A 57671-nucleotide genomic window follows, 5' to 3' on the forward strand; every position below is an offset into this window, starting at 1 on the left:
CCACCAAGCCCAATAATTACTTTGTTCGGACCACGCTTGTTGTAATGACTGCCACTGACTCGGTTGCAGCAACCAAACGCTACTGTGGCTTAAATCAATTAGCCATAACGCGCCAATGCTAGGGGCGTTAGGTACCCAAAACAAATGCTCATTAAGAGTGTTTTTTAATGTGTTATGCAGTTGATTTAACTGTTCATACCCAATGCGCAATTTTGCAAATTCAGCTAAATATCGATCATAGCTTTGCAGTAGCTGCTCTATCAATACTTGCTGTGATTGCAATAATTTGATTTGGGTTTCATTAAACATTTCGCTGTCATCGAGTTGCTGACTATTTAACGCTTGTTGTTGTTCTAATTGGTAGCGCTCTAGCCGTGTGTCAGCTAATTCAGTTTGCAATTTGTCGAGATTGGGCGGTTTCGGCAATGATTGCAGCATTTGTAAAAAACGATCGCCAAATGCAGAATTAGTTTTAACCCAGGTAATTTGCTCAAGCACGTTTGATAGCTGTGCATTTTGCGATTGATAGCGTTTTTCAATGCGTTGCTGTTTCTCTATCGCAGATTTTATATTGCTAGTAAGTTTTTGTAATTGTTCTGCATAATGTTGATTCAATTTGCTTAAATCTTGAGACAATGGGTCGGCTAGCTCTTGGGCATCAATTAAGTTGTTGGCTATGGTGTCTGCGGTTTGCTGCTGACGATACTCAATATTATGTTTGTTGATAAGCTCGATAAAGGTTTCTTGTTGGCTTAACGATAAGCGATTGAGCTGTTGTTGTAGTTGGGTGATCTCTAATTGCTTAGGGTTAGCTAAACGTTCCGATTCTAAGGTCGCAATATGCTGCGTTAGCAGTTCTGCTTGAAGTTTGTTACGTTGACCTAACGGAGTTTCAATCGGGACTTGGAGGGTTTTATTATGTTGAGTTAAGGCATTTTGTGCCTGAACGATTAAGTCTGGTAATAATGTCTGACGTTGTGAAATTAGGCGCAACTTATCATTAAGGCTCGACTCAGTCTCTTTTAATTCCGATAAGTGAAAGTAGGCCATTGAAGCTTGCTGATCAAGGTCTATATCCGCATCTAGACTCAATGCTATTTGCGCTTCACGTAGCTGCCCTGTAAGTGATAGTTTGGTTTCGTTGTTAGATTGTTCAATATTGGTATAGGTTTGTTGTTCTATTTGCAGCTTTTCAATGCTGCTTTGCAGTTCTGCAATTTGAGATGTGATATCAAGCGGCTGATTTTCGGCTTGGCTATTGAGCCCCAAACGCTTATCTAGGGTTAGGGGAGTATTGGCGAATACAGAAACCGACAGTGTATTAACTATAAGGAAACACAGGAATAAACACGCTAAACGTAACATAATACTTTGCTCAGGTTGGAGTAAGGCCATGGTAGCAAATTTGCGTGATTATGCTCTACTTTTTTGATGACTTTGTTGGGTTTCAAATAAAGCCGTTGCCACAATAATGGTTCCGCCGATAAGGGTTGGTGTTGTGAGTTGTTCGTCTAAAACCAATAATGCGAGCACTGCACCATAAAACGGTTGTAAACACGACACTAACCCCACTGTTTTAGCGCTTAAAAAACGCAGTGCTGTAGTAAATAACGCATGAGGTAAGGCGGTGAACACTATGCCAAGTAACAGAATCAATCCCCAAGTGGTTTGGCTAATGTGCTGTGCAGCGACATCTTGCCAAGGACTCAATAGAATTAACGTTATCAGTGTTTGATAAAACATAGCATGCGGACCGCTATATTGCGAAAATACACGTTTATGAAGCAAATTTCTGCAGGTAAATAAAGCTGCTGAAATAACGCCAACGATAATGCCTATGGTGGTGTCGTTATTCAGATTTGCCTCAGGGATCAGCATTATTACGCCTGCTAATACCGCGATACCGGATATTACATCGACAAGTTTGAGCTGCGTTTTATTGATTAATGGTTCGATTAATACCGTCATGACGGGATAAGTAAAAAATGCAATCATGCCAATGGCGACAGATGACAACTGCATAGCTGCAAAATAGGTTACCCAATGCAGACACACTAAAGTGCCTAGCGCTAAGGCCGCCCAATAATCTTGTTGGCGTTGTAATCTAAGTGGGCGTTTGGTCGTTTTAATCATTGCAGCGAGTACTATTGCGGCGATGATACAGCGCAAAAAGGTAATGTTAAGTGCGCTAAGGGGAATGAGTTTAGAAAATAAAGCCGTACCACCAAAGAGCAGTACGGCTATATGTAACTCAACTAAGCCAGAGTGTGGTTTAGTTGTTGTCATGTTGGTTACTGCTGTGTGAGTTTAGCGAACGGCTGACCCATACGAGTTGTTGCACCTGGTTCAACACCATCTGCAAATGTTTCAATAGCATCTTGGGCAAATAACATCACCACAGTACTGCCTAGTTTAAAGCGGCCCATTTCAGCGCCTTTTTCTAAGGTGACCGCTTCTGGACCCGTGGTTGGATAGTCCCAGCTAAATACTTGCTTACCGCCTGGCGGTGTTACCGTGCCAGACCATATGGTTTCAATACTGGCAACAATGGTTGCACCAACTAGTACCATTGCTAGTGGACCTACTTCGGTTTCAAATATAGCTACAACACGTTCATTACGGGCAAACAGTCCTGGCACGTTTTGAGCGGTAAGTGGATTAACCGAGAATAAATCACCTGGCACGTAAGTCATTTTTGATAATGTACCTGTAATAGGCATATGCAGGCGATGGTAATCTTTTGGGGCCAAATAAATGGTGGCAAAATCCCCACCATCAAAGCGTGCAGCATCGGCCTTATTGCCACCTAACAATGCTTCAGAGGTATAAGTGTGGCCTTTAGCCTGGAAAATATTGCCCGCTTCAATCGGTCCACATTGGCTTACCGCACCGTCAACAGGGTGCGCCATCATATTACTTTCTGTGCAGATAGGTCTGAGTTCAGGCTTTAATGCACGGGTAAAAAATGCATTAAACGTTTTATAGGCTTCGGGCTCAGGTTGCTGTGCTTCAGACATATCAATTTTGTATTGTTTGATAAACCATTTAATTCCTGCCGTGGTGATAGCGCCTGCTTCCGCAGCAGCAAACTTACCCACTAAACGCGACAGAAAATGTTTTGGTAGCATGTATTGCAAAGCAATTTTAATTGAGTCCAATGTATTTTCCTTTTCTCTAATCTGGTTGAACCATAAAATATTATTCTATTGAGTATTATTCATCAATAGCACGAAAATGTCGTGCATGACGTTGCTCGTCTAAACTGGCAATAATACGTTGGTAATTACTAAAGCGGTCTTGAGTTATCTTTCCATCAGCTAAAGCCTGCTGTAAAGCACAACCTGGGTCGTCGCCATGTTTACAATCGCGGAACTTACACGATCCTAAAAAGTCTCTAAACTCAACAAAACACCAGCCCACTCTGATGGCATCCAAATGCCACAAGGCAAATTCGCGAACACCAGGTGAGTCGATTAAATCACCGCCGCTGACAAAGTGCAGTAATTTGGCTGTGGTTGTAGTGTGCTGTCCTAAACCTGAGTTGCCAGAGACATCTCCGATCAACAATTCAGCATCAGGCATTAATGCATTGATTAAAGAAGACTTGCCAACACCAGACTGACCAGCAAAAACACTGACGCTGTTATTGAGTAATTCTTTAAGGTCTTCAACGCCTTCACCGGTGTGACTACTGACGCGGAAAACCTGATAACCAATATTTTGGTAACGCGTTAATGCCGTTTCTATTTCATCACGATTAGTGTCATCCAATAAATCAATTTTATTGAGAATGATGATCGGTGTGATATCTGTATCTTCTGAAGCCACTAAGTATCGGTCAATAATTTGAGTGGTAAAGCTGGGCAATACCGATGACACAATTAAGATTTGATCGATGTTGGCGGCAATAATTTTTACGCCGTCGTATAAATCTGGTCGAGTTAAAGAAGATTTTCGAGGGTGAACGGCGATAACAATGCCACCGATACTGGAGCCAGATTGGACTTCTGTCGCTAATCGGACCACCACTTTATCACCAGTAACTAAACTGGTTACTGCGCGGCGAATATTACACCGCGATACAGTACCGTCAGCCGTTTCGATGTCGGCATGCTGACCAAAGCGCGAAATAACCACTCCAGCTTGCTCAGGGCCTAAGAGATTATCCTGTAACTCAGCTTGTTGAGTGTCATCGTCACCGCGCTTTAATCGCTTGGTTTGATTCGCTCGCATTCGGCGTAATTGGCCTTGGCTTAGGGGTTTCTTTTTACTCACTGGCTTATCTTCATTAAATAGGTGTTTTTTTGTGTGTCAAAAAAACAGTATGATACACACTCTTTTATAAAAATGCCTGAATTTAGGCGACAGATAACATAAGGCGGCATAAATGGCTGTTGATGCGAATAATCTAATTTGGGTTGATTTGGAAATGACAGGCTTAGAACCAGATGTCGATCGAGTCATTGAAATTGCAACCTTAGTGACCGACCAAGAACTCAATATCATTGCTCAAGGCCCTGTTCTAGCCATTTATCAGACCGATGAAGTACTAGCAGGCATGGATGATTGGAACCAAAAACATCACGGAGAGTCTGGATTAGTTGACCGTGTGCGTGCCAGTAAATGTTCTGAACAAGATGCGATAGCACAAACGATTGATTTTTTAGCTCAGTACGTGCCTAAAGGCGCATCGCCAATGTGCGGTAATAGTATTGGTCAAGATCGTCGCTTCTTGAATAAGTACATGTTGGAACTTGAAGAGTTCTTTCATTATCGCAACATTGATGTCAGCACAGTTAAAGAATTGGTTCGTCGTTGGAGTCCTGAAACAATGAATGGCTTCAGCAAGAAAAATACTCACCAAGCATTAGAAGATATCAAGGAATCTATTGCTGAAATGCAGTTTTATCGCAAAGAAGTATTTAAAATTTAACCAATCGAACAATTTTTTTTAAAAAGGGGGTTGCAGCATAGTAAAATTTACCTATAATGCGGCCTCAACTTTCTACAGAGCGCCAAACTCTGAGTCATAGAAAGTTGTAATGAAATTTGAAAGTATGCGACGTTAGCTCAGTTGACATAGGTTGAAAGACGATACCTTGTTGATTGTTACAATGAAGCAACCAGTACGCGACATTAGCTCAGTTGGCATAGGTTGAAAGACGATACCTTGTTGATTGTTACAATGAAGCAAATAGTACGCGACATTAGCTCAGTTGGTAGAGCGATACCTTGCCAAGGTATAGGTCATCAGTTCGAACCTGATATGTCGCTCCAAATTTCTGTATGATTTTAAAAGAAAGTGAAATATGTGCGACATTAGCTCAGTTGGTAGAGCGATACCTTGCCAAGGTATAGGTCATCAGTTCGAACCTGATATGTCGCTCCAATTTTCTACATGATTTTGTAATGCGACATTAGCTCAGTTGGCATAGGTTGAAAGACGATACCTTGTTGATTGTTACAATGAAGCAAACAGTACGCGACATTAGCTCAGTTGGTAGAGCGATACCTTGCCAAGGTATAGGTCATCAGTTCGAACCTGATATGTCGCTCCAAATCACTTCCCTAGTTTAAAATACAACATTAGCTCAGTTGCGCTTTTAGAAAATGCGATACCTTTTTGTTTGCCAAGCTAGACGTCATAAAGCGGTCATCAGTTCGAACCCCTCTTTATTTATAAAGAAACGTCGCTCCAAATCACTTCCTTCTTAATCCTATTTGCTCCAAATCTTCTTTGTTCTAAATCTTACGAATAACTACAGCGACATTAGCTCAGTTGCGCTTTTAGACTATGCGCTACCTTTTGATTGCCAAGCTAGACGTCATAAAGCGATCATCCGTTCGAACCATTATTGAGAAACGTATAGCTCGATCTACATTTTTTAATAGCCATCAATCCGAGTCTAATTCAGTCTGAACCTTATTATTTTAATAAATTTGCATCATTTGTGTTTGAGCAAATCTTTTTGCAATCAACAAATAAGTGATCTAGTACTCACTTCTTCATGGATCTCTAAAGTAAGCGCATATTGGTGAAGTAAAACATGATCTGCTTCAAATCATTTACTGTTGTAATCTTTGATAATCAACTCAAGATAGATTTTCCTAAGAAGTTAGGGCTTTAAACGAGGTGAGTTTTATGCGGATCCAACAACTAAGTGAGCTACTTGATTACGTTGCTAATTGCCATCTCGATATGGAGAAATTATATAAGCGCTTAGATCGTAATGCAGATTCCTCTCGAGTTAAGATGATGTTGACTTATTTTCAACAACACCAAAGACATATTTACGAAACGTTAGAAAGCTATATTGAAGATGCACCATCAAGAATATTAAATACTTGGTATAAAGACATTACTTTTGAAGATTTTAGCAAGCGTTGCAATGAAACGTCACTCCCTGCCAATATGAAAGAAGACGAAGTGCTTGAATTGCATTTAGACCTAGAAAACCGCTTAATCGCGTTACTAGAAAAAACAGCTATTAGTAGCCCAACTGATGAAATTAAAAGTGCATTAATGGACTTAGTCCGTGTTGCACAAACACAACAAAAACGTTTAGTTCATAGCACCATCCGTATGGATGACATTTAAACGAGGCGTTGAAAATTTAATATAACTTCCTGAAGTGTGATTTTGCCAGCTATTCCCAGTAGCTGGTTTTTTTATTAACAAAAAATAACCACTATAACAGTGGGAGTTCCCCGGTAACTTCTGGTATATTTAGCATTCTTGTATCTCTTTTTTATGGAAGCTGACTTTACACATGACATCGCTGTTTAAAACCCTTGAAAATGAACAAGCTACTGTTGCCCTTGGACAACAAATTGCACAGTGGATAAAGCCGCCACTCACTATTTATCTTACGGGGGATTTAGGGGCGGGTAAAACAACGTTTAGTCGAGGCATTATTCAAAGTTTAGGTCATCAAGGCGCGGTGAAAAGTCCGACATACACCTTGGTCGAGCCCTATGAATTTAATGATATGGATGTATTTCATTTTGACCTATATCGATTAGCTGACCCAGAAGAACTCGAGTATATGGGTATCCGTGATTATTTTACTGACAGAAGTGTGTGTCTAGTTGAATGGCCTAATAATGGTCATGGATTACTCCCTGAGGCTGACATCCATTTGCATTTGCGTTATAAAGAATCTCAAAGACAAATTGAATTACAAGGCTTATCCCCTGCTGGGCAGGCAATTATAAATAAAATAAAATAATAATGACTTTAAAAAATACGTTTTTTACCTCTGTAGTATTCATGCTGTTGTTTTTGCAGTCTAATGTGGTTTGGGCTGCCAACCAACTTGATAGCGTGCGCATTTGGGCTGCCCCAGAATCGACGCGAGTGGTGTTCGATTTAACTCAATCACCTAATTATGACAGCTTTACCTTAACCGGTCCTCATCGTTTAGTGGTCGACATTCAAGATACTGGCGCCAAGATTAATTTAGATAAAATAGCTAACAATAGTAAAATTATCAAAAAGATACGCTTTAGTTCTCCACCTAAAAAAGGTGTATTGCGTCTGGTTATGGATTTAACTAAACCGGTAAAGTCCAGTCTATTTACATTGCCTCCAACCGCTCCTTATGGCAACCGCCTTGTGGTCGATTTAGAAGATTCTAACGGCGAGTCGCCAACGGTGAATACGGTCAGTCGTTCTGCTAATCAGTCATCTAGAGATATTGTGATCGCCATTGATGCTGGACACGGTGGTGAAGATCCTGGTTCAATTGGCCCCTCTGGGACTTACGAAAAGCGTGTGGTGATGGAAATTGCAACGCGTTTAGCCAGCAAAATTAATCAAACAGCAGGAATGCGTGCTGTGATGACGAGACGTGGTGATTATTATATTCATCCAAATAAACGCTCTGAGCTGGCGCGTAATATTAAAGCAGATTTATTGATTTCAATTCATGCAGATGCATTTACTTCTCCTCAGCCTCAGGGCGCATCGGTTTGGGTATTATCTATGCGCCGTGCAAATACTGAAATTGGTCGTTGGCTTGAGCAAAAAGAGAAGCACTCTGAGTTATTAGGGGGTGCTGGAGAAATTATTCAAAACTCTGATAGCGAACAATATTTAGCCATGACCCTTTTAGATATGTCGATGAATAGTTCTATGGCGATAAGTAATTCTATTGCTGGCGATGTATTAAAAGATCTCAACAGTGTCACCAAATTACATAAGCATAAACCAGAAGCTGCGAGTTTGGCGGTACTTAAATCGCCGGATATACCTTCAATTCTGGTGGAAACAGGTTTTATTTCTAATCCACAAGAAGAGCGTTTACTAAGAAACCCAGCGCATCAAGAAAAGATAGCCCGCGCCATCCATTCGGGAGTGCAACGTTATTTTGCTAGTAATGCGCCCAGTGATACTTTGATTGCTAAAACACGCTCTGACAGCTCGCAAACACAAAAGCATAAAGTACAACGTGGTGAGTCATTGTCTGTTATCGCTCAGCGATACCGCGTTTCTATTTCACGTTTAAAGCAGGCTAATAACTTGAAGTCAGACGTGGTTCGTGTTGGTCAACATCTTGTGATCCCAAGGGCTTAATATGGCTATTCAGCTGCTACCACCTCAACTTGCAAACCAAATCGCAGCCGGTGAAGTAGTGGAACGTCCGGCTTCGGTGGTCAAAGAACTGGTTGAAAACAGCCTTGATGCTGGTGCGACTAGAGTTGATATTGATATCGACAAAGGCGGCAGCAAGCTTATTCGTATTCGCGATAATGGTGCGGGTATTCCTAAAGATGAGTTGGCATTGGCGTTATCGCGTCACGCAACCTCAAAAGTGCATACGCTCGATGACCTCGAAGCTATTTTAAGCTTTGGTTTTCGGGGCGAGGCCTTGGCCAGTATTAGTTCGGTGTCGCGATTAACATTAACGTCGAAAACTGCAGAGCAATCTGAAGCTTGGCAGGCCTATGCTGAAGGCTCGCAAATGGACGTGAAAGTGACTCCTGCTGCGCATCCTCAAGGCTCGACTATTGATGTGGTCGATTTATTTTTTAATACTCCCGCCAGACGCCGTTTTTTAAAAAGTGATAAAACTGAATTTACTCATATAGATGAGTGGTTAAAGCGCATAGCCATTGTTCGTAGCGATATTCACTTTACCCTGACACACAATGGTAAGTTAGTACGTCAGTATCGTCCTGCAAATACTGACATTCAAACTCAACAACGTTTGGCGCAAATTTGTGGTAGAGCTTTTGCTGAACAGGCATTGAGCATTGCTTGTGAACACGATGATTTATTATTAACGGGTTATCTGCAGTCGCCACAAGACACTGTTATCACCGATACCAACTTTTTTTATGTCAATGGACGCTTAATTAGAGACCGATTGGTTAACCATGCCGTAAAACAAGCATTTGCTGAATATGGTATTGAACATCAGCCGGGCTATGTGTTGATGTTATCACTTGACCCACATCAAGTAGATGTCAATGTTCATCCTGCTAAGCATGAAGTGCGGTTTCATCAATCTCGTTATGTACATGACTTTATTTTACAAGCGGTGCAATCGGCATTAGTCGAAATGCCTTTGTTACCTTTATCTGATGAATTAGAACATCATGATACTGTTGTAACAATGCACACCGAATCAAACATGATGCATGATGCGAAAGTGGCCGATACCACAGAAGACATTTTTACACTTAATCATGGTTCGAGTAAGGCGATTAACAGCGTTAGTCAATTTGGTTCGATGCATGTACCTGGTAAGACAAATGGCTCATCTGGTGGCTATTCAGCTGCAATTAAGCCTAGTTATGGTACAAAGCCTTCTGGTGCATCTTCATCTGCCCAGACGAAAACCGCTATAGCTAATTATGGGCAGTTGTTGCATACCCCGATGAATAGCGCGGTATCCTATGTTAACGAGGCTGTACATCAAGTTGCCATGCCGCCGTTATTAGCGGGTGAGCATTGGGTTATCTGTAAAGATGATAGGCTGTCATTACTGTCGATAAAAACCGTGTTATTGGCAGTAAGAAAGAAAGACATAGCAACCAAATTAGCTAACGGTTTAGTGTCGCAACCTTTATTAATGCCTGTGTCTTTAGCCGCAGATTTGGACTGGATAGAAACCTTAGCCGCTCGTGATCAATTACTGCGTCAAATGGGTATTGAATTAACAATTCGCTTCCAACAGTTGATTATTAAAAAAGTGCCCCCATATTTGAGGGAATGCCAACTTGCTATTGTGATCCCAGAGTTACTGCAATGGATACAATTAGAGCAACCTACAGAAAGCGCTATCGTAGGTTGGTTGGCACAACAAAGTTTATCGCAATTTGAGCCAGCTCAAGCTTTATGGCTGCAATTTTGTTCACTTGACGATGAAACGCAACAAACTTGTTATGACCAAGAGCGCATAATGCCTTGGCAAAATTGGATGAAAGATAATTAACGTGAATAGTGTCGATAAGCCGAAAGTGATTTTTTTAATGGGGCCTACCGCCTCAGGCAAAACGGCATTAGCCATTGATATGGCAACTCAATATAATTGTGAAATTATCTCAGTAGATTCTGCGTTGATCTATCGTGATATGAATATAGGGTCTGCTAAACCCAGTGCTGAAGAGCTGGAAATGGCTCCGCATAAATTAATTGATATTCTTGACCCTAGCGAAAGTTATTCCGCGGCAGATTTTCGCCGTGATGCATTATTGGCTATCGAAGACATTATTAGCCGTGGTAAGACCCCTTTACTCGTGGGTGGCACCATGATGTACTTTAAGGCATTGTTAGAAGGCTTATCACCTTTACCCAGTGCTGATGAAGCTATTAGGCAACAAATATTAGCGCAAGCGCAAACCGAGGGTTGGGATGCGCTGCATCAAGAATTGTGTAATATTGACCCTGTTGCTGGAGAAAGAATTCATCCTAACGATCCACAACGATTGTCGCGGGCTTTAGAGGTTTATCGGATCAGTGGCAAAACAATGACTGAATTGACACAAACTAAGTCAGCCGCTTTGCCGTATGATGTAGTGCAATTTGCTATTGCACCAAGCGATCGAAAAGTATTACATGAGTTAATCGCAAAGCGTTTTAATATCATGTTAGAGCAAGGTTTTATCGAAGAAGTTGCGCGTTTGAAAGCGCGTGATGATTTGCATTTAGAGCTACCATCTATGCGTTGCGTTGGTTACAGACAGTGCTGGCAGTACCTAGATAATGAATTTGATCATGCGACAATGGTCGAAAAAGCTACCGCAGCCACTAGGCAATTGGCTAAACGTCAATTAACATGGTTGAGGAGCTGGCCAGATTTACAGTGGCTTGAAAGTGGTGTAGAAGGGAATTTAGTTACGCTTATGCGACAAAGCCGCTAGCTTATTAGCTGTTGCTGTATAATACTAAAACTAAACAATAAAACTTAATTCAACATATTTTAAAATAAAAAAGGAAATTGAAAATGGCTAAGGGGCAATCTTTACAAGACCCATTTTTGAACGCATTGCGTCGAGAGCGTGTACCAGTCTCTATCTATTTAGTGAATGGTATTAAATTACAAGGCCAAGTTGAGTCATTCGATCAATTTGTTATCTTGTTGAAAAATACTGTAAGCCAAATGGTTTACAAACACGCTATTTCAACAGTCGTACCAGCACGCCCATTTAATGTTTCTGCTCACCAGGGTACTGCCCATGGTGAAGAAAGCGATGCTGAATAATTTGAAAAGGAATATAATTTTTGTTTGATCGTTATGAAGCGGGTGAAACAGCTGTATTGGTTCATATAGACTTTTCAGACGAAGAGCGTCGAGAAGATCTAATTGAATTACAGTTGTTAGTTGAATCTGCTGGTGCTCGCTCTGTTGGAGTGATTACTGGCAGCAGACGCTCGCCGGACCGAAAGTTTTTTATTGGTTCCGGTAAAGCAGAAGAACTTGCTGCTATGGTCGCTGCTACTGAAGCCAATGTAGTGATTTTTAATCATGCATTGAGTCCAGCTCAAGAGCGTAATCTTGAAGTGGTGTGTCAGTGTCGAGTCTTAGATCGAACTACGTTGATCCTTGATATTTTTGCTCAACGAGCGAGAACTCATGAAGGTAAGATGCAAGTGGAGCTAGCGCAATTGCGCCACATGTCGACACGCCTAATTCGTGGTTGGACTCATTTAGAGCGACAAAAAGGTGGTATCGGGATGCGAGGGCCGGGTGAGACCCAGCTCGAAACAGACCGACGTTTATTACGAGGCCGGATTAAGAATATTAATCGACGCCTCGATAAAGTAGATAAACAACGTGAGCAAAGCCGACGAGCTCGTAAGCGCAGTGATTTAGCGACTGTGTCTTTAGTAGGCTATACAAATGCGGGTAAATCGACATTATTTAATGCGCTAACGTCATCGGATGTTTATGCAGCCGATCAGTTATTCGCAACATTAGATCCGACACTGCGTAAATTATCGTTACCTGATGGTGCGGTGATTTTAGCGGATACTGTTGGGTTTATTCGTCATTTACCTCATGATCTCGTCGCAGCATTTAAAGCCACATTACAAGAAACTCGACAAGCTGAAATTCTTTTACATGTCGTTGATTGTGCTGATGACAATATGACTGAAAATTTTGACCAAGTACAAAGAGTATTGGAAGAAATTGATGCAGATGAAATCACTCAATTGATTGTATGCAATAAGATAGATTTACTTGAAGATTTCGCGCCTCGTATCGATTACGATGAAGATGGTAAACCTGAGAGGGTTTGGGTCTCTGCGCAAAAACGCATTGGATTTGATTTGCTGCTGAAAGCGATAACCGAATTAATCGGTGAAGTGATTTGCGAGCTTACATTGAAAATACCTGCATCAGCAGGACATTATCTTGGCCAGTTTTATCGACTGGATGCAATACAGCAGAAAGAGTATGACAATCTGGGGAACTGTATTTTATCTGTTCGTTTATCGGACGCCAATTGGCGCCGATTAGCTAAACAGAGTCAAGGGGAATTAGAGGCATTTATTTTTGAACCTTCAGAAGTAGACGCCACTTGTTAATCTCATTTATTTCATCCAATTATGGAGTGCTAAATGGCTTGGAATGAGCCCGGTAACAAGGGGAACAAAGACCCTTGGGGAAATAAAGGTGGTAACGATAAAGGGCCACCAGATCTTGACGAAGTATTTCGTAACCTATCAAAACGCTTTGGTGGCAAGGGAGGCGGTAGCGCCACTGGTCAGCCATTTAATTCATCTTTACTGATTATAATAGCAGTGATTGCCTTAATTATTTGGGCATTGTCTGGCTTATACACAGTTAAAGAAGCTGAGCGTGGAGTGTTACTCCGTTTTGGTCAGCACATCGGTGAAGTGAGTTCCGGTTTACATTGGAAAGCCACTTTTATTGACGATGTGACAATGGTTGATGTGGAAACGTTCCGTTCGATTCCAGCGTCTGGCAGAATGCTGACATCTGATGAAAATATCGTGAATGTTGAACTTGTGGTTCAATATAGCGTATCAGATGCTTATTCATACTTGTACAGTGCAGTCGATGCCAATTCGAGTTTACGTGAAGCGACTGATAGTGCGTTGCGCTATGTCATTGGTCATAATCGTATGGATGACATTTTAACCACTGGGCGTGATGCTATTCGTCGTGATACTTGGACTGAGTTAGAGCGTATTATTGAGCCGTATAAATTAGGCTTGGAAATTCGTGATGTTAACTTTTTACCCGCTCGTCCTCCAGAAGAAGTAAAAGATGCATTTGATGATGCTATCTCTGCTCAGGAAGATGAACAGCGCTTTATTCGCGAAGCTGAAGCTTATGCTCGTGAAATCGAACCCAAAGCGCGTGGTCAAGTAGAGCGTATGGCACAACAAGCTAGTGCTTATAAAGAGCGTGAAGTTCTTGAAGCTAGAGGTAAAGTCGCTCGATTTGAGAAGTTATTACCTGAGTATAAAGCTGCTCCAGGTGTAACCCGAAATCGTTTATACATAGATGCGATGCAATCTGTGTTGGCTGATACAAATAAAGTCCTTATCGACACTAAGAGTAGCGGTAATCTGATGTATTTACCTTTGGATAAGCTGATGGATTCTTCTAAGAGTCTGCGCAATCAAGTAGAACCTGAGGTAGAACGTCACATCAATTCTGTTTCTAGTAGTGGTGTAGACACACCTATTACTAGCATGCCAACAGATGGTCGTCTCAGCCGCGAAGATCGTAATCGCCAAGGGAGGAACTAACAATGGGTAGATTAGCTCTGATCATTCTAGTGATCATTTTAGGGGTGAGTTTTTCCTCTTTGATGGTGGTAAGCGAAGGTGAACGCGCGATTGTTGCACGTTTCGGTAAGGTGCTTAAAGATGGTGACGTAACAACCGTTTTTGCTCCTGGCCTTCATTTTAAATTACCTTTAGTCGATAAAGTTCGCTATCTGGATGCTCGTATCCAAACATTGGACGGCGCAGCAGATCGTTTTGTTACTTCTGAAAAGAAAGACTTAATGGTCGACTCTTATGTTAAGTGGCGTATTCGTGATTTTGAAAAGTACTATCTTTCTACCAATGGCGGTATTAAAGCCAATGCAGAAAGCTTATTACAAGCCAAAATTAGCAACGATTTACGTACTGAATTTGGTCGTCGCACAATCAAGGAAATTGTTTCAGGTAAGCGTGATGAATTGCAAACTGACGCATTAGAAAATGCTTCTGAAAGTGCACAAAATCTCGGTATTGAAGTAGTTGATGTGCGCGTAAAGCAAATTAATTTACCTGCTAATGTCAGTATTAGTATTTACCAACGTATGCGTGCTGAACGTCAAGCTGTGGCGAAAGAACACCGTGCACAAGGTAAAGAACAAGCTGAAATTATCCGTGCGACTATTGATGCCAATGTGACAGTAAAGATTGCTGAAGCTGAACGTAAAGCCCTTACTATTCGTGGTGAAGGTGATGCATTAGCGGCAAAAATTTATGCTGATACCTACAGTAAAGATGCTGAGTTTTATAGTTTTTTACGTAGCCTAGAAGCATACAAAGAAAGTTTTGCCGGTAAAAATGACATTATGGTGTTAGAACCTGAAGGTGATTTCTTCAAGTACATGAAATCATCTAGCGTTAAATAATACCCGCGTATGTTTTTTGCATTAAAAAGCTCGGTTTTTACCGAGCTTTTTTGTGCCTATTATCTAGGTCTGTTGATCTTTACTGGTAGAATTTTGTTCGAGATAAAAATGTGTTAACCGAGGCGAGTAGATTACAGCCTAGCAATCTAAGCAACTATCACGTCGAGAAGATACACTCAACAAAGAGTAAAACGTTTTTAGCCGAACCCTTGGGCAGTGTTTGTGAGTCATTTCTACTGCGTTATCAGCTTTTCATGTAAAATAACTACGCCACAAAGCCTCTGCCTTGTAGCTCTTGTTTAAGTAATGACCAAAAGTTCGCTGTAAAAATAACCTTGAAAGATCAACCGGCCCTAATGTTTTTACTATGAATTCAGTTTTCCCAAAAGCGGTCATCAATCACAACAGTAGATATTTCTGATGTCTTTTATTATTTATCATTAATAATTTATTGTTTTAAATGCATTTCTCAAGCTTTTTGTTGCTAATTAAGTGGCAACTAATTGTTATAAAATGGCTGATTTATAAGCGATTTTGAAAAAAATGTTAATATCCTCATCTTAGATGTGTGTTTTCACTATGATCTGGTTCTAATTTTTCGCTATAATGAGCACCGCCTCAAACTATGATTTTAGCGTTTCACCATTTTGGGTCGCTAAAGTATTGAAATATAAAAATTCCAACACCCTCTGGGAGATAAGTGGATGAGCAATGCGCCAGTCGATACCGGACGTCGCAGATTCCTGACAGCTGCAACCGCCGTAGTAGGTGGTGCTGGTGCCGTCGCTGTAGCGGTTCCTTTCATCAAGTCATGGAATCCGAGCGCCAAAGCGAAAGCTGCAGGTGCGCCGGTCGAAGTAAATATTAGTAAAGTAGAACCAGGTCAGTTAATTCGTGTCGAATGGCGCGGAAAACCGGTTTGGGTCGTTCGTCGTACAGAAGCTGTGCTAAATAATCTTAAAACATTAGACAGTCAATTACGCGATCCTGCTTCAGAAGAAATGCAGCAACCAGAATATGCAACTAACCCTGCGCGTTCTATTAAGCCTGAATTTTTTATTGCAGTCGGTATCTGTACTCACTTAGGTTGTTCACCAACTTATCTGCCTGATTCATTCGGTGAGCAGGTTGAAGGTGTAACTTCTGGTTTCTTCTGTCCTTGTCATGGTTCTAAATTTGACATGGCCGGTCGTGTATTCCAGGGTGTTCCAGCACCACTAAACTTAGTGATCCCACCGCACAAATATGTTGATGATGCTAACGTTATCATCGGTGTAGATACAGGAGCGGCGTAATGGTTAAGAATATTATTGATTGGATTGATGCTCGCATCCCAATGACGGCTACATATAACCGTCATGTGGGACAGTATGCGACACCAAAGAACTTTAACTTTTGGTATTTCTTTGGTTCATTAGCGCTATTAGTTTTGGTTAACCAATTGCTGACAGGTATTTGGCTGACCATGAATTACGTACCGACAGCAGAAGGCGCATTTGCTTCTGTTGAATACATCATGCGTGATGTTGATTACGGTTGGTTGCTACGTTACATGCACTCTACAGGTGCATCGGCATTTTTCTTTGTCATCTACATGCACATGTTCCGTGGATTAATATACGGGTCTTATCAAAAACCAAGAGAGCTATTATGGCTGTTTGGTATGTTGATTTTCCTTGTGTTAATGGCAGAAGCATTTATGGGTTACTTACTACCTTGGGGACAAATGTCTTACTGGGGTGCGCAGGTAATTATCTCTTTGTTTGGTGCCATCCCTATTATTGGTGATGACCTAACATTGTGGATCCGTGGTGATTACGTTATTTCAGGTGCAACACTAAACCGTTTCTTCGCCCTGCACGTTATTGCGCTACCACTTGTATTGGTTGTGTTGGTGTTCTTACACCTAATCGCCTTGCATGAAGTGGGCTCAAATAACCCTGATGGTGTTGAGATTAAAAAGAACAAAGATGAGAACGGATGGCCTATTGATGGTATTCCATTCCACCCTTACTACACTGTAAAAGATATTATGGGTGTCGCTGGGTTCTTAATCGTGTTCTGTTATGTGTTGTTCTTCATGCCTGAAGGCGGTGGATATTTCCTAGAAAAGCCAAACTTTGAAGCGGCTAATCCAATGAAAACACCGGAACACATTGCGCCAGTTTGGTACTTCACACCTTTCTATGCCATTTTACGTGCTATCCCTGATAAATTGGTAGGCGTTATTGGTATGGGTCTGTCTATTGCAGTGTTATTCCTACTGCCTTGGCTTGACCGTTGTAAAGTGAAGTCTATTCGCTATCGCAGCATGATCCACAAGATCAACATTGCACAATTTACAGTGTCGTTCATTATTTTAGGATATTTAGGTGTTGTTCCTGCAACTCCTGAGTTAACTATTGCGGCACGTGTATTCACTTTCACTTACTTTGCTTTCTTCGTAGCCTTATGGGTTTACAGTAAGAATGAGAAAACAAAAGAAGTCCCAACGAGGGTGACACACTAATGAAAAAGTTATTAATTGCATTAGTTACATTGCTGCCATCTCTCGCAATGGCCGCCAGTGGACATAGTGTTCACTTAGAAAGTGCTAACGTTGATTTGCATGATAAAGCGTCATTAGAGCGTGGTTTGGATTCATTCCAACATTACTGCTCTGGTTGTCACAGCACTCAATACCAACGTTACGAGCGTGTTGCAACTGATTTAGGCATCTCTAACGATGATATGCGTAACAAGTACATGTTCACCGGTGCAAAAATCGGTGATTTAATGGAAAACGCTATTCCTACTCCAGATGCCGCTAAATGGTTTGGTGCTGCGCCTCCTGATTTAACGTTGGTTGCTCGTGTTCGTGGTGCTGATTGGGTATTTTCATACCTAAAAGGTTTCTACGCAGATGAGACTCGTCCATTTGGTGTGAACAATATAGTGTTCCCAGCAGTGGGTATGCCACACGTATTACAAGACTTACAAGGTCTTGCTACTGTTACGAAAGATGAAGCTGGTAATGTATCTCTTGTAAAAGATAAAGATGGTAATATTGTTACCACGGGTGGCAAATTGACGGCAGAAGAATACGACCAAGTCGTTCGTGATATCACGGGTTTCTTAGTTTATTCTGCCGAACCAGTTCAGCTAGAGCGTGAAGCTTTAGGTTGGTGGGTACTTGGATTCTTGTTTATTTTCTTCATAATTGCGTATTTGTTGAAGAAAGAATACTGGAAAGATGTGCACTAGCCATCAATAACGGTTAATATACATTATCCGCATTTTGTAAACGGGGGGCTTAGCCCCTCGTTTGTTTTGTTTTTTCTAGATTCTGGAGGGTATCAATGGCTGTTGCTGCCAACAAGCGCTCTATCATGACACTTTTTTCTGGTGCCGATGATTTATATAGTCACCAAGTACGTATCGTATTGGCTGAAAAAGGGGTTACCGTTGATGTTTTACAGGTAGACCCAAGTGAGATGCCTGAAGACTTACTTGAAGTAAATCCATACAACTCTGTACCGACTTTAGTTGATCGTGAACTCGTGTTGTACGAATCACGCATTATTATGGAATATTTGGATGAGCGTTTTCCACATCCTCCATTAATGCCTGTATACCCAGTATCTCGCGGCCAAAGCCGTTTAATGATGCACAGAATAGACACCGATTGGTATGCGCTTGTAGAGCGTATCCGTAAAGGTGAAAAGGCTGATGCAGCGCGTAAAGAGTTAATGGAAAGCTTAATTGCTTTAGCGCCAGTATTTGCTGAAATGCCATACTTCATGAGCGAAGAGTTTGGTCTATCTGATTGCTACTTAGGCCCATTATTGTGGCGTCTACCAGTATTAGGCATTCACTTAGATCCGCGTACATCGAAAGATATCAGTGCTTACATGACACGTATTTTTGAACGTGAATCATTTAAGGCATCGCTAACTGAGGCTGAGCGCGAAATGCGCATGGGCATGTAATGAAACCAATAACAGCTAATCGTCCATATTTGTTGCGTGCTTACTATGAGTGGTTGATGGATAACCATTTGACGCCACACGTAGTCGTGGATGCATTTGTTAACGGTACGCAGGTTCCGCAGCAATTTGTCAAAGACGGTCAAATCGTCTTGAATATTGCAACCGGAGCGGTGGCTAATCTTCACATGTCTAATGATGCAGTAGAGTTTAATGCACGTTTTGGTGGTGTACCACAGAATGTGTTTTTGCCTATGGCATCGATCGTGGCCATTTACGCTCGTGAAAACGGTGCTGGTACGGTTTTTGATATGGAAGATGCATATATGATCGAAGGTGAACTTGATGAGTTATCATCTGTACCGCCATCAATGAAATCTGTTGATGACACTTCGACATTGCCACCATCGTCTAAATCGACAAAGCCTGATGATAAAACTAAGCGTAAAAACCATTTAACTGTGGTGAAGTAGCGGTTAGTTAACATTACATAAAACCAGTCGCAAGGCTGGTTTTTTTTAAGCTAAAATTGATGTGCTACAAACATTTATAGCGCAACTGGAACCCATAATGTTGTTGATGATTGATAATTATGATTCTTTTACGTTTAACTTAGTTCAGTACTTCCAAGCTCTTGGGCAAGAGATACTGGTTAAACGTAACGATGAAATCAGCATTGAACAAATTGAAGCTTTAGCACCTACACATTTGATAATCTCTCCCGGTCCATGCACTCCTAATGAAGCGGGTATTTCACTTGCAGCTATTAAACATTTTGCCGGTAAAATTCCTATTCTTGGTGTGTGTTTAGGACATCAAGCTATCGCACAAGTGTTTGGCGTTGATGTTGTGCGTGCCAAGCGTGTTATGCACGGTAAAACCAGTTTGATTGAACATAATCAACAGGGATTATTTCGTCAATTAGCATTACCTCTGCAGGTTACTCGTTATCATTCATTGTTGATTAACCATGTACCTCATGGCTTTAGTCTGGATGCGTGGTTTGATGACCCAATTTATGGCCGTGAAATTATGGCGATGAGCCATGACGCGTTACGTATTTACAGCGTCCAGTTTCATCCTGAATCTATTTTGACTCAGCAAGGCCATGAACTTTTGGATAACTTTTTGCATTTATAAAGCATTTTCGAATTTATATCTTCGGGTTCATTATCACGTATTCTGTTACAACTTCTGCAACTAATCTGGCTAAATTCTCGCGTCTATTTGTGCTATAAATAGCGCTTAAAATAATAAAAGGGATAACCATGACAAGCTTTATGCGAAACTTTGCGGTTAGCGCACTTTCTTTGGCAATGATAAGTGGCTGTGCTGCCACGGCTAAACCTGACGATACAATGGTTATGACAACGCCGAGTGCAACGACATTGACCGTGCCATTTGCACAGCCTCCAAAAGCCCAGCAACCGTTGACACTTAATCAAATTATGGCTAATCCAGATTGGATGGGCATATTTGCTCAAGGAGCTTATTGGAGCGATGACAGTCAGTCGGTATATTTCAGTCGCCAAGCACATCAATCTCCGGTCCGTGATTTTTATCAACAAGCTATTGGACAGTCTGAAGCAAATAAACTAGCACTCAATCAGCTACACCTTGCCGATCAACGTAATGGTTTCTTCGATCAGGCAAAGACTCAAAAAGCCTATATTTATCAAGGTAACGTATTTGTAAAAGATTTATCAAACGGTGAAATAAAGCAACTTACCCGTCAAAACGATGCAATTAATGGCGTACGTTTTTTAAAGGGTGGCGACCTTGCATTCTGGCAAGGTAATAATATTTTTCGTGTGCACCAGTCTAGCGGCCTAGTAGAACAAATTGCCGCGATCCAAATGGAAAACGAACCAAAAGCGACGCAAGAGCCAAGTAGCTTTATTGCTAAGCAACAGCATAGACTTATTCAATATGTTGCCATGGAACATGATAACAGCCTGACGCGTGATCAATACCGCGACTCATTGGCTAAAGCCGATCCCACTTTTTCTGCTAAACCTTGGTATTTAGGTGACGCTGAAGTGGTATCAGAAATGAGTTTGTCGCCAGATGGACGCTACGTAGTATTAGCGTTAACCGATAAAAATTATGATTGGCGTGCAGAACACGACATTATGCCGAATTATTTAGGCCAAGAAGGTTATGTTGACCCTGTACCAGCCCGCTCTCGGGTTGCCGAAGATGTCTTTCCTGGTCAACGTTTAGTGTTACTCGACCTTGTTGACCACAGTAAAAAAGACATTACCATTGAAGGCTTAACGGGTTTTGATGAGGATGTACTGGCGAGCGTTAAAGCTGAAAATGCTCAAGCGAAAGGTAAAACCTATAACAGCGAAAAAGCCCCGCGTTTAGTGCAGTTAATGCAAGATTGGGAATGGAGTCAGAGCGCAATTCAGTGGCATGAGTCTGACGATAAATTATTGGTGATGTTGGAAGCTGTTGACAACAAAGATCGCTGGATCGCCAGTGTTGATCTTCAAAAAGGTAAGCTGATAACCGAACACAGATTACATGATGATGCTTGGGTAAATTATAATTTTAATCAATTTGGCTGGATACCAGGTACAGATAGCATGTACTACTTATCTGAAGAAACAGGGTTTTCACAGTTATATATTAAAACCGCAGCAGGTAAGGTATCGGCATTAACCAATGGCAAATTTGTGGTTGATAATGTGACTTTATCACCCGATGCAAAACATCTTTATTATCGTGCCAATAAAGACCACCCAGGTAGCTATAATGTTTACCGTGTTGAGATTGCCAGTGGTAAGTCAGAGCAATTGACCCAGAGGTTAGGTACATTGGATTACAGTTTAAGCCCTGATGGACAATCACTATTATTAACCGCTTCGTCTGCGATTCATCCAGATGAGTTATATATTCAACCTATTGGCGGCGACATAAGCCAATTAACCGATTATACCAGTACAGCATTTAAACAATATCCATGGCAAGTACCACAAGTTGTCGCGCTAGCTTCAACTCATGGCGCTGAGCCAATTTATGCACGAGTTTATTTGCCGCAAGGTTATGATGCTAAGCAAGCTGAAAAATATCCAGCAGTGATGTTTAACCATGGTGCGGGTTATTTACAAAATGCCCATTATGGCTTTTCGGGTTACTTCCGTGAATTTATGTTCAATAACTTACTCACACAACAAGGTTACGTGGTAATGGACATGGATTATCGAGGCTCGAAAGGCTATGGACGTGATTGGCGTACGTCCGTTTATCGTAATATGGGCCATCCAGAAGTTGAAGATTTGAAAGATGGTGTGGCTTGGATGGCAAGCAATGTTAATGTAGACCCCCAGCGAGTAGGGACTTATGGCGGTTCATACGGCGGATTCCTTACTTTTATGGCGCTGTTTAATGAACCTGAGTTATTCCAAGCAGGGGCCGCATTGCGCCCTGTAGCTGATTGGGCTCATTATAATGCGCCATATACCTCTAATATTTTAAATACGCCTGACGTTGATCCTATCGCTTATGAGCGTAGTTCTCCGATAGAGCATGCTCAAGGTTTACAAAAACCATTACTGATCATGAGTGGTGTGTTAGATGACAACGTGTTTTTCCAAGACAGTGTGCGCATGGTGCAACGGCTTATTGAATTAGAAAAGCCGATGTTTGAAACCGCAATCTATCCTGTCGAGCCGCATGGATTTAAGCAACCTTCTAGTTGGTTAGATCAGTATCGTCGTATTTATAAACTGTTTGAACAAGAGTTGAAGTAATCGGCTCTGAGTTCAAAAAAACAAATAAATATCTATTAAGGCTTCCTTTGTGAAGCCTTAATTTTTATGATTAAGTGATGAAAACAGTAAAAGGTAATGTGAGTGGCAATATCAATAGCAGGTGGCGTTCGGCCCGGAAAAGTCATTGAGATTGAGCGCCGACTCTATAAACAACTTATTGTGGGTAAGCATAAAGCCAATGCAATGCCTGATGAGTTGAACGAAGAGTTAGAAGAGAGTGCCAATAAGCTTGATATTGAGCGCAAAGCATTGAAAGTGCGCCTTGATAAGCAAGCAAAAGAGAAAAATGTGTATTTAGAGGTGTCCGCGCTGTTAACTAATACGGTTAATAATGCGATAGAGCATCAATTAGCTCATCCTCAAATGATATTAGAAGCATCGGCAATTTGTGAAAATCAAATTTTACTGCTCGATCTATTATTACATCCTGACCTGAATATTAATCGACTTCGACCGATTATCGAAAGTATTAGCTGGTTATCACGTGATTTAATCAATTTAATTAATAGTCCAGCATCTCGTCACCGACGGCCTAAACATGGCGATGTTCAAGTGACCGACATAAAGCTGGTGCTTAACTACATTGGTATTGAAAATTTACGTTTGCTGATCCCTTATTTTTGTTTACGTAACTGGTTACCTTCAGGCAATGCTAATTTATTGTGGATAACCCGCAAGCTTTGGCGTTACAGCATGGTCAGTGCCATTGCGGCGCAAACCTTAGCAGAGTTGCATAATGAAAAGCCTGGTTTGGCTTATAGCTGCGCGTTAATGTACCAATTTTCTACCTCGATTATACTGAGCCAAAGTGGACGTATATTTGATAACACTTGGGGGACTTGGTTACGAGAGGCAAGCCATAGTCGAGAAAAACAAGTTTACGATGCCATTATGGCAACGGATTTTCCTGCTGAAGCTGTATTGGGGCAAGTATTACTCCATAGCCATCGATTGAATTGGCAACTGTTGAGTTTACTTAAATTTGATGATTCACCGATCACACAAGTATTGAAAGAGCTCGACCACGATTACCATTTTACAGAGTTGTCTGTCGATGCCGCCATTGTGGCTAAGGCGAGTTGTTATGCCAAAGTGCTTTTGTTAGAAGAGCAACAACAAATCGACCCACAAGAGAAACGCATTATGTTTGATTATTATCAGTTTTCGGCGCAAGAACTGATTCGGCTTAAAGGGCAAAATTTTCGTAAGCTTGATTTACTGTAAATAGCCCTTTTTCTATCAAAAGCGTAAATGTTAAATCTGTGTAATTATTCACTTTTGATGAATAGCTACACAAATTCGAGTCAAATAACTTTTTTATGACTATTTATGCTTCATAACCCCCCAATAAACGCGTTGTTTAGTCATATTTCTCAATCTTTATGCAGAATGCCAATCAGGCCTGCAGAAGTTAATTGTACTGAACTGGTATTTTGATCACATTTTCGCTAATAATGTCGCATAAATAACACAAACTTCCGCTAATGCACTTACAGAATATAAAGCAGACAGCGGAAACAGCGGCTTTCAAGCCGCTTACAACCTGAAGGATGAAATGCAATGAGTGTAGAAATGAATCTAACCCGTGCCCAATTCGATGAAGTTATGGTGCCTAATTATGCGCCTGCCGCTGTTATTCCTGTTCGTGGAGCGGGTAGCCGAGTATGGGATCAAGAAGGTAATGAATTCATCGATTTTGCCGGTGGTATTGCAGTAAATTGTTTAGGTCATTGTCACCCAGCTTTAGTGTCAGCATTAAAAGAGCAAGGCGAAAAATTATGGCATTTATCAAACGTAATGACCAACGAGCCCGCGCTTGAATTAGCGACAAAGTTAGTTAATGCCACATTTGCTGAGCGCGTCTATTTTGCTAACTCAGGTGCTGAAGCGAACGAAGCTGCATTAAAATTAGCTCGTCGTTATGCATTAGATAACCATGGTGCAGATAAAGACCAAATCATCGCATTCGATAAAGCGTTCCATGGCCGTACATTCTTTACTGTAACGGTTGGCGGACAAGCTGCTTATTCAGACGGTTTTGGTCCTAAGCCACAAAGTATTACCCACGTGCCATTTAATGATATCGCTGCACTTGAAGCGGTAATTTCAGACAAGACTTGCGCCATCATGCTTGAACCTCTTCAAGGTGAAGGCGGGATTATCAATGGTGATCCTGAGTTCTTAAAAGCAGTACGTCGTTTAGCAGATAAGCACGACGCATTAGTGATTTTTGATGAAGTACAAACTGGTGTAGGCCGTACTGGTGAGTTATTTGCTTACATGGGTACTGACATCGTGCCAGATATTTTAACCAGTGCCAAAGCGCTAGGCGGTGGCTTCCCTATTGCTGCAATGCTAACCACGGCAAAAATTGCCGCTCATTTAAAAATTGGTACTCACGGTTCTACTTATGGCGGCAATCCATTGGCTTGTGCTGTTGGTAATGCGGTAATGGACGTAGTGAATACCAAAGAAGTACTCGACGGAGTTAAACATCGCGAACAGTTATTCCGTGATGGTTTAGCGGCTATTAACGCCAAATACAACGTATTCAGTGAAGTACGCGGTAAAGGTTTGTTAATTGGTGCGGTATTAAATGAACAGTATGAAGGTCGTAGCCGTGACTTCTTGGTTGCTTCTGTTGCTGAAGGCCTTATGAGTTTGATGGCTGGTGCAAACGTTGTGCGTTTTGCTCCTTCATTAGTGATCCCAGAAGCTGACATCGCAGAAGGCTTATTGCGTTTTGAACGCGCAGTAGCAAAAGTGGTTGCTGGTTAATTAACAAATCAGTGCGGGCCTAGCTTGCACTGATGTGTTTGGGTACGCCTGTTGGGTGAATACGCGTTGAAATGTATTTCAGCGCGATTCGCTTATGGCGCAATGAGGAGATTAAGATGTTAATCATACGTCCTATCCGTGCAAGTGATTACGATGCACTTTATGGTATCGCAGTTGAGTCAGGCCACGGTTTTACATCTTTACCAGTTAACGAAGAGTTACTGCGTTCGAAGATTGCTAGGGCAGAAGCATCTTTTATCAAGCAAATTGATAAACCTTTTGACGAAGGTTATTTAATGGTACTTGAAGATACAAAGACCAATGAAGTTGTCGGCACCTGTGGTATTGAAGCCGCCGTCGGCATGCAAGATGCTTTTTATCATTACCGTTTAGGTACTGAGGTCTATCATTCTCAGCAAATTTCTGTTCGCAATGAAGTTGAAACCCTCACATTATGCCACGACTACACTGGCGCAGCAGAAGTGTGCACTCTGTTTTTAAAAGACGGATATCGCAAAGGCAATAACGGCCGCATGTTATCACGCTCGCGCTTTTTATTATTAGCACAGCATCCTGAACGCTTTGGCGAAACGGTTATTGCTGAAATGCGTGGTGTCAGTGATGAACATGGCGACTCACCGTTTTATGAATGGCTACAAAATCACTTTTTAGGTATCGATTTTGTTGAAGCAGACTACTTGTCTGGTTTAGGCAAAAAAGCCTTTATGGCCGAAATGATGCCGCGAAACCCCGTTTATGTTTGCATGTTGCCTAAAAAAGCCCAAAAAGTGATTGGTGAAGTGCATAAAAACACTAAGCCAGCATTACGTTTATTACAAGCTGAGGGTTTTAAGTTCCGTAATTATGTCGATATTTTTGATGGCGGCCCAACGGTTGAATGTGCACTAGCTGAGATCCGCTCAGTGAAAAAGAGCCGTTTATTGACCGTTTCAGTTGGCAAGATGCCACATGCCGATCATCATTTTATTATCTCCAACACCTCGCTTGCTGATTATCGTGCGTCAGCAGCTAAATTGTTGGTCTCTGATGAACACGATAATGTTGTGCTCAGCCCTGAAATCGCAGCTGGTTTACTGGTGAGCGATGGTGAGCAAATTCGTGTTTTAGCAATGTAGGAGCAAGAAATGACACAATATATTCAAGGTCAGTGGTTAGCTGGCGAAGGTCATGAGATTAATTCAAAAAACCCTGCCAACGGTGACGTAATTTGGCAAGGTAACACGGCTACGGCTACTCAAGTTAATGCAGCTGTAGATGCCGCTCGTGCGGCGCAGTTTGATTGGTTTATGCTGGGGTATGAAGCTCGCTTAGCGATAGTAGAAGCGTATCGTGCACAGTTAGAAGCTAATAAAGCCGAGATCGCAGAAACCATCGCTCAAGAAACGGGTAAGCCACAGTGGGAAACGGCTACTGAAGTGGGCGCTATGATTGGCAAGATCGCATTGTCAGCAAAAGCTCATGACAAACGTACTGGTACTGAAACCAACGATTTACCAGCAGGACGTGCCGTATTACGTCACAAACCTCATGGTGTGGTAGCGGTATTTGGCCCTTATAATTTCCCAGGGCATTTGCCAAACGGTCACATAGTGCCAGCATTATTAGCCGGTAACACCGTGGTATTTAAGCCATCAGAATTAACGCCTAAAGTGGCCGAGCTAATGCTGAAGTGTTGGGACAAAGCCGGTTTACCACAAGGTGTGGTTAACTTAGTGCAGGGTGAAGTTGAAACCGGTAAAGCGTTAGCGTCACATCCACAAATTGACGGTTTATTCTTTACCGGTAGTTCACGTACTGGGCATATTTTACATGAACAATATGCTGGCCTGCCTGGTAAGATTTTAGCCTTAGAAATGGGCGGTAATAATCCGCTTATCGTTAAAGGTGTTACCGATACCAAAGCTGCGGTACATGACATTATTCAGTCTGCTTATATTTCGTCTGGCCAACGTTGCACCTGTGCCCGTCGTTTATATATTGAAGAGGGCGCACAAGGTGATGCGTTAATCGCAGAGCTAGTAAAGGCTATTAAACAAATTAAAGTGGGTGCTTGGAACGTTCAACCACAACCTTTTATGGGCTCGATGATTTCTGAAACCGCTGCACGTGGCATGGTTGCCGCACAAGCAACACTTCAGTCATTAGGTGGTGTTTCATTAGTTGAGTTAGTGCAAGTTGAAGCTGGTACTGGTTTAGTCACTCCAGGCTTAATAGATGTCACTAAAGTCGCTGAGTTACCTGATGAAGAATACTTTGGTCCATTATTGCAATTAGTGCGTTACAGCGATTTTGACCAAGCGATTCATTTGGCCAATGCGACTCGTTATGGTTTATCTGCCGGTTTATTAGCCGATAGCCGTGAAGATTATGATTACTTTTTAGCGCGCATTCGTGCTGGGATTGTTAATTGGAATAAGCAGATTACAGGCGCATCAGGTGCAGCACCGTTTGGTGGCGTTGGCGCATCAGGTAATCATCGTGCAAGTGCATTTTATGCGGCTGATTACTGTGCTTACCCTGTCGCTTCAATGGAAGCTGACTCAGTAAGCTTACCCGCTACTTTAAGCCCTGGTTTATCAATTTAACTGATAAATTCATCGCATGATCCGTGCTGGTGACTTTGTTCACCAGCCTTATTTTAGAAGGATTTAACCATGCATACTGACGTTAATGCTTTATTTGCTGCCTTATGGCAAGACTACATTAAGATGACGCCTTCAGCGGCGAAAATTCATCAGCTATTAGGCCATGGCGCGCCAATCATCAATGACCATATCGCTTTGCGCACCTTTAATATCGCCAAGGTGAATTTAAGCGTATTGGCTAAACACTTTACCTCTATCGGTTATGTCGACAGTGGCGATTATCAGTTTGTGCAGAAAAAACTGATTGCCAAGCACTTTGAACATCCGGATCCAAAGCAGCCGAAGGTGTTTATTTCTGAGCTATTAGTAGAAGAATTTAGCCCTGAGTTGCAAAAGAGCATCCATGGTTTAATCGATCAGGTTGATGAAACGGCAACCACTGCAGATAATTTTATTTATTCTGGTCGTCATTGGGATGTAGATAAAGCAACATACCAAGCCTTACTTGCTGAAAGCGAATATGCTGCTTGGGTTGCTGCATTGGGATATCGTGCCAATCACTTTACGGTTTCAATTAACGATCTGCCTGAGTTTGAGCGTATTGAAGATGTAAACCAAGCCTTAAAGCTGGCTGGGTTTGTGTTAAATAGCTCTGGCGGTGAAATTAAAGGATCGCCAGAAGTCTTGTTAGAGCAATCTTCTACCATGGCGGATAAAGTGGTGGTTAACTTTACTGATGGCGATGTGGAAATCCCAAGTTGTTTCTATGAATTTGCCCGCCGTTATCCAATGGATAATGGTCAGCTTTATACTGGCTTTGTTGCGGCATCAGCTGACAAGATTTTCGAAAGTACCAATGCAATGATGTAACGTTTATGCATGGACAAAAAAAGACCTAATTGAGTGATCAATTAGGTCTTTTTTATTGGTTATTTTAGGCAAAAAAGCTTAGTTGCTCATCAATATACTGATGCTTAGTTGCTCATCAAAATACTGACATTAAGTCCTTGTAATGCCTTACTACGACTAAATTGCAATACAAAACCATATTGGTCGCATATCTCTTTAACAATCGATAAGCCCAATCCGTGGCCAATAGTGGCTTCATCTAGTCGTGTGCCACGAGAGGTTAATAATGCAATTTGCTCCTGCTTTACGCCTCGACCATCGTCCTCGATCTGAATTAATATCTCTCCCGAAGGTAATTCTTCGACGCTGACATTAACCTGTGAATTCGCCCATTTAAAGGCATTATCGAGCAGGTTGCCAAACAGCTCCATACCATCTTCGCGATGTATTGGAATACGACTAATATGTTGTGGGTTAACAATGCTGCCATCAATACTCCGCTGATGATGCACTTTATGTAACGTTTGGATTAAACTATCAAAATCTTTTGGTACCGCCAGTTGTGCTGCGGGTAGCATGTCTCCGGTTATCCTCGCTGCAGCCAATTTACGTTCAATCATTTTATGAACTAAATCTAATTGCTGCTGCATGGCTATAGCGGCATCCGGATGGGTGAGCCCGAGCGCTTCAACTTGTTGCTGCATGACCGCTAATGGGGTTTTTAAGCCATGGCTTAAATTACCCAAGTTATTGCGACTACGTTCAATTTGTTTGGCTGTGTAGTCTAATAACTCATTATAGGTTTCGGCTAACGGGCGGATCTCTGCTGGAATTTGTGAAATGGCTAACGAGGCAATTTCCCCTTCGCGCAATTTAGCCAGCGCCCCTTGGATTTGATTCACCGGTTTAAATGATTGGCGTAAAATGATAAAAATACCGGCAATCATCGCTAATAACATGCCGATATTAATTGCCAGTTTAGTGCCAAATACTTCGCTAAAAACACGCCGTCCAATACTGAGATCTTGGGCGACAGTCAAGGTTGCTGTGTTGTGGCTGTTTGGCGCACCGATGCCGATAGATAACAGCTGCATATCATTGTTTTTTGGCCCTTTAGCCTGCCAAACTCTTTTCTGCTGCGCTTGTAACTGTTCAATCTGTAATTCCGCATCCCACAGTGAACGGGAGCGAATTGTACGGTCGGGCAAATTTAATTGGAAATAACGCCCTGAATAGGCAGGTTTATAAAAACTGGATAGTTGGCTTTGGTCGATAACTATCTCACCATCATCGAGTCTGGTGGCGATAATGATGTGTTCTAAATCTTCTTCAAGACGATTAATAATGGAGTCATGAAAGGCATCTCGCAACATCGACTCAAATAAAAATAAACCTATGAGCGTGGCAATAATGATTAAGCCACTGAGCCATAAGCTTAATTTAAACCGAATTGAAATCATTCAATAATGCCATGGAAGATATAACCCTGACCACGGCGGGTTTCGATAGCGGTTTTACCGAGTTTTTTACGTAAGTGTGTTACGTAAACTTCCACGACATTACTTTCTTTTTCATCATCAAATTGATAAAGCTTGTCTGTAAGCTGCTGTTTCGAAAGAAGCTTCTTTGGTGACATTAAGAAAATTTTCAATAACCTAAATTCCATCGACGTCAGTTCGTATACGTGTCCGCCTACCGTCACTTTTTGCTCATTTTCGTCTAAATTAACCCCGGCATAGCATAGTTGCTTCGACGACGAATTAACCCGCCCATGGGCACGATGGATAAGTGCCTGAATGCGGGCGAGGAGCTCTTGAGTGTGAAAAGGTTTGCCTAAGTAATCATCAGCACCAGCATTAAAACCTTCAACTTTTTCGTGCCACTGACTGCGGGCCGTTAGCATAATGACAGGGGTACTGATGCCACGTTCACGCCATTGAGTCACTAATGACAAGCCATTGCCATCGGGTAAGCCGATATCTAAAATGACACAGTCATAATCTGTTTCTTTCATCAAATAATCGGCTTCAATAGCTTTGTCTGTAACATCCGTAATATAACCAGCTTGCTTGAGTTGTTTTTCAAGTTCAGCAACCAGTAATGGGCTATCTTCAACGAGTAACAGTTTCATGTTTAGTACATTCGCTCGGTAATTGAGTCAATGAGTCCTGCATACCGTTAGCTGCATCTAATTGCAGATTAACAACATGCCCTTGTTTTAGCTTAAATTGTAAATCATAGCGCCACTTATCTTGATGTTGATAAAGCTGGGCGTCGATTAAGTGACCATCACAATACTGCGATAGCCAAGTTAAGTAATCATCTAATGAACGTATATTACCAGAAGATACCAATTTTTGGACGTAGTCATGATCCAGAGGGAGTTCTTTTGCGGGAATATCTTGTTGATTAATGGTGATGGCCATTAAGCTGCTTATTGCTGTAAAGAACAAGCTATTCATGGGCGCTCCAAAATAAAAAAGTGGCGTTCAGAGTATGAACACCACTTTAAGTATCTTGGCTTAAATCAAGCTGAAGCTTATATGATTAAACATAAACATTTTGCTTGATTCGTCGTTAGCCTTTTGTCATTTAGCGTGTACCGTAAACTACGATCGTTTTACCGTGTGCTTGGATCAAGTTTTGTTCTTCAAGCATTTTTAAAATACGACCAACAGTTTCACGTGAACAACCAACAATTTGACCAATCTCTTGACGGGTTATCTTAATCTGCATGCCGTCAGGATGTGTCATAGCATCGGGTTGTTTTGCAAGATGTAATAGCGTTTGTGCAATACGACCAGCAACGTCAAGGAAGGCTAAGTCGCCTACTTTTTGACTAGTACTTTGTAAACGATAGGCCATTTGCGCCGAAAGTTTCATCAAGATTTCAGGATTTACCTGAATCAATTGCTTAAATTTCTTATAAGAAATTTCTGCAATTTCACATGCTTGTTTAGCACGAACCCATGCAGTACGTTCAGATTGCTCTTCAAACAGCCCTAGTTCACCGATAAAATCGCCTTGATTTAGATAAGAAAGGATCATTTCTTTACCTTCTTCATCTTTGATCAATACAGCGACGGAACCTTTGACGATGTAATATAAAGTGTCAGACTCTTCACCTGCGTGAATTAAAGTACTCTTTGCTGGGTACTTATGAATGTGACAATGTGAAAGAAACCATTCTAATGTTGGGTCAGGTTTTGGCTTACCAATCAGAGCCATATGATATTCCTCGATTGATTAAAAATGAAAGTAAGTAATGTCTAATTAAGCATTCTACGCTATTGAAACGGTGAAAACTTTGATAGAGATCGTATTTAGAAGTGTGCGTAGTGTATATTAACTTGTTAAATTTTAGATTAAATTTATCTCGTTTGTGATGGCGGTCGACTTTTTTTGTGAATTTGTCTTAATCATCACTACGATTGAATTGTTGCCAATGTTATTTGTCTATTGTATTGGATCCATGAGTTAGCTAATGTTATTTAATCAGCTTCATAAATAGTTGTCGAGGTATGCGTGAAAAAACTGAGTCAAATTGGGGTTATTGTTTGTGTTGTTTTATTAAGTGGACTTAGTTCATCTGTAAAAGCATTTGTTATCCCGCCCTCTATTGAGTCTCAAGCGGCGAGTAAACTGGTTCATATTCAGATTAAAGCCAAACAAGGTAATGCAGACGCACAATTTCTATTGGGCTTAATGAACCTTTCCGGACGATTTGTTACTCAAGATACCAAGCAAGGATTAAGCTGGGTTAATCTTGCTGCGCAACAGCAAAATATTAAGGCGCAACAAACATTAGCTGACCTAGCTTTTGACGGCAAATTAATTCCGCGGGATTTAGCACTTGCCGAGAAATGGTATTTGCAAATGGTTGCACAGGGGGATAAGTGGGCTCATTTTCGTTTAGGGTTTATTTATTCTGCTGGTGGTGATGGCGTAGTGCGTAATTGTGGTAAAGCAATGGAGCAGTTTAGTGCTGCGGGAGATGCTGTTTCAATGGGCAATATTGCGTGGATATTAGCTACATGCCCTGAAGCGGAATATCGCGATGGTTCACGTGCAGTATCGATGTCGTTAAAGTTACTTGAGCACAATCAGAATGATCCGACGGTATTAGATAATCTTGCGGCCGCGTATGCAGAACAGGGTGATTTTACTGCGGCGATAGATACCCAGAAAAAAGCGATTGATGCGTTGAAAGATAACCCTGAGATTGTGCGCAGCGATGAATTTATTTTACGTTTGAAGCAGTATCAGAATAATCAAGCTTATCGAGAAGTTATCCCACTGATGTAATGCTCTGAGTGAGCAATGTGAGTCATTTACTATTATCAATCAGTCAGTGTATTCACTTGTTTATCAGAAGAGATAAAAGTTGATGTGGGTGCTGGAACATCGACTTTTTTGGGTTTCGTTGATGTGCTTAATGCACTAACAGATCAAAAAGGGGGAATTAGCACTTCAAGCACATCAACTGCCGTTATTTCGCTTGAAATCACGATGCAGCTATCTTAATTGTTCTGACTTAAATCAAACTTAATCGGGTTTGATATCATCAAGGTTTTGCAACTCTATACGCTTATCCATTAAGTCTTTAACTAATGGCGTTAAAATTAATTCCATTGCTAATGACATTTTTCCACCGGGAACAACCAGTGTATTAACGCGTGACATAAATGAGCCTTGGATCATGTTGAGGTAATAAGGGAAATCAACATTGTTAATGCCGCGAAAGCGAATCACTAAAAAGCTTTCATCTAGGCTAGGTATGTCTTTTGCGCTAAAGGGATTTGAGGTGTCTACGGTAGGCACTCGTTGAAAATTAATGTGTGTCCGTGAAAATTGCGGCGTCATGTGCTTGATGTAATCGTCCATACTACGGACTATCGAGCCCATTACTTTTTCACGACTATGACCCCTATCGTTTGTGTCGCGAATAATTTTCTGAATCCACTCTAAATTGACAATCGGCACCATGCCTATCAATAGATCAACATGTTTAGCGACATCGGCATCTTCCGTCACCACACCACCGTGTAGCCCTTCGTAATACAGCATATCGGTATTGGCTGGCAAATCACGCCATTGCGTGAATGTACCAGGCATTTGGTTAAATGGCACCGCTTCATCGAAGGTGTGCAAGTAGCTGCGGGTTTGGCCATTGCCTGTATCACCATAGCTTGTAAAACACTCTTCGAGTTTTTTGAAATTATTGGCTTCGGGGCCAAAATAGCTTAGATTTCGATTTTCAGCCTGTGATTTTCGAATTAACACTTCCATTTCTGCGCGGGTGAAATTATGGAAACTATCACCTTCAACGAATGCAGCATTAATACCCAGCTGTCTAAAAATATGAATGAAGGCCGTCGTGGTTGTCGTTGTGCCAGCACCAGATGAACCGGTTACAGCAATAATAGGATGTTTTGCTGACATGTTATTTGCCTAGGTAAAGTTGTGGACGCGAAAAATCGAGTCACTAGTTATACGGTAATCATCACCCGTGGGTCAATTCTTCGCGGGTAACAATGTGATCATTTTGTGGTAAAACCATTGTTTTTTTTACAACTAATCGAAAGATGAACGTGAAATATGCTCGCGTTGTCTAATGGCGATAGACTCATCATCCTCACTATACTCGACAACTAAGTCGCCTTTTTTTAGTGCTAGCTTACATTGGTCCATTGCACGACTTAATTGTTGCTCGTCTGCGTCACTAAAACTGCCATCTTCAAGTTGTGATAACAGATATTCTTTTATCATACGTTGAAGTACTTCTTGAGGTAATGAAAGTAACGCTTCATAAGGCACAAGCATGGTGTATTTCCTATTAATGACTGACTAAAGAAGCGTGGGCATCGTGTTCGGTTACTGTATCACTCGCCGTTAGTATAAACTCGATGATGCGACGTTCGAGGTAAAAGCGCGGTTTCCAAGGCCAGCCACCTTCAACAAAACCTACATGTCCGCCAAACTGATGCAACTCGTATTCAACCATAGGCGACAATTGAGCTTGGTTTGGGATCACTTCATCAGTCATGAAGGGGTCATCTTTGGCGTGGATGACTAATGTGGGCTTGGTAATATGTTGCAAATAGCCTAGGCCGCTAGATTGTTGATAATAATCATTAACGTCAATAAAACCATGCAAAGGTGCAGTGACTTTATCGTCAAATAAATAAAAGGTATTGAGCATTTTGAGCTGTTCTTTAGTGATCGGCATTTGCTCGGTTAACTCTGCAGTGTTAATTTTTTCGAGCATTTTATCTTGTAAGCGTTTAATTAAAAAGCGTTGATACAGAGTTGAAAAACCATTTTCTAAGCGTTTTGCACATGCGCTTAACGTGAGAGGCGCCGACACAACCACAGCGCGTTCGAGTAAGCTATGCTGTTGTTTGCTGCCTTGGTATTTTGCCAATACATTACCGCCTAAACTGTAGCCAACAGCATACAATGGCGAGTCTGGATAGTAGTGTTTTAGTTGTTCTAAGGTGTAGGCTAAGTCGTTTACATCGCCGCTATGATAACTGCGAGCTAAGCGGTTAGGTTCACCCGAACAACCTCGATGATGATGAACGACAGCAGACATTTTGGCTTTTTTTGCTTCGATGAGCATTCTGCGTGCATAATGCGATTCTGTGTTACCTTCAAGACCATGGATAATCACTAAAATAGGCGCGCCATTTTGTGCTTGGCCTAGCCAATCTAAATCGATAAAGTCGCCGTCGGGTAACTCTTGTCGTTGCCTAAATGTTATTGGTCTGGCCACTTTAAAAATGAATGGTAGAATCGTTTGTACATGCGGGCTAGTAGCCCACCAAGGCGGAGTGAACAAGGTTTTCATAGAAGGAATATTTCTGTAATTGTTTGTGAAAATTTAAACGTATGTTTAAATGTTACTCATGCCACTCTACCACATAAAAAATAGAGACAACAATAAACTCAAGGGGAAGTAAATGAAGCGGCGTGCCTTTCTTACTGGTGCTTTTGCTGGAACTGCGGCAATAGCACTCGGCGTTAATTTATATTCACCTAGCATCACGACCTCTACCGATGATATTCATCATCGAGTGTTGTTCAGTGTGTTGCTGCCAGTGTTCTTAGACGGTGCATTGCCCGAGGTTCCAAGCCATAGAGAAATCGCGATAAATCGCACATTGGATGCGATTTCACAATCAATTACTCATTTGCCTGTAGAACAACAACAAGAGTTAATGGAATTGTTGGAGTTGCTTGAAGGACGCTTCGGCTTATTGTTGCTCAGTGGCAGTATGACACCGTTGTTAATGCGTGAACCAAAGCAATTGATTGACATGTTAGAGTTTTGGCGACACAACTATTTGGACATGTTAACGACCGCTTATAACGGATTACGTGAATTGATAATGGCAAGTTATTACGCCTGTCCGGAACATTGGGGCAATTTACGTTATGTAAAGCCTACTTTCTTGGTGCATAACGCGCATTAATCCCTCATGTAAGGAGCTCTCCCTTGGCCATTATTGATCCTATTATTACCGGATTAAGTTCAGGCTGGCATCATATCGATGCTAGTACCTTAGAAATGGATCGCCACTTTGACGCTGATGTTGTTATTGTTGGCACCGGAGCTGGCGGCGGCACCGCAGCAGAAATACTCACTGAAGCTGGATTAAAAGTGATTATGATTGAAGGCGGATCGCTAAAATCATCAACTCACTTTGATATGGAAGAGCGCCACGCTTATCCGAATTTGTATCAACAAGCAGCCGCAATGAAAACTGCAGATAAAGGTATTGGTATATTTCAAGGTCGAACGGTAGGCGGTTCAACCACGGTCAATTGGACAACCTCAATTAGAACTCCAGAACAAACCTTGGCCTTTTGGGAGCAAGAAAAATCGGTAAAAGGTTTGTCCTCGCAAGATTTACTGCCTTGGTTTGAATTGATGGAGCAGCGGCTCAATATTGAACAGTGGCAGTTTGAGCCCAATAGAAACAATGGTGCACTGCGCGAAGGTTGTGAAAAGCTGGGTTGGGATTACACCGTCATTAAACGTAATGTTAAAGGTTGCTGGAATACCGGTTACTGTGGCATGGGTTGTCCCGTTAATGCCAAACAATCTATGTTAGTGACTACTATTCCAGCGGCTTTGGACAAAGGCGCGACGTTGATTTCTCGCGCCAAGGTCATCAAACTTGAACACAAAGGCGATCAAGTTGTTGGTTTAACGGCGCAGGCATTAACCGAAGGGTTAATGCCGACATCGGTTAACATTACTTTTAGTGCTAAGCATTATATTTTAAGTGCGGGTGCAGTTCATACACCAACGATATTAATGCGTTCTAATACCCCAGATCCACATAAGCAATTAGGCAAAACGTTTTTACATCCGTCATTGTTATCGGGCGGTATTTTTGCAGAACAAATTAATGGTCACAGTGGTGCGCCGCAATCTATCTATTCAGATGAATTTGTTTGGCGTGATGGCGCGACTGGCGATTTAGGTTATAAGCTTGAAGTTGCGCCTGTACATCCCGTGTTGATAGCATCTAAAACCATTGGTTATGGTGTAAGCCACGCACAATTAATGGCTAACTTTAACCAAATGCAGGTGACTATTGCGCTTATTCGTGATGGTTTTAATCAGCAATGTCCTGGTGGTCAGGTAAGATTAACCGATACGAGTTTGGCGTTAGATTATCCTTTAGATAAAGGTTTTTGGGATGGTGCTCGTCGGGCATTTTTGTCGATGGCCGAATTACAATTTGCTGCAGGAGCCAAAAAGGTGTTGCCGATGCATGATGGCTTGTCATTTCTTAATTCGTGGAGTGAAGCAAAGCAGGCTATCAATAATGCCGATTTAGGTTTATTAAAAACCATTGTCGCGTCGGCCCATGTGATGGGCGGTTGTGCAATGGGTGAAGATAAAACCCTATCAATGGTCGATACTTTTGGTTATTCGCATTACCTTGAAAATTTATCGGTGATGGATGGTTCGGTATTCCCAACAAGTTTAGGCGCGAATCCGCAGTTGTCTATTTATGGTCTAGTGGCTCGAAATGCAACGGCATTAGCACAAAAATTGACTCAAACTAGCTAGCTGAACGGCTTGGTATGCCTTAGCATGGCGGTATATCAACGTACGGCAAGTCGCTAAACCAGATGATGCGTTATGAGTGAGCAAGGCCGGTTTGGGTGGTCAACTCAGTCATAATGCTTTCATCTAAGCCAAATAAGCTAAGGTAGTGTTGTATATTGCTCGGCTCAGTATTATCAGGTTCAATATCTAACGTTTTCCCCTGCAGTAAGTTCAATTTGTGTAATAACATGTACTGAGATTTACGTTCCATAATGAGCTCAACATCGAGCATTTTTTGATATTCTTCACCGTCTAAGTATGCTTTAGCAATCCGCCGTAATCGTCGATAAGGTTGCAACACATTTGCTTCCCATTGATCTACAACACCTGTCAATAATTCCCACAGTTGTGGCGTCAACACATATTGCTGTTGATCAAGGTATTGAGCCAATAATAAAATATTCACATTTACTTGGTAAGTGTCTTGTAAGTTTATGTAAAAATTGGGATTAGTTGAGTAATTTTGTTCGCAATCATGCCAAATTAAATAGCTAAATGTTTGCTGGTGAGAAGGCCGCGACATACAGTATCCCTTACAGCCTTAAGTGGTGTGAGTTAACACCACTTAAGGCTTGAATAAAATAAAACTAACTGTTTATTGAAAATCTTGTTCGAAAAGCTCTATCTGCTCTTGAATGTCTAACCAATGCATTTCACTTTCATCCATAGCTTGAGTCAGCGTAGTCCGTTCGTTGAGGACATTGGTCATTTTAGCTTTGTTCTCGGCTTCGTATAAGCTGCCATCGGCTAACTCAATTTCTAATTCGGCTAATCTGGCATTAATTTTTTGCTGTTGATTTTCTAACTTTACTTGTTGTTTTTTCAGCGGCGATACTTTCTGACGTAATTCAGCTTCCATTCTTTTTTGCTGTTTTTTATCAACAGCATCACCGCCAGTGCCAACATCTGTTTTGTTGTTGGCTTGTGCTAGTTTGGCGGCATCGAGCAACCATTGATGATAGTCATCTAAGTCACCGTCAAAAGGTGTTACAACACCTTGGTCAACTAAGTAATAATCACTACAACTTAATCGTAATAGGTGACGATCGTGTGACACGATGACCATTGCACCCTCAAAGGTTTGCAATGCCATGGTGAGTGCGTGACGCATCTCTAAATCTAAATGGTTGGTCGGTTCATCGAGTAATAGTAAATTTGGACGCTGCCAAACCACTAATGCTAATACTAGGCGGGCTTTTTCGCCGCCAGAAAACGGCCGTACTGGCGATAAGGCCATATCACCATTAAAGCCAAACCCGCCTAAAAAGTTGCGTAATTCTTGTTCGCGAACACTTGCTGGTGCAAGTCTTACTAAGTGTTGCATTGGAGAGTCATCAAGCGTTAAAAATTCAACTTGATGCTGAGCAAAATAACCAATATTCAATCCTGGGTTAGGTTGGTATTTACCCGTTTTAGCTTGTAATTGCCCTGATAACAGTTTGATCAGCGTCGATTTACCGGCACCATTTCTACCTAACAAACCAATACGCGCACCAGGGACTAGGTTTAACTCAACCTGTTTCAGGATGGTGTTATCTTCATAACCAATAGAGACATTTTCCATTACCACTAATGGGTTAGGTAGCGCTTCTGGTTCTCTAAAGGCCATTTGAAATGGATTGTCTACTTGCGAGGGCAACAAATCGGCCATGCGTTCGAGGGCTTTTAAGCGGCTTTGTGCTTGTTTAGCTTTACTGGCTTTATAGCGGAAACGATCAACAAATGACTGCATATGTGAGCGTTCTTTTTGTTGACGCTCAAAGGCGACTTGTTGCTGGGCCATGCGTTCGGCGCGTACTCGTTCAAAAGAAGAGTAATTACCTTTGTAGTAATTTAGTTTGTGATTTTCAACATGAACAATTTCACCAACAATGCCATCGATAAAGTCACGATCGTGACTGATCAAAATGAGTGTCCCTTGATAAGATTTTATCCAACCTTCTAACCAATACATGGTATCTAAGTCTAAGTGGTTGGTTGGCTCATCGAGTAACAATAAGTCTGAACGACATAATAGTGCTTGGGCTAAGTTGAGGCGCATACGCCAACCACCAGAGAAGCTTTTTACCGGGTTACTTTGGTCTGCATCCTTAAATCCTAAGCCTGCTAATAGCGCGCCTGCTCGAGCTTTGATGGCATAGCCGCCAATAGCATCAATTTTGCCGTGAATAAGCGCAATGGCATTACCGTTATTGTCGGTTTGGGCTTTCTCTAGTTGGGCTTCTAAATCACGGTATTCAGTGTCACCGTCGAGGACATACTCTAGAGCCGACACATCTAATGCCGGTGTTTCCTGCGCAACAGAGGCAACTTGCCAGCCTGAGGGGAAACTAAATTCACCCTTATCTAGATGTAAATGACCCAAAATCAAGGCAAGCAATGATGATTTACCTGTACCGTTGGCGCCGACAAGGCCAACCTTGTGTCCGGGATAAATCGTCAGTGAGGTTTCATCGAGTAAGGTTTTACTGCCGCGAATTAACTGAGCTTGGCTTATGTTGATCATTAATTACAACTTGATACTTAAGAATAGAATAATGGTGCAGATAATATCGCATCTACGATTTATTTCCCACAATCACGGGACTCATGTGGGCTAATCATGGCAAAATAGGCGTATAAATCAGGTAAAGACCTTATTGAGTTAACCGCTCATTCAGTAAACACTAAGTTGAGTAAATCATGACCAAAATTAAAAAGCGTTTTGTTGCAGGGGCTAAATGCCCTAAATGCAGTGCTAAAGACAGTATTTTATTGTTTAAAGAAAATGGAATTGAAACGGTTGAATGTACTGACTGTGATTATCGTGAGCAACAAACGGATATTAAAGTGCCTCAAAAAAACAGTGGTAGCATGATCGGGGTATTCAAACCTGATTAACATGTAGTGGCATCTCAACGCAGATGAAGAGTTGAGTTAGTTACTCATATATTCATCTGGTTGTGTTTCAGCAGATATCTTCATTTTATGTTTAGTTAATATCTGGATAACATTAGTATTATTTTTAATTAGGCCGTTGAAGCGTGTAGTAATTTCTTGTAATTCTAGGCCGTAACTTGGGTCGTCTCTAGGTTTAGTTTGCCAGTAACGCTTACGATCCAATTTTTGTATTTCGCTAGCCCGTAAAATTTCAAAATAGCTGTTTTCTTGATTTAAGCGATAAATTTCACCATCAAGTAGCTGCAGTAATTTCTCTTTAGAAATGGTTTGTTTATTGAGTATTGCTTCTAAGGGATCTTGTTTGAGCTCGCGCTTGTCAGAGTCAACCTCAGTGGTGATACCCAATTGGTATTCAATTTTATGTTGGCTATATTCCTGAGGGCAAGCTGTTTGGCTGAAAACGACTTTTTCATCCATCATGCATTTGTAAATAGTATTGGCTTGAGCAGTAAAAGTGCTCATGGCGAGTACGATGAATAACAGTCTTTTTGCCATGCGGCCACACATCCTTTTGTCATCACTATTACGATTTTGATATCACATGTTTACGTTTTCGACACTAGGCCTTGTCGATGATGCATTCAACCTCACAGTTGACAACCATGTCTAGCTGCTAATGGTAAGCAATCACCGGTTACGTATTTTGGCTAAAGGTATTGTTTTTTACTGTATCTTGCCAACTCACTTATTTAACTAGTGTTTTGATGAGCTTATGTACTTAAACAGATTAGCATGTTTTAACGCTACGCAAGTAAGACATTACCCATACTCGTTACCGGATATTGAATACTCGGCAATCATACCTTGCTAACTATATAACTATAATCACGTCGATAACACTATTCTAACGCTTAAATATGGTTCAATTTTATCGATAAAACCAGTTTTTTGACAATGGAAATCTCAATAAAATAAAAAATCTTTGTTTTTTATTTTATTGAGTTAAGCCAAAAAATAATGTTTTTTTAGCGAAGCGTACTATGTGCCTAACTTGAATGACGAGAAAATGACACGTTGTCTATCAAGCGCGCTTTGCCGAGATACGCCGCCCCAATAACCACTAGTTCACTGTCAGCTGCCGTTACTTGGCGTAATGTATTGGCATTTCTCACTTCGAGATAATCAGGAGTAAAACCAACTGTTATAAGTCGTTTTTTGGCAGTTGAGATAGCTTGTTGTATTGCTTCACCGCGTTGAATCGCGTTAACAATACTGTCTAATGCTTGTTTTAATGTTGCTGCTGAGTGTTTTTCTTCAATGGTTAAATAGCCATTACGAGAGCTCATCGCAAGACCCGACGCTTCTCGGATAGTTTCCACTCCAATTACATCGATTGGCATCGATAAATCTTCAACCATGGTTTTGATAATCATCAATTGTTGAAAATCTTTACGGCCGAATAAGGCGATATCAGGTTGAACAATATTAAACAGTTTGGAAACTATAGTGGCCACACCACGAAAATGACCTGGGCGGCTTGCACCGCATAATTCATCACCAATTTCTGGTACTTCAATAAATGTTTGCTGTGCCAATCCTTTGGGATAAATAATCTCAGGTGTTGGAGTGAAGAGTAGTTCTGTTCCGGCAAGCATTAGCTTTTCGCTATCTTGTGCGAGTGTGCGTGGGTAACCCTCTAAGTCTTCATTGGCACTAAATTGCATCGGATTAACAAAAATAGATACCACCACATGGTCTGCGCGCTTTTTAGCTTCATTCACTAAGGTAATGTGACCTTGGTGTAAGTTACCCATAGTAGGCACAAAAGCAACCGTTTCGCCTTTGCTGCGCCAAGTCTTAACATGTTCGCGAATGGTTGAGATAGCGGAAGTGGTTATCATTTTCTGTTCGAACCTTAATAAAAACAATGTAGTCATTGATGTAGATTTAATGATTAGCCTCAAGCCGAATAAGAGCTAGGGTAATCGATAACAACGGGTTTATTTCGCATCTGCAAATCAAACTTGCCGTTTGTGTTGCTAACGAAGGTGCATTGACTCATCAACTGTCGATCTATTGTAAGTCAATGCAACGTAGATAGCAGAGCAAAAATGATAATAAATTTATATTATCAAGATGTTATATTAATTAAAGGTATGTTCTTCCGCTGGGAATGTGCCGTTAGCAACTTCATCAATATAAGCTCTGATAGCCGAACGTATTTCGCCGGTTTGTTTGAGGTAGTTTTTTGAAAAACGGGGAATGTAGCCACTCGAAATGCCTAAAACATCGTGCATAACAAGAATTTGGCCATCGGTGTCAGCTCCAGCGCCGATACCGATAACTGGAATGGTTAGTGCTTCAGTAATGGCTTTAGCCAGGGAGGCTGGAATACACTCAACCACTAATAATTGCGCACCAGCAGCTTGCAATGCTTTAGCTTCATCTAGAATGCGTTGCGCGTTATCAGCGTCGCGACCTTGCACTTTAAATCCGCCAAAAACGTTCACCGACTGTGGCGTTAACCCTAGGTGAGCACAAACTGGAATACCACGTTCGGTTAACATTTTTACGCTTTCAAGTAACCAATGTCCGCCTTCTAATTTAACCATGCTGGCACCTGCCTGCATTAATATTGCAGCGTTAGTCATGGTCTGTTCTGGGGTGCTATAGCTCATAAACGGCATGTCTGCGATGAGTAATGCGCGCGAAACACCACGTTTGACACAAGCGGTATGGTAAGCAATATCGGCAATGGTTACTGGTAAGGTATCGTTATGGCCTTGAAGCACCATACCGAGTGAATCACCCACTAGAAGTACATCAACACCTTCACTGTCAAATGCGCCGGCAAAGCTAGCGTCATAAGCCGTTAATGCGGTGAACTTTTTACCTTCTTGTTTGAACTTGATTAGGGTCGAACTGGTGACTTTTGACATAGTAGACTCTTAAAACAATATTGAAATACTAAAAGCTGAGCTTAATCTTCTGTCTGTTAAGATCAACTTTAATCGATAAGCTTTTGTAATTCATCACGCATTGCCACACTAATAAGGCTTTCAAGGCTTGTATTACAAGGCAATGTTAGCCCTGGTGCAATGTCTGCTAATGGAACTAACACAAAACTGCGTTGCTTCATGCCGTAATGAGGCACACAAAGTCGAGGTTCGTTGATGTGTTGTTGACCATAGAGTAACAAATCTAAATCTAAGGTACGAGGTCCCCAGTGTTCAAGTCGTACACGCCCTTGTTGTTGCTCGATTTCTTGTAAGGTATCGAGTAACTCAATGGGCAATAGCGAGGTTTCAAACCCCGCGACAGCATTGACATAATCTGGCTGAATAACATCACCCATGGGCTTGGAACCATAATATGCTGACACCGTAAAAGTGTTGTTTATTGCCAATGCCTTTAGCGCCAATACTGCAACATCGAGTTGTTGTATTGGCTCTGCTAAATTAGCGCCTATGGCGACATAAACTTGAACCGCCATGATTGTTATTCTTCCGCTGGTTTGGCTGCTGGTTTACGGCGACGCTTACGCTGTGGTGCATTTCTGTTACGATTATTGCTGCCTTTGATGCTTTTAGCTATGTCGCTACGGTCAGTTTCATCAGCTTCTACAAACGCTTTCCACCACTCAGCTATCTTGGCAATATTACCCATTTCAACTTCACCGCGCAGTAGCAGTAAATCATAAGCTGCTCTGAATTTAGGGTGCTCTAGTAGTTTAAATGCTCGAGTGCCTTGACCGCGTTCTAATCGTAACTGCAATTGCCAAATGTCGCGTGCTGGAGTGCTAAATCGGCGTGGTAAGCTAATTGTTAGACACTGTTTTTCAAGCACATCACCCATTGCAGCAACATATGCATCGTAATGAGTTAAGCCGCTTTCAATGGCAATATCATCAGCTCGTTGCTTAACGGGATACCACAAGATTGCCGCAAAGAAAAATGCCGGAGTCACGGTTTTATCTTCGCTAACACGGATATCGGTATTACGCATAACGACTTGCAGCATTTTAGCGGCATACCCTTTAGGCGACTCTTCAATTAATGCACCGACTTGTGGGAACAAGGGCGCGAATAAACCAAAACGTTGCATCATGTGGTAATTAGCTTCTGCTTTACCGGCAAAAAACAGTTTCAATACTTCTTCATACATGCGCGCAGCAGGAATATCGGCTAGCAATGGAGCAAGGGCTTTGATGGGATCCGCTGTCACGGCATCGATTTGCATATCAAGTTTCGTCGCAAAACGAACAGCACGAAGCATACGCACCGGGTCTTCGCGGTATCGCGTGTCTGGGTCGCCAATAAGCTTAATCGTTCTAGCATTGAGATCGTTTATTCCACCACCATAGCTGCGAATAGAATAATCACTAATATCATAGTAGAGCGCGTTAATGGTGAAGTCACGGCGCTCAGCATCTTCATCGATCTCACCGTAGACGTTATCGCGTAACAAACGGCCTTCAGCGTTGGATTTTGATACTTTATCATTGCTTTCACTGTGGTGACCGCGGAAAGTGGCAACCTCAATGACATCACGACCAAAAACGATATGCGCCAGTCTAAAGCGACGGCCGACTAAGCGACAATTGCGGAATAACTTTTTAATGTCATCTGGGGTGGCATTAGTGACGACGTCAAAATCTTTCGGTTCAAGACCTAATAGAATGTCACGTACTCCACCGCCCACTAAATAAGCTTTGTAGCCAGATTTATTAAGACGATAAAGTACTTTTAGTGCATTTTCACTAATTTGACGACGTGAAATTGAGTGACCATCTCTGGAGATAATATCCAGACGTAAGCCATCTTCTTGAATGGGTTCTTCAAGGACTGGAGCTACTTTGTTGTTTTCAAATAGCTGTTTACAGAATTGGCTAATACGGCGAAAAATAATACACCTCGAAATGCTATAATAATTTGATTAAAAATCTGGCGGGTATAATACATTAAATGTGACCGAATGAGTATACGTACAGTTGCGCTAAAAAGGGCTTAATGCAATAACTTATGTCAGTTAATGACGATACCTAGTTGTTTATTGTCGATAAGACAATTTCTTTTTGTGCAGGAATCGTGCTTAGGTCAAATTGTTCAACAGCCTGTTTAAGCATAACTTCTACCGAATCTACATCGACAGCTTTTTGGCCTAAAAAGGTCAGTGCCGCATTAATACTGGCTTGAGGGTGAATGACATCTATGGCTGGAGCATAATTCTGCTTGGATAATTTAAAGCCTTTCTCGGCACAAACTAACGGCAAATGTAGCCAATCAGGTGGCGTAAATTCCAATTGGGTAAACAAACTTATTTGTCGGCAACTGGCTTCAAGTAAATCACAACCTCTGACCACTTCAGTTATGCCTTGATATGCATCGTCGAGTACAACGGCGAGTTGGTAAGCATACAAACCATCACTGCGTTTAATAATAAAGTCTTCTTCGGCGAAAGCTTTATCAACCATCACCGAGCCTTGAAGTTTATCAACAAAATGATCAATTTTAACGTGATTACGAATTCGAATTGCGCCGTGTGTCAGTCTAGGCTGAAGTCGGCCACAACGGCCATCATACACTCCGCCGCTGGTTTGAATTATTTTACGTGTGCATTGGCAATAATAAGCAAGATCACTGGCGATAAACGCTTCAATTTGATCTTGATAAGCCTGATATCGTTGCTGTTGAAATAGTACGGTTCCATGCCAATGTAAGCCGTAGGCATCGAGTGTTCTAAGGATGTTATCGCTTGCACCGGGGACTTCGCGTGGCGGGTCGATATCTTCTATGCGGACAAGCCATTGGCCTTGCTGACTGTGCGCGCGAAGATAACTGCCTAATGCAGCAATGAGTGAGCCAAAATGCAGTGAACCTGATGGTGAGGGCGCAAAACGTCCGATATAGGATGGGGGAATCATGTTATAGCGTTGTTTTTCGTTAACATCGTATTGTTATTATCGTCAGTTAATGTGACAACACAACAGCCTTGTTAATTTGTTAGTGGGTAAATAAAGTCAATAAAAAGGGCGAGATAATCTCGCCCTAATCAATAACGGGTTAACCCGCCATTTGTTTTTCTTTTATTTCAGCTAGCGTTTTACAATCGATACATTGATCGGCTGTAGGGCGAGCTTCAAGTCGACGGATACCAATTTCTACGCCACATGAGAAGCAGAAACCAAAATCGTCTTCTTTGATCAACTGTAAAGTCTTTTCAATCTTTTTGATCAATTTACGTTCTCTGTCACGAGCGCGTAATTCTAAGCTGAATTCTTCTTCTTGTGCTGCACGGTCGACAGGATCAGGAAAGTTTGCAGCTTCATCTTGCATGTGAGTTAACGTACGGTCGACTTCTTCACGCAATTGGTTACGCCATGCTTCGAGGATCAATGTAAAGTGACCACGTTGCTTGGTATTCATATACTCTTCACCAGCCGATTCCTGGTAAGGATCTACTCCAGCGATAGCGAGTACGCCAAGTTTTTTCGTGCCTTGAGGCATAACGCATCTCCTGTAATCATTTGAGTTTTAAGGACGTCTTAAATTTATGGCCGCTATCTATACCAGAAACTCTATAGCGTGGCAAATTTTTTACTTGTTATTTAATTTTTATTTTGATCTACAGCATGACTTTACAAGCTGAAGTGATCAGGCTTCCCTGTGGCGAAAGCGCTGTTTTATAAGCTAGCACTTCAACGCCATTTGCTACGGCTTGTTCAAGTAAGTCTGCATATTGTGGATCTATATGTCGCGCGGGTTTAACACTAGTGATGCCACTGTGCTGCACCACAAATAATAAAACAGCACGATGGCCTAATTCCACCATGTGGATGAGTTCTCGCAGATGCTTTTGTCCACGAGTGGTTACGGCATCGGGGAAGTAACCCATTTTATCTTCTAGTAAAGTACAACTCTTCACTTCAATATAGCACTCTGGCCGGTTTTGGCTAGTGAGCAAGATATCGATGCGGCTATTTTCACTGCCATACTTTACTTCGCGTTTTAAATGCTCGTAACCTAATAGTTCGGTAATCACTTGCCGATTAATCGCTTCTTCTGCAAGAGCATTGGCTCGCCCGGTATTAATCCCGATATAATGCTGCTGATCTGTCTGCATTAACTCCCATGTGTGGGCATATTTTCGTTTTGGATTGTCGGAGCTGGAAAACCACACCTTTTCACCAGGGAATAAGCAATTTTTCATTGAACCAGTATTTGGGCAATGAATCGTGATTTCTTGCCCGTTAGGTAGCATGATATCGGCAAGAAAGCGTTTGTATCGTTTAATTAATACACCGGATTCTAATTCGGGAGTAAATTTCATCGATGACTCATCTAATGAGTTGATTTACAACAATGCTAACAAACTTTAGCGTGGTTTATCGATTATGTTTTGTCTACACTACTGCCATTAGCTCGTGATTAAGCTCGAGCATTGGTGTTATTTGGCTTACTACAAGGGATTATTATGAATATTATGACCGTTACGCTCACCACCGAAGCCCCTGCAGAACATTGGGGTAAAGCTGATGTGACTTACCAAGGTACTAAGGCAACAATCCATCTATCGGGTAGCGATGAACTGCGTCAAGTGCAGATGGCCGCAAGAAAAATCCGCAATCAAGGCATTAATTATGTGCAGCTAGACGGTGGCTTATGGACCCTGAATTCACAGTGGGCATTTGCACAAGGTTTTGCCACGGCTAAAGCAGGATACCAAGTGGACTGGTGTGGTAGTGACGCCGATAAAGAAACGTTGAATCAACGTGCCATAGCGGCCCAGTTTGCTCGCAAATTGATCAATGATACTCCAGAAGATTTATCGCCTTTATCGTTAGCTAATCAAGCGGCGTCTTGGTTAAAAAATATTGGTGGTGACCATGTCAGTTTTAACATTATTGAAGGCCATGAATTATTAGAAAAAAAATGGGTCGGTATTCATGCTGTGGGTCGTGGTAGTGAACGTCCTCCTGCATTGTTAGAGCTTGATTTTAATCCGTTAGGGGCAGATGCTCCAGTCTCTGTTGCCTTAGTGGGTAAAGGTATTACGTTTGACTCAGGCGGCTATAGCTTGAAGTCGTCAGAAGGTATGTTAGCGATGAAGTGTGACATGGGCGGTGCTGCCACTGTTACTGCTGCATTGGGATTAGCCATGAAGGCTGGTTTGAACAAACGCGTTAAGCTATTTTTGTGTTGTGCAGAAAACTTAGTTAGCGGTAATGCTTTCAAGCTGGGTGATATTCTAACTTACAAAAACGGCACCACGGTTGAAATTGTTAATACTGATGCTGAAGGACGTTTAGTTCTAGCCGATGGTTTACAAGCTGCATCAGAAACGGGCGCAGGCTTAATTATTGATGCTGCAACGTTAACCGGCGCTGCTGTGATGGCTGTGGGCTCAAATTATAACGCCATTTTTTCACCACAAAAGGCGACATTACAGCTTGCACAGCAATGTGCTGAAGCCGTTTCTGAAAACGTATGGCCATTGCCGTTGGATGCTTGGCATAAAGATATGTGTCCATCAGCTTATGCTGATACTGCAAACAGTCGCCCAGTTAAAGGTGGCGGTGCAGGTGGCGCATCAAATGCGGCCGGTTTCTTATGGCGTTTTGTGTCACCAAAAGCGAATTGGTTACACGTTGATCTCGCAGGTGCTTTTGAATCATCAGCGTCGGCGCTATGGGCCGCTGGTGCGACAACGCATGGCGTATTGACCATTGCTGAGTTATTAAAAGACTAGTCATCAATTGTACTTAACATTAAACCGTCGCTCACATTCTGTGGTGACGGTTTTTATTTTTGCAGTAACGGCCAACTTTCTAATATCGTGTAGTTAACGTTATGGTGGTGGCCAGTCGATTGATATAAATGTAAATGGCTTGGTGCGATGATGAGCTGAGTGTCCTTTACCACGGCTGGTAAAGAAGCTGTTGTCACCCTACGAAATAGACTAATGTGCGGAACATAATCGTATTGACTGATGGCTAGATGGTGAGTTTTTGCAATGTTGTTAATGTCATTCGCCATAGTGTTTAATGATGTACTCGCTTGTCCTTTTAAACAGATTAATTGTGCTGTTTGCCACCAAGCGAAGGTGTCGATAACTTGACTGAAAGTTGTTTTAGGCATCTGATTTATTGCTTCATGGATTTTTGAACAAGTGGTCGGATCTATTTGACCGAAAAAGCCTAATGTTATGTGTAAGTTGTGTGCTAAAGTGGCTACTGAATTTGTATTTATTTTAGTTATAAGTGTTTGTTGTAGATGTAATATTTTATCTATTTGTGGTTTGTCTACGCTAAAGCCGACAAATAATCTTGCTGACGAAGGTGTTTGCATCCGATTGGCCCTATTATTTATTGAGCTGAAACATAAACGTTGATAGATTAACAATACTACCGATTTTAAAAACATATCGTGGTTTCAGTTAACTACCTAATCAATATAGTGCTTATAGTTAGTGCTTATAGTTAGCGCTTATAGTTAGCGATATGGCATCCACAAGATAACTGATTTTATTCCCAAGCAAATTGAATTGCTAACCTTGAATGAGTTGATGAATGGCCGATAGCACCCAGCAACTATTGAAAAGTGTTTTTACAAATGGACCTATTGAGGGTAGTAATACTTCGGTGTTATCACTGCTTAATCAAGCATTACAATTAGTCTGTCAAAGGCTAGAATGCAGCGCTGCATTTGTGTTGACGAGTCAATATGATAAATTATTTGCCGTCGATACTGATATTATCGACACTTCAGAGCAACAATGTGTCAGTCATTTTGGTGCTTCACCAGCATCAGAAGCGCTGTTTAACCAGCATTTACAAGATAATTTGTCACTGTGCGAATCATTATTTAACAGTTATCAAGCAATCATTTATCCTCATTCCCCAGAGCAATCATTTACCGCTGACGAAAATCGACTCCTTACACCGCTTTTAGGCATCTTTAATCAACTCGATATTGATTGTAAGCATCTTGCTCTGAGTCCTGTTTTGCACGTTGGCAATGTTAAAGTTGTTTTAGGCACTATGTGTGCATCCGATGCTAATCCAGTTGTGAGTCAGCAAGATGATCCTTGTACGTTTGTGCAAAAGTTACTCGATGATACTGCATATCAATTAGCCTCTTCACTTGAACTTCGTCGTTTATCCGTGCTTTTAGACAGTAAAGATAAACAGTATCAAGAGCTATTTCAGTTACTGCCGATGCCATGTGCGTTGATTGATTTACACAATAATGTTGTATTGCAAAATGATGCGAGTAAACAAAATTTACCCATTACAGTCGGGCAGAGTTTATTTACGTTGCTACGAGAAGATGATCACCCACTATTACTCGATACCTTGCATATCGTTCGAGAAGGTATTTTACGCCAAGCCTGGTGTGAAGTGCCGTTACGAAATGGGGTTCAAATATACTGGTATAAGTTTAGCTTTTGCCATGCACTTAATAAACAGCAACAGTTATTATTAATGATTGAAGATGTCACCGAACGTTATCGACTTGCCGATGAGTTATCGTTTCATTCCAATTATGATGTGCTGACCGGATTGCCAAATCGATTACAGTTCGAAAACATGCTTGAAGAGTTATTAAAAGACGACGAACACGCTCCGGCTTGTATTGCCTTTCTCGATCTCGATCAATTTCAAGTGGTAAATGATCTTAGTGGTCATCAAGCGGGTGATGTGTTGCTGCAACAAGTGGCGACTCGCTTAAAACAATTATTACGTAAAGACGATGTGGTTGCGCGTTTAGGCGGCGATGAGTTTGGCTTATTGATGCATTATTCTGATACCGCATCGGCGCAACAAGTGGCAAAACGAATTTGCCAACAGTTGTTTGATCATGAATTTACTTGGAAAGGTATCAAACACAACATTAGTGCCAGCATTGGCATTGCCAAAGTCGATTATGTTGACTCCGATATTTACGGTGTGATGAGTAAAGCTGATGCCGCTTGCCGCTTGGCCAAAGAAGAAGGCCGTAACCGTTGGCATTTTTATAATCCTGACGACCCACAAATGCACATGATGTATAACCAAATGCTGGCATCTGTGGATATTACAGGCGCACTGGCATTAAATCAGTTCGAGCTATTCTATCAATTAATTGAGCCGCTCGATAAACCCGACACTGGCATCCACATGGAAATTCTACTTCGCATGGTGCAGAGTGATGGCCAATATGTATCGCCGGGGGTGTTTTTACCTGCTGCTGAGCGTTATAACTTAGCGCCTCGAGTAGACCGTTGGGTTATCGATAATTTATTGACGTGGGGCGGTAATAATTTAGCTACATGGGAACAGCTTTCTATGGTGTCGGTGAATTTGTCTGCGATGTCACTTGCTGACCAAAAGTTCATGACTTGGCTCGAAATGCGCTTAATGGTTGAACCTGAGCTGGTGAGTAAATTATGTTTTGAAATAACCGAAACTGCAGCGGTAAGCCAATTAGACCAAGCTACCGGATTAATTGAGTTGTTACGACCATTTGGTTGTAAGATTGCATTAGATGATTTTGGTTCTGGTTTTTCTAGCTTTGCATATTTGAAATGTCTTGATGTCGATTACGTTAAAATTGACGGCCAATTTGTAGTGAATTTATGCGAAAACCGCAGTGATAAAGCCATTGTTTCGGCTATTTGTCAGCTCGGAAAAGACATGGGGTTTGAAGTTATCGCAGAGTTTGTTGAAAACACTGATATTGGCGTATATCTGAAAAATATTGGCGTCGATTATGCGCAAGGCTATGCTATTAATAAACCGACACGATTAGCTGAACTACAACACGGTTTACGAACTCCCTGGTTAATCTAAATGAGTAAAATGACTCAATAACTGAGAGCGGTTAATTGCTTTGTTAAAAAGGTAGCCAAATAGGCTCTGAAATAGGCAATTAATGACACCTTGATACAATGTGGGTAAAATGAACCGCAGAAAATAGCCGTAAAAGTTAATCGCGTTGACCTCAAAACAAGTATTGCAGCAGCACCCATCATTGATGCCCACGACATTGCCGATTCACGCGGTACTCGACTCGTTGCGTGTGCAGTTTTCGGCCCATTCACACATTATTATCGAAGCGCCAACCGGTGCAGGTAAATCCACAGCATTACCATTAGCGATGTTAGCCTGGCCTGAAATTCATGGCAAAATTCTGATGTTAGAACCCCGTCGAGTCGCGGCCCGCAATGTCGCTAAGTTTATTGCCCAACAATTGGGCCAAAATGTTGGCCAGCAAGTGGGTTATCGTGTCCGTGGCGAATCAAAAGTCAGCGCAGATACTCGATTAGAAATTGTCACCGAAGGTATTCTGACCCGCATGATCCAACAAGACCCAGAGCTTAGTGGGATTGATGTGATTATTTTCGATGAAATACATGAGCGTCATCTTACGACTGATTTAGGCTTGGCTTTAGCACTGGAAGTGCAGCAATCATTACGTGACGATTTACACATTATTGCTATGTCTGCCACCTTGTCTGGCTTACCGCTAGACACGTTAATGCCCGATGCTGCGCAAATACACAGTGATGGTCGCAGTTTTGAGGTTGAGATTGCTTATCAGCCTTGCCCTGGGCAACAGTTGTGGCTAACACACATGTCCCGTGTGATTATCGATACCATTTCCGATCCCAATCTAGCGCAATATCAACAGGGCAGCGTTTTGGCGTTTTTACCCGGTAAAGGTGAAATTCGTAAATTAGCTGGATTATTGCGTGAGCGTTTAGATGCATCATGGCTTATTTGTCCTATGTATGGCGACTTGTCGTCAGCGGAGCAAGATCAAGCGATTCGTGCAGCAGAACCGGGTAAACGTAAAATCGTCCTCGCGACTAACGTGGCTGAATCGAGTTTAACGATTGAAGGCATCACCCTTGTTATAGACAGCGGTTATCGACGTGAAGCGAGTTTTAACCCTAAAACCGGCGTGACACGCTTAGGGCTTAAGCGCATTAGCCAGGCATCGGCTATTCAACGTAGTGGCCGAGCAGGGCGCTTAGCTGCGGGTTATTGCGTGCGGTTATGGAGCCAAGAAGAACAAGGGCGCATGCGCAAAGTCGATGAGCCCGAAATCACGCAAGCAGAACTGACTTCTATGGCACTTGATTGTGCCAGTTGGGGCGCTAAATCATTTGCTGAATTATCATTGCTCACACCACCGCCGCCGATCCATGAACAAGTCGCATGGCGATTACTTATTCAACTTGAATTAATTGATCCACAACGTAAATTAACGTCACTTGGCCGAGAGGCTTATGCATTAGGTTGCCATCCACGCTTAGCGCATATGCTGCTTAAAGCTAAGCAACTTGCCTTGCACGACAATCAGCCGCAACTTTGCCTGCTGGCTTGCGTATTAGCAGGCATTATTGAAGCCCGTGGACTACCGAAAAAAGGCGCTGATATTCATCATTATTTGACCGAGGCTTTGCAGGGGCAAATTAAACAGCAAGTTAGGCAATGGCAACAATCTTTGGCGATATCGGGTCAGGTCAATGAGGCAATACGTAATGCATCGACTCGTGATATAAGCTATTTGTTAGCACTTGCTTACCCTGATCGTATTGCCAAAGCTCGTGGCCATGAAGGCTTTTTATTAAGTAATGGTACGGGTGTGGTGATCAATGCCGAAGACAGTTTGGCTCATGAACCTTGGTTAGTGGTTGCTGACTTTCAAGAGACTCAAGGTCGTAATGCTGGCCAAATTTACCTTGCAGCAAGGTTAGATGAACGCTTGTTTACTGCCGAACTTGCCTCGTTAGTAACTACTCATGTTCACGGTGGTTGGGATGAAGCAAAAGGGCGTTTTTTTGCTGAAAAACATACCAAAATCGGTGAGGTTATCATTAAAATCGACACCGGTATTACGCCTGAACGGGCACAAATTACCGCAGCATTATTAGAACAGATCCGTATAAAAGGGTTAACAATCCTTAATCGTGACGAGCTGTTAATCCAGTTACAATATCGGGTTGAATTGGCTCGATACTTTGCGCCAGAGCATGATTGGCCTTGTTTAAGCGATGAGTACTTACTGGCGACGTTAGAAGATTGGCTTGGGCCACATTTGGATAACATTCGTTCATTGGCCGCATTGGCTAAAGTAGCCGCGTATGGATTGGTGAAAAATTTACTCAATTGGCAACAGCAGCAGCTATTAGAGCAACTGGTGCCAACACATTGGCCGATGGCAACTGGCACTCGTGCCCCCATCCGTTACCAGATGCCACTTGATACTGACGGACATTTTTATCATAACAATGACCAACAAGGCCGTGCGTTGCTTAGTGTACGTTTACAAGAAGCATTAGGGATGGCGCAAAGCCCGACAATATTGCACGGCAAAATGACGGTTACTATGGAGTTGTTGTCGCCAGCACAACGACCATTAGCCGCCACGGCAGATTTAGCCAGCTTCTGGCAAGGCCCATATATTGATGTAAAAAAAGAAATGCGTGGTCGTTATCCTAGGCATTTATGGCCTGATGACCCAGTGAATACAGTGGCAACAAAATTTACTAAAAAGAAAACTCCAGGCGTGTAAATAAGTCATCTAGCTTATTAATAACATGCAATTATTTCAGCGTTATATGGAAAACGAAACCATTATTTATGAGTAAAAAACCCAAAAAGTCTTCAGCCAACACAAAAAAAAGTGGCTCATCTTGGTGGCAAAACCTGTGGTCGCTCACATGGAAATTATCAATCGTTGGTATTGCTGTTGTGAGCTTTTACGCTATTTATTTAGACCAAATTATTGCGCAGAAATTTGAAGGGCAAAAGTGGCATTTACCGGCCCAAGTTTTTAGTCGTTCAATGGCATTGTACCCAGGTGCTGCGATAAACCATCCGCAGTTAATGGCTGAGCTTAATTTGCTGGGTTACCGTAAAGTGTCCAATCCGCGGCAAGTTGGCGAGTTTTCTGCTTCAAGTACTCGTATCGAATTATGGCGTCGGCCGTTTTTGCATCCCGAAGGCAACCAAGCCGAGCAGCGAGTGATGATAAGCTTTGACTCTGAAGGCGTTAGCTCAGTTAAGCGGATGTCTGACAAACGTGAATTAGCGGTATTTCATTTAGAACCGGTATTACTTGACCGTATTATTGCCGGCGATGGCGAAGACCGTTTATTTGTGCGAACGCCAGAGATGCCTTCAATGATTATCGATGCGCTTATTTTGGTTGAGGACCGCAGTTTTTATGATCACTTTGGGGTAAACCCATTGGCGATTGCACGCGCTGCGGTGGTCAATATTACTGCCGGTCGTACGGTGCAAGGGGGTTCAACCTTAACTCAGCAGTTAGCCAAAAACTTCTTTTTAAGCAGCGAACGCTCAATTGTGCGTAAAGTGCGTGAAGCCATAATGGCATTGATTATCGATTTTCGTTATAGCAAAGATGAAATTTTAGAAGCTTATCTCAATGAAGTGTACATGGGCCAAGACAAGGCCCGTGGTGTGCATGGTATGGGATTAGCCTCACAATTCTATTTTGGTCGCCCCATTGGTGAATTAACCGTGTCGCAGCAAGCCTTTTTAGTTGCGGTCATTAAAGGACCTTCTTATTACAACCCGTGGCGTTATCCTGAACGAGCCCAAGAGCGCCGTGATTTAGTGTTACGTTTGCTTATGGAAAACGATAAATTAACCGTTGCCCAATATAAAGCTGCAGCAGAGTCGCCAATCGGTCTACGCAGTGCTAAAAAATCGGTACATCAGAAGTTACCAGCGTTTTTTGCTGTGGTTAAACAAGAGTTACGCGACCGTTATGGTGATTCGTTACTGAAGCAGTCGGGCGTAAAAGTGTATACCACGCTCGATCCTATGGCCCAAGAAGCCGCAGAAAAAGCCGTGTTGTCTACCATGGCATCACTGGATAAACGAGCTAAAAACGTTCAAGTCGGCATGGTTGTCACCGACAAATATACTGGCGGCATAGCAGCGATGGTGGGTGATAAACAACCGAGTTATGAAGGATTTAACCGCGCGGTTGAAATTAGACGTCCAATTGGGTCGTTAATAAAGCCATTCGTGTATGCCAGCGCATTACGCCAAGCAGATAAATTTACTTTAGCCACTCCCGTAGAAGATAAACCCATCACCCTTAAAAATGAGCAAGGTAAAACCTGGTCGCCTAAAAACGTCGATAAAAAGTTCAGTGGTCAAGTGCCTTTATTAAACGCATTTAAAGATTCAATGAACGTTCCAACGGTTAACGTTGGTTTAGCTGTTGGTGTTGAAAAGGTTGCTGCTACATTGAAAAAATCGGGTTGGGAGGATGATATATCCCCTTATCCATCGATGTTGTTGGGTGCGGTGAATGGCTCACCATTAATGGTGGCTCAAGTTTATCAAACCATTGCTGATGAAGGTCGCTATCGTAAGTTATCATCGATTACCGCGGTATTAGACAGTCAAAACCAAGCGTTGGAAGTCACTCGTGTTCCATCGTCGATGGCGATTGATCCGGCAACCGATTACTTAGTTCAATATGCAATGAACCAGGTAGTGCGAAATGGTACGGCTAAGCGTTTAGGCGCTGCATTTCCTGGGGTTCGTTTA

Annotated in this window: 52 protein-coding genes and 3 tRNA genes (2 of these 55 running past the window's edge); 33 read left to right on the forward strand and 22 right to left on the reverse strand. The window is 41.9% G+C overall.

What is annotated here, in order from left to right; genetic code table 11:
* The 4 genes in view from H5125_RS00510 to rsgA are tightly spaced (at most 55 nt apart) and all read right to left on the reverse strand, a layout consistent with a single transcriptional unit that may run on beyond the window.
* Positions 1-1395: the 5' portion of a mechanosensitive ion channel domain-containing protein gene (locus tag H5125_RS00510; RefSeq protein WP_101085228.1), read on the reverse strand. It extends 1842 nt beyond the left edge of the window; only the first 1395 of its 3237 coding nucleotides appear in the window; it begins with the start codon at positions 1393-1395; its stop codon lies off the left edge, out of view.
* 18 nt (positions 1396-1413) lie between these two features.
* The gene (locus H5125_RS00515) at positions 1414-2286 is read right to left on the reverse strand and encodes a DMT family transporter (protein ID WP_101085229.1); all 873 of its coding nucleotides are present in this window, start codon (positions 2284-2286) and stop codon (positions 1414-1416) included.
* A 5-nt stretch (positions 2287-2291) separates the two neighbouring features.
* The gene (asd, locus tag H5125_RS00520; protein WP_101085230.1) at positions 2292-3158 is read right to left on the reverse strand and encodes an archaetidylserine decarboxylase; all 867 of its coding nucleotides are present in this window, start codon (positions 3156-3158) and stop codon (positions 2292-2294) included.
* 55 nt (positions 3159-3213) lie between these two features.
* A complete protein-coding gene (gene rsgA / locus H5125_RS00525) occupies positions 3214-4275 on the reverse strand; it encodes a small ribosomal subunit biogenesis GTPase RsgA (RefSeq protein WP_101085231.1) in 1062 nt (353 codons plus the stop codon).
* 112 nt (positions 4276-4387) lie between these two features.
* Between rsgA and orn the strand changes: the two genes are divergently transcribed.
* The 25 genes from orn (at position 4388) to H5125_RS00650 (ending at position 29109) form a co-directional block, all read left to right on the forward strand.
* Positions 4388-4933 carry an oligoribonuclease gene (orn, locus tag H5125_RS00530; protein ID WP_011638756.1) on the forward strand — a complete coding sequence of 182 codons (546 nt, stop codon included), beginning with the start codon at positions 4388-4390 and terminating at the stop codon, positions 4931-4933.
* Between the two features lie 268 nt (positions 4934-5201).
* A tRNA-Gly gene (locus tag H5125_RS00535) sits at positions 5202-5277 on the forward strand.
* Positions 5278-5313: 36 nt separating this feature from the next.
* A tRNA-Gly gene (locus tag H5125_RS00540) sits at positions 5314-5389 on the forward strand.
* A 93-nt stretch (positions 5390-5482) separates the two neighbouring features.
* A tRNA-Gly gene (locus H5125_RS00545) sits at positions 5483-5558 on the forward strand.
* A 584-nt stretch (positions 5559-6142) separates the two neighbouring features.
* Positions 6143-6598 carry a hypothetical protein gene (locus H5125_RS00550; protein WP_101085232.1) on the forward strand — a complete coding sequence of 152 codons (456 nt, stop codon included), beginning with the start codon at positions 6143-6145 and terminating at the stop codon, positions 6596-6598.
* 172 nt (positions 6599-6770) lie between these two features.
* Positions 6771-7229, forward strand: a complete 459-nt coding sequence (gene tsaE / locus H5125_RS00555) for a tRNA (adenosine(37)-N6)-threonylcarbamoyltransferase complex ATPase subunit type 1 TsaE (RefSeq protein WP_101085233.1) — start codon at positions 6771-6773, stop codon at positions 7227-7229.
* Positions 7230-7231: 2 nt separating this feature from the next.
* Complete coding sequence (locus H5125_RS00560; protein WP_101085234.1) at positions 7232-8575, forward strand: N-acetylmuramoyl-L-alanine amidase; 1344 nt, start codon at positions 7232-7234, stop codon at positions 8573-8575.
* 1 nt (position 8576) lies between these two features.
* Positions 8577-10439, forward strand: a complete 1863-nt coding sequence (gene mutL / locus H5125_RS00565) for a DNA mismatch repair endonuclease MutL (protein WP_182743161.1) — start codon at positions 8577-8579, stop codon at positions 10437-10439.
* A 1-nt stretch (position 10440) separates the two neighbouring features.
* On the forward strand, positions 10441-11367 hold the full coding sequence (gene miaA, locus H5125_RS00570; protein WP_182743163.1) for a tRNA (adenosine(37)-N6)-dimethylallyltransferase MiaA: 927 nt from the start codon (positions 10441-10443) through the stop codon (positions 11365-11367).
* An 83-nt stretch (positions 11368-11450) separates the two neighbouring features.
* The gene (hfq, locus tag H5125_RS00575) at positions 11451-11708 is read left to right on the forward strand and encodes an RNA chaperone Hfq (protein WP_011638750.1); all 258 of its coding nucleotides are present in this window, start codon (positions 11451-11453) and stop codon (positions 11706-11708) included.
* A 20-nt stretch (positions 11709-11728) separates the two neighbouring features.
* Positions 11729-13036 carry a ribosome rescue GTPase HflX gene (hflX, locus tag H5125_RS00580; protein WP_101085237.1) on the forward strand — a complete coding sequence of 436 codons (1308 nt, stop codon included), beginning with the start codon at positions 11729-11731 and terminating at the stop codon, positions 13034-13036.
* Between the two features lie 33 nt (positions 13037-13069).
* A complete protein-coding gene (hflK, locus tag H5125_RS00585; RefSeq protein ID WP_162023870.1) occupies positions 13070-14230 on the forward strand; it encodes an FtsH protease activity modulator HflK in 1161 nt (386 codons plus the stop codon).
* Between the two features lie 2 nt (positions 14231-14232).
* Positions 14233-15111 (forward strand): protease modulator HflC, encoded by an 879-nt coding sequence (gene hflC / locus H5125_RS00590; protein ID WP_101085239.1) that lies wholly within the window; start codon positions 14233-14235, stop codon positions 15109-15111.
* A 704-nt stretch (positions 15112-15815) separates the two neighbouring features.
* On the forward strand, positions 15816-16406 hold the full coding sequence (petA, locus tag H5125_RS00595; protein ID WP_101085240.1) for a ubiquinol-cytochrome c reductase iron-sulfur subunit: 591 nt from the start codon (positions 15816-15818) through the stop codon (positions 16404-16406).
* Positions 16406-17620 (forward strand): cytochrome bc complex cytochrome b subunit, encoded by a 1215-nt coding sequence (locus H5125_RS00600; RefSeq protein ID WP_101085241.1) that lies wholly within the window; start codon positions 16406-16408, stop codon positions 17618-17620. Before petA ends, H5125_RS00600 begins: the two co-directional genes overlap by 1 nt.
* A complete protein-coding gene (locus tag H5125_RS00605) occupies positions 17620-18354 on the forward strand; it encodes a cytochrome c1 (RefSeq protein ID WP_101085242.1) in 735 nt (244 codons plus the stop codon). The genes H5125_RS00600 and H5125_RS00605 overlap by 1 nt, the downstream gene beginning before the upstream one ends.
* A gap of 95 nt (positions 18355-18449) precedes the next feature.
* On the forward strand, positions 18450-19079 hold the full coding sequence (gene sspA, locus H5125_RS00610) for a stringent starvation protein SspA (protein ID WP_011638743.1): 630 nt from the start codon (positions 18450-18452) through the stop codon (positions 19077-19079).
* Positions 19079-19549 carry a ClpXP protease specificity-enhancing factor gene (locus tag H5125_RS00615; RefSeq protein ID WP_182743165.1) on the forward strand — a complete coding sequence of 157 codons (471 nt, stop codon included), beginning with the start codon at positions 19079-19081 and terminating at the stop codon, positions 19547-19549. The genes sspA and H5125_RS00615 overlap by 1 nt, the downstream gene beginning before the upstream one ends.
* Positions 19550-19646: 97 nt before the next feature.
* The gene (locus tag H5125_RS00620) at positions 19647-20216 is read left to right on the forward strand and encodes an aminodeoxychorismate/anthranilate synthase component II (RefSeq protein ID WP_101085244.1); all 570 of its coding nucleotides are present in this window, start codon (positions 19647-19649) and stop codon (positions 20214-20216) included.
* A 128-nt stretch (positions 20217-20344) separates the two neighbouring features.
* Positions 20345-22834, forward strand: a complete 2490-nt coding sequence (locus tag H5125_RS00625) for a S9 family peptidase (protein ID WP_182743167.1) — start codon at positions 20345-20347, stop codon at positions 22832-22834.
* Positions 22835-22936: 102 nt separating this feature from the next.
* The gene (locus tag H5125_RS00630) at positions 22937-24079 is read left to right on the forward strand and encodes an HDOD domain-containing protein (protein WP_101085246.1); all 1143 of its coding nucleotides are present in this window, start codon (positions 22937-22939) and stop codon (positions 24077-24079) included.
* A gap of 336 nt (positions 24080-24415) precedes the next feature.
* On the forward strand, positions 24416-25633 hold the full coding sequence (locus tag H5125_RS00635; RefSeq protein ID WP_101085247.1) for an aspartate aminotransferase family protein: 1218 nt from the start codon (positions 24416-24418) through the stop codon (positions 25631-25633).
* 116 nt (positions 25634-25749) lie between these two features.
* Positions 25750-26769 (forward strand): arginine N-succinyltransferase, encoded by a 1020-nt coding sequence (gene astA, locus H5125_RS00640; protein WP_101085248.1) that lies wholly within the window; start codon positions 25750-25752, stop codon positions 26767-26769.
* Between the two features lie 9 nt (positions 26770-26778).
* A complete protein-coding gene (astD, locus tag H5125_RS00645; RefSeq protein ID WP_182743169.1) occupies positions 26779-28239 on the forward strand; it encodes a succinylglutamate-semialdehyde dehydrogenase in 1461 nt (486 codons plus the stop codon).
* Between the two features lie 69 nt (positions 28240-28308).
* A complete protein-coding gene (locus H5125_RS00650) occupies positions 28309-29109 on the forward strand; it encodes a DUF1338 domain-containing protein (RefSeq protein ID WP_162023868.1) in 801 nt (266 codons plus the stop codon).
* Positions 29110-29213: 104 nt separating this feature from the next.
* Here the strand turns inward: H5125_RS00650 and H5125_RS00655 are convergent, their stop codons facing one another.
* The 4 genes from H5125_RS00655 to crp form a co-directional block, all read right to left on the reverse strand.
* Positions 29214-30548, reverse strand: a complete 1335-nt coding sequence (locus tag H5125_RS00655) for an ATP-binding protein (RefSeq protein WP_182743171.1) — start codon at positions 30546-30548, stop codon at positions 29214-29216.
* Positions 30545-31219, reverse strand: coding sequence for a response regulator transcription factor (locus H5125_RS00660; RefSeq protein ID WP_101085252.1), 675 nt, complete (start codon positions 31217-31219; stop codon positions 30545-30547). The genes H5125_RS00655 and H5125_RS00660 overlap by 4 nt, the downstream gene beginning before the upstream one ends.
* Positions 31200-31550 carry a PepSY domain-containing protein gene (locus H5125_RS00665; protein WP_242445083.1) on the reverse strand — a complete coding sequence of 117 codons (351 nt, stop codon included), beginning with the start codon at positions 31548-31550 and terminating at the stop codon, positions 31200-31202. The genes H5125_RS00660 and H5125_RS00665 overlap by 20 nt, the downstream gene beginning before the upstream one ends.
* 130 nt (positions 31551-31680) lie before the next feature.
* On the reverse strand, positions 31681-32316 hold the full coding sequence (gene crp / locus H5125_RS00670) for a cAMP-activated global transcriptional regulator CRP (protein ID WP_101085253.1): 636 nt from the start codon (positions 32314-32316) through the stop codon (positions 31681-31683).
* A gap of 297 nt (positions 32317-32613) precedes the next feature.
* On the opposite strand from crp, the gene H5125_RS00675 reads away from it, so the two are divergent.
* Positions 32614-33393, forward strand: a complete 780-nt coding sequence (locus H5125_RS00675; RefSeq protein ID WP_162023866.1) for a tetratricopeptide repeat protein — start codon at positions 32614-32616, stop codon at positions 33391-33393.
* 240 nt (positions 33394-33633) lie between these two features.
* Here the strand turns inward: H5125_RS00675 and H5125_RS00680 are convergent, their stop codons facing one another.
* From H5125_RS00680 to H5125_RS00690, 3 genes are all read right to left on the reverse strand, one after another.
* Positions 33634-34530 carry a phosphoribulokinase gene (locus H5125_RS00680; protein ID WP_059744602.1) on the reverse strand — a complete coding sequence of 299 codons (897 nt, stop codon included), beginning with the start codon at positions 34528-34530 and terminating at the stop codon, positions 33634-33636.
* A gap of 132 nt (positions 34531-34662) precedes the next feature.
* Positions 34663-34911 carry a YheU family protein gene (locus tag H5125_RS00685; protein WP_101085255.1) on the reverse strand — a complete coding sequence of 83 codons (249 nt, stop codon included), beginning with the start codon at positions 34909-34911 and terminating at the stop codon, positions 34663-34665.
* A gap of 13 nt (positions 34912-34924) precedes the next feature.
* A complete protein-coding gene (locus H5125_RS00690) occupies positions 34925-35938 on the reverse strand; it encodes a hydrolase (protein WP_162023865.1) in 1014 nt (337 codons plus the stop codon).
* Positions 35939-36050: 112 nt separating this feature from the next.
* Here H5125_RS00690 and H5125_RS00695 point away from each other — a divergent pair, with 112 nt between their 5' ends.
* Together H5125_RS00695 and H5125_RS00700 are read left to right on the forward strand one after the other, a co-directional pair.
* Entirely contained in the window at positions 36051-36563 is a 513-nt protein-coding gene (locus tag H5125_RS00695) for a TAT leader-containing periplasmic protein (RefSeq protein WP_101085257.1), read from the forward strand.
* 23 nt (positions 36564-36586) lie between these two features.
* Positions 36587-38176 carry a GMC family oxidoreductase gene (locus H5125_RS00700; RefSeq protein WP_101085258.1) on the forward strand — a complete coding sequence of 530 codons (1590 nt, stop codon included), beginning with the start codon at positions 36587-36589 and terminating at the stop codon, positions 38174-38176.
* A 70-nt stretch (positions 38177-38246) separates the two neighbouring features.
* Here the strand turns inward: H5125_RS00700 and H5125_RS00705 are convergent, their stop codons facing one another.
* Together H5125_RS00705 and H5125_RS00710 are read right to left on the reverse strand one after the other, a co-directional pair.
* On the reverse strand, positions 38247-38738 hold the full coding sequence (locus H5125_RS00705; protein WP_162023864.1) for a TIGR02444 family protein: 492 nt from the start codon (positions 38736-38738) through the stop codon (positions 38247-38249).
* A gap of 72 nt (positions 38739-38810) precedes the next feature.
* Positions 38811-40721, reverse strand: coding sequence for an ABC transporter ATP-binding protein (locus tag H5125_RS00710; protein ID WP_162023863.1), 1911 nt, complete (start codon positions 40719-40721; stop codon positions 38811-38813).
* Between the two features lie 176 nt (positions 40722-40897).
* Between H5125_RS00710 and H5125_RS00715 the strand changes: the two genes are divergently transcribed.
* The gene (locus H5125_RS00715; RefSeq protein WP_182743173.1) at positions 40898-41095 is read left to right on the forward strand and encodes a YheV family putative zinc ribbon protein; all 198 of its coding nucleotides are present in this window, start codon (positions 40898-40900) and stop codon (positions 41093-41095) included.
* A gap of 36 nt (positions 41096-41131) precedes the next feature.
* Here the strand turns inward: H5125_RS00715 and H5125_RS00720 are convergent, their stop codons facing one another.
* The 8 genes from H5125_RS00720 to sfsA form a co-directional block, all read right to left on the reverse strand.
* Positions 41132-41650: a hypothetical protein gene (locus tag H5125_RS00720; RefSeq protein WP_101085262.1), complete on the reverse strand. Its 519-nt coding sequence runs from the start codon at positions 41648-41650 to the stop codon at positions 41132-41134.
* A gap of 491 nt (positions 41651-42141) precedes the next feature.
* Positions 42142-42996 carry a pantoate--beta-alanine ligase gene (gene panC, locus H5125_RS00725; RefSeq protein WP_182743175.1) on the reverse strand — a complete coding sequence of 285 codons (855 nt, stop codon included), beginning with the start codon at positions 42994-42996 and terminating at the stop codon, positions 42142-42144.
* Positions 42997-43239: 243 nt separating this feature from the next.
* The gene (gene panB, locus H5125_RS00730; RefSeq protein WP_101085264.1) at positions 43240-44034 is read right to left on the reverse strand and encodes a 3-methyl-2-oxobutanoate hydroxymethyltransferase; all 795 of its coding nucleotides are present in this window, start codon (positions 44032-44034) and stop codon (positions 43240-43242) included.
* 68 nt (positions 44035-44102) lie between these two features.
* Positions 44103-44588, reverse strand: coding sequence for a 2-amino-4-hydroxy-6-hydroxymethyldihydropteridine diphosphokinase (gene folK, locus H5125_RS00735; protein ID WP_182743177.1), 486 nt, complete (start codon positions 44586-44588; stop codon positions 44103-44105).
* 5 nt (positions 44589-44593) lie between these two features.
* On the reverse strand, positions 44594-45895 hold the full coding sequence (gene pcnB, locus H5125_RS00740; protein WP_162024398.1) for a polynucleotide adenylyltransferase PcnB: 1302 nt from the start codon (positions 45893-45895) through the stop codon (positions 44594-44596).
* Positions 45896-46136: 241 nt separating this feature from the next.
* On the reverse strand, positions 46137-47018 hold the full coding sequence (gluQRS, locus tag H5125_RS00745) for a tRNA glutamyl-Q(34) synthetase GluQRS (protein ID WP_101085267.1): 882 nt from the start codon (positions 47016-47018) through the stop codon (positions 46137-46139).
* 139 nt (positions 47019-47157) lie between these two features.
* Positions 47158-47601, reverse strand: a complete 444-nt coding sequence (gene dksA, locus H5125_RS00750) for an RNA polymerase-binding protein DksA (protein ID WP_011638715.1) — start codon at positions 47599-47601, stop codon at positions 47158-47160.
* Positions 47602-47719: 118 nt separating this feature from the next.
* Positions 47720-48424, reverse strand: coding sequence for a DNA/RNA nuclease SfsA (gene sfsA / locus H5125_RS00755; protein WP_101085268.1), 705 nt, complete (start codon positions 48422-48424; stop codon positions 47720-47722).
* A gap of 144 nt (positions 48425-48568) precedes the next feature.
* On the opposite strand from sfsA, the gene pepB reads away from it, so the two are divergent.
* Complete coding sequence (pepB, locus tag H5125_RS00760) at positions 48569-49843, forward strand: aminopeptidase PepB (protein ID WP_182743179.1); 1275 nt, start codon at positions 48569-48571, stop codon at positions 49841-49843.
* A gap of 53 nt (positions 49844-49896) precedes the next feature.
* On the opposite strand, the gene thpR is transcribed toward pepB, so the two are convergent.
* Complete coding sequence (gene thpR / locus H5125_RS00765) at positions 49897-50442, reverse strand: RNA 2',3'-cyclic phosphodiesterase (RefSeq protein WP_182743181.1); 546 nt, start codon at positions 50440-50442, stop codon at positions 49897-49899.
* 221 nt (positions 50443-50663) lie between these two features.
* Between thpR and H5125_RS00770 the strand changes: the two genes are divergently transcribed.
* The 3 genes from H5125_RS00770 to mrcB all read left to right on the forward strand — a co-directional run.
* On the forward strand, positions 50664-52925 hold the full coding sequence (locus tag H5125_RS00770) for a bifunctional diguanylate cyclase/phosphodiesterase (protein WP_182743183.1): 2262 nt from the start codon (positions 50664-50666) through the stop codon (positions 52923-52925).
* A 184-nt stretch (positions 52926-53109) separates the two neighbouring features.
* Positions 53110-55656, forward strand: a complete 2547-nt coding sequence (hrpB, locus tag H5125_RS00775; protein ID WP_182743241.1) for an ATP-dependent helicase HrpB — start codon at positions 53110-53112, stop codon at positions 55654-55656.
* Positions 55657-55724: 68 nt separating this feature from the next.
* Positions 55725-57671: the 5' portion of a penicillin-binding protein 1B gene (gene mrcB / locus H5125_RS00780; protein ID WP_182743185.1), read on the forward strand. Its footprint extends 354 nt past the window's final position; 1947 of the gene's 2301 nt are visible here — the first part of the coding sequence; the start codon lies at positions 55725-55727; its stop codon lies off the right edge, out of view.

Source organism: Shewanella sp. SR44-4, assembly GCF_014163715.1.
Classification (GTDB): domain Bacteria; phylum Pseudomonadota; class Gammaproteobacteria; order Enterobacterales; family Shewanellaceae; genus Shewanella.

What these genes read in the sequence shown, in the direction of transcription:
- H5125_RS00515 (WP_101085229.1), bottom strand. Translation starts at nt 2,286, where the DNA reads ATGACAACAACTAAACCACACTCTGGCTTAGTTGAGTTACATATAGCC.
- orn (WP_011638756.1), top strand. Translation starts at nt 4,388, where the DNA reads ATGGCTGTTGATGCGAATAATCTAATTTGGGTTGATTTGGAAATGACA.
- H5125_RS00550 (WP_101085232.1), top strand. Translation starts at nt 6,143, where the DNA reads ATGCGGATCCAACAACTAAGTGAGCTACTTGATTACGTTGCTAATTGC.
- tsaE (WP_101085233.1), top strand. Translation starts at nt 6,771, where the DNA reads ATGACATCGCTGTTTAAAACCCTTGAAAATGAACAAGCTACTGTTGCC.
- H5125_RS00560 (WP_101085234.1), top strand. Translation starts at nt 7,232, where the DNA reads ATGACTTTAAAAAATACGTTTTTTACCTCTGTAGTATTCATGCTGTTG.
- mutL (WP_182743161.1), top strand. Translation starts at nt 8,577, where the DNA reads ATGGCTATTCAGCTGCTACCACCTCAACTTGCAAACCAAATCGCAGCC.
- hfq (WP_011638750.1), top strand. Translation starts at nt 11,451, where the DNA reads ATGGCTAAGGGGCAATCTTTACAAGACCCATTTTTGAACGCATTGCGT.
- hflK (WP_162023870.1), top strand. Translation starts at nt 13,070, where the DNA reads ATGGCTTGGAATGAGCCCGGTAACAAGGGGAACAAAGACCCTTGGGGA.
- hflC (WP_101085239.1), top strand. Translation starts at nt 14,233, where the DNA reads ATGGGTAGATTAGCTCTGATCATTCTAGTGATCATTTTAGGGGTGAGT.
- petA (WP_101085240.1), top strand. Translation starts at nt 15,816, where the DNA reads ATGAGCAATGCGCCAGTCGATACCGGACGTCGCAGATTCCTGACAGCT.
- H5125_RS00600 (WP_101085241.1), top strand. Translation starts at nt 16,406, where the DNA reads ATGGTTAAGAATATTATTGATTGGATTGATGCTCGCATCCCAATGACG.
- H5125_RS00605 (WP_101085242.1), top strand. Translation starts at nt 17,620, where the DNA reads ATGAAAAAGTTATTAATTGCATTAGTTACATTGCTGCCATCTCTCGCA.
- sspA (WP_011638743.1), top strand. Translation starts at nt 18,450, where the DNA reads ATGGCTGTTGCTGCCAACAAGCGCTCTATCATGACACTTTTTTCTGGT.
- H5125_RS00615 (WP_182743165.1), top strand. Translation starts at nt 19,079, where the DNA reads ATGAAACCAATAACAGCTAATCGTCCATATTTGTTGCGTGCTTACTAT.
- H5125_RS00620 (WP_101085244.1), top strand. Translation starts at nt 19,647, where the DNA reads ATGTTGTTGATGATTGATAATTATGATTCTTTTACGTTTAACTTAGTT.
- H5125_RS00625 (WP_182743167.1), top strand. Translation starts at nt 20,345, where the DNA reads ATGACAAGCTTTATGCGAAACTTTGCGGTTAGCGCACTTTCTTTGGCA.
- H5125_RS00635 (WP_101085247.1), top strand. Translation starts at nt 24,416, where the DNA reads ATGAGTGTAGAAATGAATCTAACCCGTGCCCAATTCGATGAAGTTATG.
- astA (WP_101085248.1), top strand. Translation starts at nt 25,750, where the DNA reads ATGTTAATCATACGTCCTATCCGTGCAAGTGATTACGATGCACTTTAT.
- astD (WP_182743169.1), top strand. Translation starts at nt 26,779, where the DNA reads ATGACACAATATATTCAAGGTCAGTGGTTAGCTGGCGAAGGTCATGAG.
- H5125_RS00650 (WP_162023868.1), top strand. Translation starts at nt 28,309, where the DNA reads ATGCATACTGACGTTAATGCTTTATTTGCTGCCTTATGGCAAGACTAC.
- H5125_RS00655 (WP_182743171.1), bottom strand. Translation starts at nt 30,548, where the DNA reads ATGATTTCAATTCGGTTTAAATTAAGCTTATGGCTCAGTGGCTTAATC.
- H5125_RS00660 (WP_101085252.1), bottom strand. Translation starts at nt 31,219, where the DNA reads ATGAAACTGTTACTCGTTGAAGATAGCCCATTACTGGTTGCTGAACTT.
- H5125_RS00665 (WP_242445083.1), bottom strand. Translation starts at nt 31,550, where the DNA reads ATGAATAGCTTGTTCTTTACAGCAATAAGCAGCTTAATGGCCATCACC.
- crp (WP_101085253.1), bottom strand. Translation starts at nt 32,316, where the DNA reads ATGGCTCTGATTGGTAAGCCAAAACCTGACCCAACATTAGAATGGTTT.
- H5125_RS00680 (WP_059744602.1), bottom strand. Translation starts at nt 34,530, where the DNA reads ATGTCAGCAAAACATCCTATTATTGCTGTAACCGGTTCATCTGGTGCT.
- H5125_RS00685 (WP_101085255.1), bottom strand. Translation starts at nt 34,911, where the DNA reads ATGCTTGTGCCTTATGAAGCGTTACTTTCATTACCTCAAGAAGTACTT.
- H5125_RS00690 (WP_162023865.1), bottom strand. Translation starts at nt 35,938, where the DNA reads ATGAAAACCTTGTTCACTCCGCCTTGGTGGGCTACTAGCCCGCATGTA.
- H5125_RS00695 (WP_101085257.1), top strand. Translation starts at nt 36,051, where the DNA reads ATGAAGCGGCGTGCCTTTCTTACTGGTGCTTTTGCTGGAACTGCGGCA.
- H5125_RS00705 (WP_162023864.1), bottom strand. Translation starts at nt 38,738, where the DNA reads ATGTCGCGGCCTTCTCACCAGCAAACATTTAGCTATTTAATTTGGCAT.
- H5125_RS00710 (WP_162023863.1), bottom strand. Translation starts at nt 40,721, where the DNA reads ATGATCAACATAAGCCAAGCTCAGTTAATTCGCGGCAGTAAAACCTTA.
- H5125_RS00715 (WP_182743173.1), top strand. Translation starts at nt 40,898, where the DNA reads ATGACCAAAATTAAAAAGCGTTTTGTTGCAGGGGCTAAATGCCCTAAA.
- H5125_RS00720 (WP_101085262.1), bottom strand. Translation starts at nt 41,650, where the DNA reads ATGGCAAAAAGACTGTTATTCATCGTACTCGCCATGAGCACTTTTACT.
- panC (WP_182743175.1), bottom strand. Translation starts at nt 42,996, where the DNA reads ATGATAACCACTTCCGCTATCTCAACCATTCGCGAACATGTTAAGACT.
- panB (WP_101085264.1), bottom strand. Translation starts at nt 44,034, where the DNA reads ATGTCAAAAGTCACCAGTTCGACCCTAATCAAGTTCAAACAAGAAGGT.
- folK (WP_182743177.1), bottom strand. Translation starts at nt 44,588, where the DNA reads ATGGCGGTTCAAGTTTATGTCGCCATAGGCGCTAATTTAGCAGAGCCA.
- gluQRS (WP_101085267.1), bottom strand. Translation starts at nt 47,018, where the DNA reads ATGATTCCCCCATCCTATATCGGACGTTTTGCGCCCTCACCATCAGGT.
- dksA (WP_011638715.1), bottom strand. Translation starts at nt 47,601, where the DNA reads ATGCCTCAAGGCACGAAAAAACTTGGCGTACTCGCTATCGCTGGAGTA.
- sfsA (WP_101085268.1), bottom strand. Translation starts at nt 48,424, where the DNA reads ATGAAATTTACTCCCGAATTAGAATCCGGTGTATTAATTAAACGATAC.
- pepB (WP_182743179.1), top strand. Translation starts at nt 48,569, where the DNA reads ATGAATATTATGACCGTTACGCTCACCACCGAAGCCCCTGCAGAACAT.
- thpR (WP_182743181.1), bottom strand. Translation starts at nt 50,442, where the DNA reads ATGCAAACACCTTCGTCAGCAAGATTATTTGTCGGCTTTAGCGTAGAC.
- H5125_RS00770 (WP_182743183.1), top strand. Translation starts at nt 50,664, where the DNA reads ATGGCCGATAGCACCCAGCAACTATTGAAAAGTGTTTTTACAAATGGA.
- hrpB (WP_182743241.1), top strand. Translation starts at nt 53,110, where the DNA reads ATGCCCACGACATTGCCGATTCACGCGGTACTCGACTCGTTGCGTGTG.